Source organism: Ruegeria sp. HKCCD3925, assembly GCF_057221175.1.
Map to the genome: position 1 here is coordinate 113189 of NZ_JBWVBI010000007.1, position 56665 is coordinate 169853.

The 56665-nt window shown below is 58.9% G+C and carries 56 protein-coding genes and 1 tRNA gene (2 of these 57 cut by a window edge); 36 read left to right on the forward strand and 21 right to left on the reverse strand.

Annotated features, from left to right (window positions below):
* The 9 genes from dxs to AC2TEM_RS17375 form a co-directional block, all read left to right on the forward strand.
* Positions 1–324 carry the final stretch of a 1-deoxy-D-xylulose-5-phosphate synthase gene (gene dxs, locus AC2TEM_RS17335; RefSeq protein ID WP_170408126.1) on the forward strand. 1605 nt of this gene lie to the left of the window's left edge, so 324 of the gene's 1929 nt are visible here — the last part of the coding sequence; its start codon lies beyond the left edge, outside the window; it ends in the stop codon at positions 322–324.
* Between the two features lie 140 nt (positions 325–464).
* Positions 465–974 carry a ferredoxin-type protein NapF gene (gene napF / locus AC2TEM_RS17340; RefSeq protein ID WP_170408124.1) on the forward strand — a complete coding sequence of 170 codons (510 nt, stop codon included), beginning with the start codon at positions 465–467 and terminating at the stop codon, positions 972–974.
* Positions 971–1243 (forward strand): chaperone NapD, encoded by a 273-nt coding sequence (locus tag AC2TEM_RS17345; protein ID WP_170425561.1) that lies wholly within the window; start codon positions 971–973, stop codon positions 1241–1243. Before napF ends, AC2TEM_RS17345 begins: the two co-directional genes overlap by 4 nt.
* Positions 1244–1260: 17 nt before the next feature.
* On the forward strand, positions 1261–3753 hold the full coding sequence (gene napA, locus AC2TEM_RS17350) for a nitrate reductase catalytic subunit NapA (RefSeq protein WP_170398190.1): 2493 nt from the start codon (positions 1261–1263) through the stop codon (positions 3751–3753).
* Between the two features lie 27 nt (positions 3754–3780).
* Positions 3781–4599, forward strand: a complete 819-nt coding sequence (gene napG, locus AC2TEM_RS17355) for a ferredoxin-type protein NapG (RefSeq protein ID WP_170425558.1) — start codon at positions 3781–3783, stop codon at positions 4597–4599.
* Complete coding sequence (gene napH, locus AC2TEM_RS17360) at positions 4596–5507, forward strand: quinol dehydrogenase ferredoxin subunit NapH (protein ID WP_170425555.1); 912 nt, start codon at positions 4596–4598, stop codon at positions 5505–5507. The genes napG and napH overlap by 4 nt, the downstream gene beginning before the upstream one ends.
* Before the next feature lie 12 nt (positions 5508–5519).
* Entirely contained in the window at positions 5520–5954 is a 435-nt protein-coding gene (locus AC2TEM_RS17365) for a nitrate reductase cytochrome c-type subunit (protein WP_170398181.1), read from the forward strand.
* 26 nt (positions 5955–5980) lie between these two features.
* Positions 5981–6685 (forward strand): NapC/NirT family cytochrome c, encoded by a 705-nt coding sequence (locus AC2TEM_RS17370; RefSeq protein WP_170398176.1) that lies wholly within the window; start codon positions 5981–5983, stop codon positions 6683–6685.
* A gap of 1 nt (position 6686) precedes the next feature.
* Positions 6687–6944, forward strand: coding sequence for a hypothetical protein (locus AC2TEM_RS17375; RefSeq protein ID WP_170408114.1), 258 nt, complete (start codon positions 6687–6689; stop codon positions 6942–6944).
* Positions 6945–6977: 33 nt separating this feature from the next.
* On the opposite strand, the gene AC2TEM_RS17380 is transcribed toward AC2TEM_RS17375, so the two are convergent.
* The gene (locus tag AC2TEM_RS17380; RefSeq protein ID WP_170398170.1) at positions 6978–7679 is read right to left on the reverse strand and encodes a Crp/Fnr family transcriptional regulator; all 702 of its coding nucleotides are present in this window, start codon (positions 7677–7679) and stop codon (positions 6978–6980) included.
* 185 nt (positions 7680–7864) lie between these two features.
* Between AC2TEM_RS17380 and hemA the strand changes: the two genes are divergently transcribed.
* Positions 7865–9088, forward strand: a complete 1224-nt coding sequence (gene hemA / locus AC2TEM_RS17385) for a 5-aminolevulinate synthase (protein WP_170425552.1) — start codon at positions 7865–7867, stop codon at positions 9086–9088.
* Positions 9089–9148: 60 nt separating this feature from the next.
* Here the strand turns inward: hemA and AC2TEM_RS17390 are convergent, their stop codons facing one another.
* Genes AC2TEM_RS17390 through AC2TEM_RS17415 form a run of 6 tightly spaced genes read right to left on the reverse strand, consistent with a single transcriptional unit; the run spans position 9149 to position 14567 of the window.
* Positions 9149–9436 carry a cytochrome C oxidase subunit IV family protein gene (locus tag AC2TEM_RS17390; protein ID WP_480459885.1) on the reverse strand — a complete coding sequence of 96 codons (288 nt, stop codon included), beginning with the start codon at positions 9434–9436 and terminating at the stop codon, positions 9149–9151.
* A 5-nt stretch (positions 9437–9441) separates the two neighbouring features.
* The gene (locus AC2TEM_RS17395) at positions 9442–9990 is read right to left on the reverse strand and encodes a cytochrome c oxidase subunit 3 (RefSeq protein ID WP_170425549.1); all 549 of its coding nucleotides are present in this window, start codon (positions 9988–9990) and stop codon (positions 9442–9444) included.
* Positions 9987–11909 carry a VWA domain-containing protein gene (locus AC2TEM_RS17400; RefSeq protein ID WP_170425546.1) on the reverse strand — a complete coding sequence of 641 codons (1923 nt, stop codon included), beginning with the start codon at positions 11907–11909 and terminating at the stop codon, positions 9987–9989. Before AC2TEM_RS17400 ends, AC2TEM_RS17395 begins: the two co-directional genes overlap by 4 nt.
* Positions 11910–11918: 9 nt before the next feature.
* Positions 11919–12728 (reverse strand): CbbQ/NirQ/NorQ/GpvN family protein, encoded by an 810-nt coding sequence (locus AC2TEM_RS17405; RefSeq protein WP_170425543.1) that lies wholly within the window; start codon positions 12726–12728, stop codon positions 11919–11921.
* Between the two features lie 5 nt (positions 12729–12733).
* Positions 12734–14101, reverse strand: coding sequence for a cbb3-type cytochrome c oxidase subunit I (locus tag AC2TEM_RS17410; RefSeq protein ID WP_170398155.1), 1368 nt, complete (start codon positions 14099–14101; stop codon positions 12734–12736).
* 16 nt (positions 14102–14117) lie between these two features.
* The gene (locus AC2TEM_RS17415; RefSeq protein WP_170398152.1) at positions 14118–14567 is read right to left on the reverse strand and encodes a c-type cytochrome; all 450 of its coding nucleotides are present in this window, start codon (positions 14565–14567) and stop codon (positions 14118–14120) included.
* Between the two features lie 272 nt (positions 14568–14839).
* Here AC2TEM_RS17415 and AC2TEM_RS17420 point away from each other — a divergent pair, with 272 nt between their 5' ends.
* A complete protein-coding gene (locus tag AC2TEM_RS17420) occupies positions 14840–15952 on the forward strand; it encodes a Hint domain-containing protein (RefSeq protein WP_480790611.1) in 1113 nt (370 codons plus the stop codon).
* Between the two features lie 15 nt (positions 15953–15967).
* Here AC2TEM_RS17420 and AC2TEM_RS17425 read toward each other — a convergent pair whose 3' ends face one another.
* Positions 15968–17158 (reverse strand): NnrS family protein, encoded by a 1191-nt coding sequence (locus AC2TEM_RS17425; protein ID WP_170425541.1) that lies wholly within the window; start codon positions 17156–17158, stop codon positions 15968–15970.
* Between the two features lie 242 nt (positions 17159–17400).
* On the opposite strand from AC2TEM_RS17425, the gene AC2TEM_RS17430 reads away from it, so the two are divergent.
* From AC2TEM_RS17430 to AC2TEM_RS17525, 20 genes are all read left to right on the forward strand, one after another.
* Positions 17401–19077, forward strand: a complete 1677-nt coding sequence (locus tag AC2TEM_RS17430) for a cytochrome D1 domain-containing protein (RefSeq protein ID WP_170398146.1) — start codon at positions 17401–17403, stop codon at positions 19075–19077.
* A gap of 125 nt (positions 19078–19202) precedes the next feature.
* Positions 19203–20987 carry a NapC/NirT family cytochrome c gene (locus AC2TEM_RS17435; RefSeq protein ID WP_170425538.1) on the forward strand — a complete coding sequence of 595 codons (1785 nt, stop codon included), beginning with the start codon at positions 19203–19205 and terminating at the stop codon, positions 20985–20987.
* A 54-nt stretch (positions 20988–21041) separates the two neighbouring features.
* On the forward strand, positions 21042–21443 hold the full coding sequence (locus AC2TEM_RS17440; protein ID WP_170425535.1) for a plastocyanin/azurin family copper-binding protein: 402 nt from the start codon (positions 21042–21044) through the stop codon (positions 21441–21443).
* 189 nt (positions 21444–21632) lie between these two features.
* Positions 21633–22394: a uroporphyrinogen-III C-methyltransferase gene (cobA, locus tag AC2TEM_RS17445; RefSeq protein ID WP_170425532.1), complete on the forward strand. Its 762-nt coding sequence runs from the start codon at positions 21633–21635 to the stop codon at positions 22392–22394.
* The gene (locus AC2TEM_RS17450) at positions 22387–22758 is read left to right on the forward strand and encodes a c-type cytochrome (RefSeq protein ID WP_480459890.1); all 372 of its coding nucleotides are present in this window, start codon (positions 22387–22389) and stop codon (positions 22756–22758) included. The genes cobA and AC2TEM_RS17450 overlap by 8 nt, the downstream gene beginning before the upstream one ends.
* Positions 22755–23900 carry a cytochrome D1 domain-containing protein gene (locus AC2TEM_RS17455; RefSeq protein WP_170609189.1) on the forward strand — a complete coding sequence of 382 codons (1146 nt, stop codon included), beginning with the start codon at positions 22755–22757 and terminating at the stop codon, positions 23898–23900. The genes AC2TEM_RS17450 and AC2TEM_RS17455 overlap by 4 nt, the downstream gene beginning before the upstream one ends.
* A 1-nt stretch (position 23901) precedes the next feature.
* Positions 23902–24891, forward strand: coding sequence for a siroheme decarboxylase subunit beta (gene ahbB, locus AC2TEM_RS17460; RefSeq protein WP_170425526.1), 990 nt, complete (start codon positions 23902–23904; stop codon positions 24889–24891).
* Positions 24888–25337, forward strand: a complete 450-nt coding sequence (locus tag AC2TEM_RS17465; protein WP_170425523.1) for an AsnC family transcriptional regulator — start codon at positions 24888–24890, stop codon at positions 25335–25337. The genes ahbB (AC2TEM_RS17460) and AC2TEM_RS17465 overlap by 4 nt, the downstream gene beginning before the upstream one ends.
* Positions 25334–25816, forward strand: coding sequence for a siroheme decarboxylase subunit beta (gene ahbB, locus AC2TEM_RS17470; protein ID WP_170425520.1), 483 nt, complete (start codon positions 25334–25336; stop codon positions 25814–25816). The genes AC2TEM_RS17465 and ahbB (AC2TEM_RS17470) overlap by 4 nt, the downstream gene beginning before the upstream one ends.
* Positions 25817–25819: 3 nt before the next feature.
* The gene (gene nirJ / locus AC2TEM_RS17475; RefSeq protein ID WP_170425517.1) at positions 25820–27034 is read left to right on the forward strand and encodes a heme d1 biosynthesis radical SAM protein NirJ; all 1215 of its coding nucleotides are present in this window, start codon (positions 25820–25822) and stop codon (positions 27032–27034) included.
* Positions 27009–28562 carry a nitrite reductase gene (locus AC2TEM_RS17480; protein ID WP_170425514.1) on the forward strand — a complete coding sequence of 518 codons (1554 nt, stop codon included), beginning with the start codon at positions 27009–27011 and terminating at the stop codon, positions 28560–28562. The genes nirJ and AC2TEM_RS17480 overlap by 26 nt, the downstream gene beginning before the upstream one ends.
* Positions 28519–28782, forward strand: a complete 264-nt coding sequence (locus AC2TEM_RS17485; RefSeq protein ID WP_170398115.1) for a hypothetical protein — start codon at positions 28519–28521, stop codon at positions 28780–28782. Before AC2TEM_RS17480 ends, AC2TEM_RS17485 begins: the two co-directional genes overlap by 44 nt.
* 102 nt (positions 28783–28884) lie before the next feature.
* A complete protein-coding gene (locus AC2TEM_RS17490) occupies positions 28885–29349 on the forward strand; it encodes a DUF2946 family protein (protein ID WP_170398112.1) in 465 nt (154 codons plus the stop codon).
* 17 nt (positions 29350–29366) lie between these two features.
* Positions 29367–31517 (forward strand): 4Fe-4S binding protein, encoded by a 2151-nt coding sequence (locus tag AC2TEM_RS17495; protein ID WP_480790615.1) that lies wholly within the window; start codon positions 29367–29369, stop codon positions 31515–31517.
* A gap of 15 nt (positions 31518–31532) precedes the next feature.
* Positions 31533–33440, forward strand: a complete 1908-nt coding sequence (gene nosZ / locus AC2TEM_RS17500; RefSeq protein ID WP_170466506.1) for a TAT-dependent nitrous-oxide reductase — start codon at positions 31533–31535, stop codon at positions 33438–33440.
* 2 nt (positions 33441–33442) lie between these two features.
* Positions 33443–34699, forward strand: coding sequence for a nitrous oxide reductase family maturation protein NosD (locus AC2TEM_RS17505; protein ID WP_170636625.1), 1257 nt, complete (start codon positions 33443–33445; stop codon positions 34697–34699).
* A complete protein-coding gene (locus tag AC2TEM_RS17510; RefSeq protein ID WP_480856337.1) occupies positions 34689–35582 on the forward strand; it encodes an ABC transporter ATP-binding protein in 894 nt (297 codons plus the stop codon). Before AC2TEM_RS17505 ends, AC2TEM_RS17510 begins: the two co-directional genes overlap by 11 nt.
* Positions 35579–36400 (forward strand): ABC transporter permease, encoded by an 822-nt coding sequence (locus AC2TEM_RS17515; protein WP_480856338.1) that lies wholly within the window; start codon positions 35579–35581, stop codon positions 36398–36400. Before AC2TEM_RS17510 ends, AC2TEM_RS17515 begins: the two co-directional genes overlap by 4 nt.
* Entirely contained in the window at positions 36397–36912 is a 516-nt protein-coding gene (locus AC2TEM_RS17520; RefSeq protein ID WP_480856339.1) for a nitrous oxide reductase accessory protein NosL, read from the forward strand. Before AC2TEM_RS17515 ends, AC2TEM_RS17520 begins: the two co-directional genes overlap by 4 nt.
* Positions 36909–37805, forward strand: coding sequence for an FAD:protein FMN transferase (locus AC2TEM_RS17525; RefSeq protein WP_480856340.1), 897 nt, complete (start codon positions 36909–36911; stop codon positions 37803–37805). Before AC2TEM_RS17520 ends, AC2TEM_RS17525 begins: the two co-directional genes overlap by 4 nt.
* A gap of 27 nt (positions 37806–37832) precedes the next feature.
* Here AC2TEM_RS17525 and AC2TEM_RS17530 read toward each other — a convergent pair.
* Positions 37833–37908 (reverse strand) — tRNA-Thr (locus AC2TEM_RS17530).
* Positions 37909–38068: 160 nt separating this feature from the next.
* Between AC2TEM_RS17530 and AC2TEM_RS17535 the strand changes: the two genes are divergently transcribed.
* The 4 genes from AC2TEM_RS17535 (at position 38069) to AC2TEM_RS17550 (ending at position 42977) form a co-directional block, all read left to right on the forward strand.
* Positions 38069–39262 (forward strand): YcaO-like family protein, encoded by a 1194-nt coding sequence (locus AC2TEM_RS17535; protein WP_170425444.1) that lies wholly within the window; start codon positions 38069–38071, stop codon positions 39260–39262.
* Positions 39259–40596: a TfuA-like protein gene (locus tag AC2TEM_RS17540; RefSeq protein ID WP_170425441.1), complete on the forward strand. Its 1338-nt coding sequence runs from the start codon at positions 39259–39261 to the stop codon at positions 40594–40596. The genes AC2TEM_RS17535 and AC2TEM_RS17540 overlap by 4 nt, the downstream gene beginning before the upstream one ends.
* Positions 40597–40608: 12 nt before the next feature.
* Positions 40609–41919: a gluzincin family metallopeptidase gene (locus AC2TEM_RS17545; RefSeq protein WP_480856341.1), complete on the forward strand. Its 1311-nt coding sequence runs from the start codon at positions 40609–40611 to the stop codon at positions 41917–41919.
* 137 nt (positions 41920–42056) lie between these two features.
* Positions 42057–42977, forward strand: a complete 921-nt coding sequence (locus tag AC2TEM_RS17550) for a pentapeptide repeat-containing protein (RefSeq protein WP_170397991.1) — start codon at positions 42057–42059, stop codon at positions 42975–42977.
* Positions 42978–43078: 101 nt separating this feature from the next.
* Here the strand turns inward: AC2TEM_RS17550 and AC2TEM_RS17555 are convergent, their stop codons facing one another.
* The gene (locus tag AC2TEM_RS17555; RefSeq protein WP_170425438.1) at positions 43079–43843 is read right to left on the reverse strand and encodes a nuclear transport factor 2 family protein; all 765 of its coding nucleotides are present in this window, start codon (positions 43841–43843) and stop codon (positions 43079–43081) included.
* 181 nt (positions 43844–44024) lie between these two features.
* Here AC2TEM_RS17555 and AC2TEM_RS17560 point away from each other — a divergent pair, with 181 nt between their 5' ends.
* Positions 44025–44402 (forward strand): winged helix-turn-helix transcriptional regulator, encoded by a 378-nt coding sequence (locus AC2TEM_RS17560; protein ID WP_170397987.1) that lies wholly within the window; start codon positions 44025–44027, stop codon positions 44400–44402.
* 27 nt (positions 44403–44429) lie between these two features.
* On the opposite strand, the gene AC2TEM_RS17565 is transcribed toward AC2TEM_RS17560, so the two are convergent.
* The 11 genes from AC2TEM_RS17565 to AC2TEM_RS17615 all read right to left on the reverse strand — a co-directional run.
* Positions 44430–46199, reverse strand: a complete 1770-nt coding sequence (locus AC2TEM_RS17565; protein WP_170407986.1) for an adenylate/guanylate cyclase domain-containing protein — start codon at positions 46197–46199, stop codon at positions 44430–44432.
* Between the two features lie 78 nt (positions 46200–46277).
* The gene (locus tag AC2TEM_RS17570; protein ID WP_170425435.1) at positions 46278–46913 is read right to left on the reverse strand and encodes a GNAT family N-acetyltransferase; all 636 of its coding nucleotides are present in this window, start codon (positions 46911–46913) and stop codon (positions 46278–46280) included.
* A 175-nt stretch (positions 46914–47088) separates the two neighbouring features.
* Positions 47089–47388 (reverse strand): lipid-A-disaccharide synthase N-terminal domain-containing protein, encoded by a 300-nt coding sequence (locus tag AC2TEM_RS17575; protein WP_039542759.1) that lies wholly within the window; start codon positions 47386–47388, stop codon positions 47089–47091.
* Positions 47385–48146, reverse strand: coding sequence for a glycosyltransferase family 2 protein (locus tag AC2TEM_RS17580; protein ID WP_170425432.1), 762 nt, complete (start codon positions 48144–48146; stop codon positions 47385–47387). Before AC2TEM_RS17580 ends, AC2TEM_RS17575 begins: the two co-directional genes overlap by 4 nt.
* A 141-nt stretch (positions 48147–48287) precedes the next feature.
* Positions 48288–49772, reverse strand: a complete 1485-nt coding sequence (locus tag AC2TEM_RS17585) for a glycosyltransferase family 39 protein (RefSeq protein ID WP_170425430.1) — start codon at positions 49770–49772, stop codon at positions 48288–48290.
* A gap of 138 nt (positions 49773–49910) precedes the next feature.
* Positions 49911–50900 (reverse strand): C45 family autoproteolytic acyltransferase/hydrolase, encoded by a 990-nt coding sequence (locus AC2TEM_RS17590; RefSeq protein WP_170425427.1) that lies wholly within the window; start codon positions 50898–50900, stop codon positions 49911–49913.
* A gap of 8 nt (positions 50901–50908) precedes the next feature.
* Positions 50909–52357 (reverse strand): biotin carboxylase, encoded by a 1449-nt coding sequence (locus tag AC2TEM_RS17595; protein ID WP_170425424.1) that lies wholly within the window; start codon positions 52355–52357, stop codon positions 50909–50911.
* A 22-nt stretch (positions 52358–52379) separates the two neighbouring features.
* On the reverse strand, positions 52380–55112 hold the full coding sequence (locus AC2TEM_RS17600) for an aminotransferase class I/II-fold pyridoxal phosphate-dependent enzyme (protein ID WP_170425421.1): 2733 nt from the start codon (positions 55110–55112) through the stop codon (positions 52380–52382).
* A 42-nt stretch (positions 55113–55154) separates the two neighbouring features.
* On the reverse strand, positions 55155–56123 hold the full coding sequence (locus tag AC2TEM_RS17605) for a carbon-nitrogen hydrolase family protein (RefSeq protein ID WP_170425418.1): 969 nt from the start codon (positions 56121–56123) through the stop codon (positions 55155–55157).
* 130 nt (positions 56124–56253) lie between these two features.
* On the reverse strand, positions 56254–56604 hold the full coding sequence (locus AC2TEM_RS17610) for a hypothetical protein (RefSeq protein WP_170397963.1): 351 nt from the start codon (positions 56602–56604) through the stop codon (positions 56254–56256).
* Positions 56601–56665, reverse strand: the final stretch of a protein-coding gene (locus AC2TEM_RS17615; protein WP_170425416.1) for a VOC family protein. It continues 409 nt past the right edge of the window; the window shows 65 of its 474 coding nt (coding positions 410–474); its start codon lies off the right edge, out of view; it ends in the stop codon at positions 56601–56603. Before AC2TEM_RS17615 ends, AC2TEM_RS17610 begins: the two co-directional genes overlap by 4 nt.

Genomic DNA, 56665 nt, shown 5'->3' on the forward strand with positions numbered 1-56665 from the left:
ATCAAGCCCACCATCGCCGATGCACGCTTTGCCAAACCGCTGGATCGGGACCTGATCCTTGATCTGGCTGCCAATCACGAGGCACTGATCACCATCGAGGAAGGGGCCATCGGCGGCTTTGGCAGCCATGTTGCGCAATTGCTTGCGGATGAGGGCGTGTTTGACGAAGGGTTGAAGTATCGCTCGATGGTGCTGCCGGATATCTTCATCGATCAGGCGAGCCCGGCGGATATGTACGCCGTCGCAGGAATGAACGCAGAACAGATCGAGGCAAAGGTGCTTTCGGTTCTTGGCGTTGCTACAATCGGTGAGAAACGCGCCTGATATTCGGGTGTTGCCGCCCCTGGATGCTGAAAAAATAAGCAGTTCAAAAATGATCTAGGTCAATTCCTTACACGCTGTGCTACGCTAACACCCGAGTCAGGCAGGCCAACCCCTGTCGATCACTCAAAGGTCGCGAGCGAATGAACAAGCTAGCCAGCCGACGCGCATTCCTGAAAGGGAAAGTGCTGCGCGAGGATACATCAGCCATCCACCCACCGGGTGCGGTGACCGAGTTTCTTGAGCTTTGCACTCAATGCGACGAATGCCGCGAGGCCTGCCCTGAAGATATCATCCGTTTCGACGCGCAAGGCTGGCCTGTTGTGCAATTGGACGCAGGCCCATGCACATTTTGCGGTGATTGCGCCAATGCTTGCCCGACCGGGGCGCTGAATCCTGAACACGTGGCTGATTGGCCTTGGCGCGCTGCGGTGTCGGCCTCTTGCCTGTCGATGAATGGTGTCAGCTGTCGGGTCTGTCAGGATGTCTGCGACCACAATGCGATCCGCTTTCGGCTGCAAACCGGTGGTCGTGCTGAACCCCAACTCGACACCGATATTTGTACCGGCTGTGGCGCTTGTGCCAGCGCCTGTCCTGCCGGTTCTGTCAGCTTTGAACGCCACACCCCGCCCACTCAGGAGGTAGCCTTATGAATATCTGTGGATGCCTCGTCCATGTAACCCCCGAAACCACGCAGAGTGCACAGGCCGCGATTGCAGGTACAAACGGGGCAGAAGTTCACGCGGCATCCGAGGATGGCCGCATTGTTGTTGTGGTCGAGGATACGCCGGAAAAAATGGCGTCTGAGACGATCATGGATCTGCATCAGATCCCGGGTGTGATCTCTCTGACCCTGACCTACCACCATTTCGAAGACCTCGCGGAGACCCGTCCGCACCTTAATGCTTCTCGCCAGATCTAAAGCCGGAGACCCATGTCATGACCATCTCTGAATCCCGCCGGACCTTCTTGAAATCAACCGCCGCTGCTGCGACAGCATCAGCCGCAGGACTTCCCCTTGCGACCGGACAAGCCAGCGCTCAGGTCGGCAACCCTGATATCCGTTGGGACAAAGCCGCCTGCCGGTTCTGCGGCACCGGATGCTCGGTTCTGGTTGGCACCAAAGACGGGCGCGTGGTCGCCACGCAAGGCGACCCGGATGCGCCGGTGAACCGCGGTCTGAACTGTATCAAGGGCTATTTCCTGTCCAAGATCATGTACGGCAAAGACCGCCTGACCACGCCGATGCTGCGCAAAACCAACGGCGAATATGACAAGAACGGTGAATTCGAACCCGTCAGCTGGGACGAAGCGTTCGACGTCATGGCTGCCAAGTGGAAAGAGGCCCTTGCCAAGAAAGGCCCGACCAGTGTCGGCATGTTCGGTTCGGGCCAGTGGACCGTTTGGGAAGGCTACGCCGCTGCCAAGATGATGAAAGCCGGTTTCCGGTCCAACAACATCGACCCGAACGCGCGCCACTGTATGGCCTCGGCGGTTGTCGGCTTCATGCGCACCTTCGGCATTGATGAACCAATGGGCTGCTATGACGATTTCGAGCACGCAGACACATTCGTGCTCTGGGGCTCGAACATGGCCGAGATGCACCCGATTCTGTGGTCACGCCTGACCGACACACGTCTGACCAAACCGGGATCCGAAGTGCATGTACTGTCGACCTATGAACACCGCTCGTTCGAGCTGGCCGACAATGGAATGGTCTTTGCGCCGCAGACCGATCTGGCGATCCTGAACTATATCGCCAATTACATTATCCAGAACGGCGCGGTGAACGAAGAGTTCGTCAACAAACACGTCAACATCACCAAGACCGCCACCGATATTGGCTATGGCCTGCGCGACAACAACCCGCTGCAGGAAGAGGCCGAGAATCCAAACTCTGGCAAGATGGAGCCAATCAGCTTCGAAGAATATGCCGAAGCGGTATCGGAATACACGCTGGAATACACATCGGAACTCTCCGGTGTTCCTGCCGCTCAGCTTGAGCGTCTGGCCCAGCAATATGCCGACCCCAACCGCAAAGTGATGAGTCTGTGGACCATGGGCTTCAACCAGCACACTCGCGGATCGTGGGTGAACTCGCTGATGTACAATGTGCATCTGCTGGTGGGTAAGATTTCCGAACCCGGAAACTCGCCCTTCTCGCTGACCGGTCAACCTTCGGCCTGTGGTACGGCACGTGAGGTCGGAACCTTCGCTCACCGTCTGCCGGCTGATATGGTTGTGGCAAACGACAAGCACCGCGAGATTTGCGAGACAGCGTGGAAAATTCCTGCGGGCACCATCCCACCCAAACCCGGGTTCCACGCCGTTTTGCAGCACCGCAAGCTGAAGGACGGCGATCTGAATGCCTATTGGGTGCAGTGCACCAACAACATGCAGGCCGCGCCCAATATCAACGAAGAAGGCTATCCCGGTTATCGCAACCCGGAGAACTTCATTGCCGTCTCCGATCCCTATCCTACTGTAACAGCCCTGTCGGCTGACCTGATCCTGCCTACCGCCATGTGGGTCGAGAAGGAAGGCGCCTATGGCAACGCCGAGCGTCGCACCCAATTCTGGCGGCAACAGGTCAAAGCTCCGGGCGAAGCGAAATCCGATCTGTGGCAGTTGATGGAGTTCTCCAAACGCTTCACCGTTGAAGAGGTTTGGGGTGAGGAACTGCTGGCCACCATGCCAGAACATCGTGGTAAGACCATGTATGACGTGCTGTTCGCCAATGGCACGATCGACAAGTTCCCGCTGTCAGAGACCGCAGAAGGATTCGACAACGACGAGTCCGAGCACTTTGGCTACTACGTGCAAAAGGGCCTGTTCGAGGAATATGCCGAGTTTGGGCGCGGCCACGCGCACGATCTGGCCCCATTCGAAACCTACCACCAGGCGCGTGGCCTGCGCTGGCCAGTCGTGGATGGTAAGGAAACACTGTACCGCTTCCGAGAAGGCTATGATCCGTATGTGCCTGAAGGCGAAGACGTGAAATTCTATGGCCATAAGGACGGCAAGGCCAAGATCATCTTCGCGCCATACGAACCCGCCCCCGAGGTACCGGATGAGGAATTCAACCTGTGGCTCTGCACCGGGCGTGTGCTGGAACATTGGCATTCAGGTTCGATGACCCGCCGCGTGCCCGAATTGCACCGCTCCTATCCCGCCGCCGTTGTCTACATGCACCCGGATGATGCGCGCGACCGCGGTCTGCGCCGCGGGCAGGAGATCGTTCTTTCCACCCGCCGCGGCGAAGTTAACAGCCGGGTCGAAACCCGAGGCCGGAACAAAGTGCCGCGTGGCCTGGTGTTCATGCCGTGGTTCGACGAAGGCCAGCTAACCAACAAGCTGACGCTAGACGCAACCTGCCCGCTGTCGAAAGAGACCGACTTCAAGAAATGCGCCTGTAAGGTCGAGCGCGCGTAAAAGGCTGGCAAGGCAAAGGTCGTCCCCATGTCTCGTGTTGGCACACCCCTTTCGCCGCAGCGGCGCCGGTTCCTGCAGGACTCGGCGCGCGCAGCGGGTGGCTGCGTCGCAGCAGGGTCCTTGCTGGCCTGGCTGGCGCGGGACGCACGGGCGTTGCCGGCCGAGGCGTTGCGCCCCCCCGGTGCCTTGCCGGAAAAAGACTTTCTGTCAGCCTGCATCCGCTGTGGTCTGTGCGTGCGGGAATGTCCCTATGACACGCTGAAACTGGCCGAGCTGGGTGTCGATGCGGTGGCCACCGGCACGCCGTATTTCACCGCCCGTGATGTTCCCTGCGAAATGTGCGACGACATCCCCTGTGTCGCTGCCTGCCCGACCGGGGCGCTGGACCCCGGACTGGACAATATCGACGACGCCAAGATGGGTGTCGCCGTTCTGGTCGATCAGGAAAACTGCCTGAACTTCTTCGGCCTGCGCTGCGATGTCTGTTACCGCGTCTGCCCCGTCATCGACGAGGCGATCACGCTAGAAACCGAGCATAATGCCCGCTCGGGCAGTCACGCGATCTTCATTCCGACCGTTCACGCCGATCATTGCACCGGCTGCGGCGTTTGCGAGAAAAGCTGCGTTCTGCCCGAAGCGGCGATCAAGGTGCTGCCCGCCCGATTGGCTCGGGGCAGCAGCGCCGATCACTACCGCAAGGGCTGGGAAGAGAAAGAAGCCAAAGGCGCGCCCGTCGTCGAAGGTATCATCGATTTGCCTGATCGCCTGCCGGGACCGGGCACCGATAACCTTGTCGCACCGGGCGGGTTTGAGCCCAGCTTCAAATTGCCGGAGGTCACTCAATGACCGTCCACACAAACATGCCGCTGGGGCATGAAGCTATCGCCGCCAAAGGTTGGCTGAGTGCCCATAAATACCTGCTGCTGCGCCGCGCCAGCCAAGTGTTCTTCCTGGTACTGTTCCTGTTGGGCCCGTGGTTCGGCCTCTGGATCGTGCAGGGCACTCTGGCCGGGTCGCTGACCCTAGGCGTACTGCCCCTGACCGATCCGTTTGTCTTTCTGCAAAGTCTGATCGCAGGGCACTGGCCCGAGCTGACTGCCGCCATAGGTGCCGTCATCGTTCTGGTGACCTACGCGCTGGTCGGAGGCCGCGTCTATTGCTCGTGGGTCTGCCCGATCAACCCTGTAACCGATGGCGCGCACTGGCTGCACCGCAAGCTGGGTCTGCAAAAAGGCTGGCAGCCCAAACGCGGAACGCGGCTGTGGATCATGGCCACTGTGCTGATCGTCTCTGGCCTGACTGGCGCAATTGCATGGGAACTGGTCAACCCGATCACCATGCTGCATCGCGGGTTGATCTTTGGCATGGGCTTCGTCTGGGCGATGGTCGCCGCGATTTTCCTGTTTGACTTGCTTGTCTCGCGCCATGGATGGTGCGGCCATGTCTGCCCCGTAGGCGCATTCTACGGACTGGTGGGCAGCAAGACGATGCTGCGGGTCAGCGCCGCCAATCGCAACGCCTGTGACGATTGCATGGACTGCTACGCGGTTTGCCCGGAAAACCATGTGATCTCTCCGGCGCTGAAAGGCAAAGACAACCCGCTGATCCTGTCGCCCGACTGCACCAATTGCGGACGCTGCATCGATGTCTGCGCTGAAGACGTTTTCAAATTCACCCATCGGTTCGACGCCCTGACCGTCGCGCCACCGGAATCAACCGCCGCGCCCCAGCCGCGCGCCTCAAGACCTTTTTGAAGGAGTGAGAAGATGAAAAAGCCGATCCTAGTGGGCCTTGCCCTGATCCCGCCGCTGCTCCTCGGTGGCCTGGCCCTCGCGCAGTCTGCCGGAGTTAACAGCCTACGCGGTGCCGAAGTCGATGAGCCCGCCGTCCTGGATCAGGTGCATCGGACAGTCGAAGGCCGTATGCAGCGCAATTATCGCCAGCAGCCGCCGCTGATCCCACATTCGATCGAACAGTACCAGATCGACCTGCGTACCAATCAGTGCCTCTCCTGCCATGACTGGACCAAGGCTGGTGAACGCAACGCTCCGACGTTGTCGATGACTCACTATCTGGACCGCGAAGGGCGAGAGTTGGATCAGATCGCCGGCACACGGTATTTCTGCAATCAGTGCCACGTACCACAGGCCGATGCGCTGCCTCTGGTCGATAACACTTTTGAACCTTCCTCCGGAAACTGAACACAGGTCGAAAAGGAGAGCGCGACATGTCCGACTCCCAAGAAAAACAAGGACTCATCCGGCGCCTCTGGACCTGGTTCTGGAGCCCGATCGCCGTCCTCAGCGTCGGCTTTACACTACTGGCCGGGTTTTTGGCAGGCATCCTGTTCTGGGGTGGGTTCCACTGGGCACTGGAATTGACCAACACGGAAGAGTTCTGCGTATCCTGCCACACGATGGAAACCAATCTGGGCGAATATCGGGAAACGGTCCATTACAATAACGATTCCGGCGTGCGGGCCATCTGTTCCGATTGCCACGTCCCGGACGAGTGGAACCACAAGATCAAGGCCAAGATCATGGCCGTGAAGGACGTCTACCACGAACTGGCAGGCACCATCAGCACGAAAGAGAAGTATGAGGACCATCGTCTTTCCATGGCGTCGGCCGTATGGAAGAAGATGAAGGAATCCGACAGCCGGGAATGCCGCAACTGCCACAACTTTGACTATATGGACTTCACCCTTCAGGAAACCCGCGCAGCCAGCGAACACCAGCGCGCAATCGACACCGGCATGACCTGCATCGATTGCCACCAGGGCATCGCACACAGTCTCCCGCCCAATTATTTGGAAACGTATGAGAAGATTGCGAAAGAGGTAGATGGTGAGGTTCTGCAGGAACACGCTGCAGCATCAGGGGACGACATCCGCGCGTTCCTGAACAAAAGCTCGGAACAAGGTGGGGACTGAGATGTTAGAGATACTTGGAACCATCGGCGGTAACGTACTGGGTCTGCCCGGCATTCTGGGTCTGGCACTGGGAATGATGACGCGCCAATACTGGTTGGGTGCACTGATGGGTGGATTGGTTGGCCTGATCGCACCTCTGCTCTTTGCTGGTTGGCAGATTTCCCACGTTGGAACGATAGCGCTGCTGATCGCAATTATCGTTGGTCTCTGCGCCGGAAGTCTGGGCACCGCCATTCGCCGCAAGGGCGCAACCGTCTGAAGTGGTTGGGCGGGCCCGGCGGCAATGCCGGGGTCACCGTCCCCAGTTTTCCGCCGGATCGCTTTCCGCATAGTCCCTCAAAAGCGCGATATCCGAGATTTCGGCGTGGTTGCGGTTGATCTTCACGCCCACCGCCTTGAGCCGCGAAAACGCCCGGCTCAGGCTTTCCGGCTTCATCCCCAGACGGCCTGCGATGAGCATCTTGTCGTAGGGCAGCAAAACCTCGCATCCGCCTTTGTCGCTGTCGCAGAGATTCAACAAAAACTCGGCCACGCGTTGCGCTCCGGTCTGAGCCTTGAGTTGCTCTAGCTGCGCCACCAACGAGTGAAGATGGGTAAAGGTCGCGGCCAGAATAGAAATACCGATCTCAGGGTCCTCTCTCATCAAAGAGATCAGGATCGGACTGGGGATATGCATGACATCACAGGCCGATACGGCCTCGGCGGATACAGGATAGGGAACGTTACGCAGAGCTACGGCCTCACCAAAGCTGTCACCACGTTTGAAGACGCTCACGACGGCTTCGGCCCCGGTGGGGGTCATGCGGAACAGCTTGACCCAACCCTCAAGCACGACGTGGATGGCCTGCGCTTTTTCCTCCTGCAGGAATATTGTCTCACCACGGTCATACTGGCGCCAGATCGCGTGGCTCAGCAGTGTTTCCACATGCTGTTCCGGTAAACTGCGCAGCAGCAGCGACTGACGTGCGATCGCTTTTTGTGCTTCGTGAGACAAGAGAATACCCCTGTTAATTCCTGCCGGCGCATGGGCGCGGTCGGTCCATCCCTGTTCCACGCTATGCCAGAGCCGGCAGTTGTGCACCATAGTTTTATGTTGTCTAAACTTGACTATTGTCATGTTGCGGCTTGGTTCGCTGCCCTATTCTCGGCTCAAAGCCAGTATTCCGGGGAGCACGTAACATGGACTACGAGCGTTATTTCAGTCAAAGCCTCAGTGACCTTCGGGATGAAGGGAACTATCGTGTTTTCATAGACTTGCAACGTCGCTGTGGTTCTTTCCCGAACGCACGTCAGACGGATGGATCTGTCCAGCGAAATGTGCGGATCTGGTGTTCGAATGACTATCTTGGCATGGGTCAGCACCCATCTGTTATCGATGCAATGCATGACGCATTGGATCGCTGTGGCGCGGGGGCCGGGGGCACGCGAAACATATCAGGCACCACTCACGACCACGTGCTGCTTGAGGCCGAACTGGCCGATCTGCATGGAAAGGAAGCCGCGCTTCTGTTTACTTCCGGGTATGTTTCGAATTGGGCAGCCCTTGGCACTCTCGCCGCGAAAATCCCCGGCCTGATCGTATTCTCTGATGCACTGAACCATGCCTCGATGATCGAAGGCATCCGCCACTCGCGGGCGCAGAAGGTGATCTGGAAACACAACGATTTGGATGACCTTGAAGCCAAACTGGCCGCAGCTGATCCCGATGCGCCGAAGATGATCGCGTTCGAGTCGGTCTATTCGATGGATGGTGACATCGCCCCCATCAAAGAGATTTGCGATCTCGCCGACAAATACGGCGCGATGACCTATCTGGATGAGGTTCATGCCGTTGGCCTCTATGGGCCACGCGGCGGTGGTATCGCTGAACGCGAAGGTCTGATGGATCGCTTGACGGTGATCGAAGGCACGCTTGGTAAAGCGTTCGGTGTGGTGGGCGGGTATATTGCTGCCTCGGCTGCGCTGTGCGATTTCGTGCGCAGCTTCGCCAGCGGGTTTATTTTTACCACCGCCCTGCCACCATCGATCGCGGCCGGGGCCGCGGCCTCGATCCGGCATTTGAAACAATCGAATGCTGAACGCGACCTGCAGAAAGCCCGTGTAGCTCAGGTTCGGGCCCGTTTGGATGCGGAAGGTATTCCTCATATTCCTAACCCCAGCCACATCATCCCGGTGATGGTGGGCGATCCGGTGAAGTGCAAGTTCATCTCGGACACGCTGCTGGAAGAGTTCGGCATCTACATTCAGCCGATCAATTATCCCACCGTACCAAAAGGGACCGAGCGTCTGCGGATCACGCCGTCTCCGGTACATACGGATGAGGATATCGAGCATCTGGTTGGCGCGCTGTCCACACTCTGGCAACGCTGTCAGATTGCGCGCATGCCGATGGCAGCCCAGTAACCAAGAAGCGCCCCCTAGCGTAAAACTTCGCCGTCTCCCCGGAGGCGGCGTTTTTTTGAGTCAGATCAGGTAGAGGGCAAAGACAATGATGGCAAAGCCCGTCAGCACCATGGTGAAACCTCGCAGCCAGGCCGGGCTGTTTACGAGATCAAGATAACAAGCCAGGATAACGCGACATTTCGCCAGTGCGAGGACCAGAATACACCCCGCCAGAACGGCTGGCGGGATGGGCAGCACAGTCAGCAGTGCAGATGCAACGCTGAGCGCCAGAAGGCTGAGCCATGCGCGCGTGAGCGTATTCGGGAGCCTCCGGCGGGAGTATTTGGGAAAAGATGAAGCTGCGGGCATCCGTATTATCCCAACAGGTAGATCACGGGGAAAAGCAGGATCCAGACCAGATCGACCATGTGCCAGAACTGCGCACCTGCCTCAATGTTGCGTGGATCGTCACGCCAGGCGACCAGCAGCAGGATACCGACCCCTGCCAACACATGTGCGGCGTGAAACCCGGTCAGCAGATAATAGAACAGGAAAAATGGGTGGGTCTCATAGGTGATCCCCTGTGCGGCTTTGCCCGCGTATTCCGCACCTTTGATGATCAGGAACACGACACCCAGCACGGCGGCAGTGATCAAGGCCATTCGAGCCACGCCCCGGCGCGCGATTTTTCGCCACTGCAGCGCCTGCGCCGCCAGATAGCCCGAAGTGACCAGCACCACCGTGTTTAGCGCTGCCCCTGTCCGGTAAAGGTGCGATTGAGCCTCGGCAAATCCTGTCGGGTCGGTCAGGCGCACGCCCATAAAGGCAATCAGGCCCGCGCCGAAAACCAGCAATTCCGAGATGATCAGAACCCACATCAGCAGCTCGCCCGGAAGCTCATCGATCAAAGAGGCGTCGCTCATGCTCCAACCAGTTGGCGGTAGATCTGAGGCAGGGCCATGATCAGCCGGTGCGGGTCGGGGATGACGGCGAAGCCGCCTTGACCGAACATGCGCGGGAACCAGCTTTTGCCGGTTTTGTCGATGGTAACGCCAAAGACCGATTGCCCTGCCCGACGCGCCTCGCGCACGGCCATGCAGGTGTCTTCGATACCGTGGCGACCCTCGTAATGGTCCAGGTCGTTGGGTTTGCCGTCAGTGATGATCAATAGCAACCGGCGTTTGCGCGATTGGCTGGCCAGATCGGCGGAACAATGGCGTATTGCGGCGCCGAGGCGGGTATAGTGGCCGGGGCGCAGCGAGGCGATGCGCTGTTCCACCAAACTACCCATCGGCTCATCGAAGCGTTTACAGCGCTGCACGTAAACCCGCTGGCGTTTCAGCGAGCTGAAGGCGTGGATGGCGAAATCGTCGCCGCAGGCGTTCAGACCCCAGGCGAGTGCCGCAAGAGCCTCGCGTTCAATGTCGATTACGGCGCGGCCTGTGACGGCGCTTTCGGTCGAGCGGCTGACATCCAGCAGGATAGACACCGCCAGATCGCGCGCCTCGGGGCGCGATTGCATCCAAATGCGTTCGGTGCCTTCGCCATTGGCACAACGGTCTACCTGCGCCCGAACGGCTGCCTCGATATCCAATTGGTCACCATCCAGATGACCGCGCGTCATCACGCGGCCCGGGCGCAGCGCCTCGAACTGGCGTTTCACGGCGCGGATACGACGGGCAGTGGCGGGGTCTTTGCCGAACTCGGCGGCATCTTCGCGAATCTCGGCATCCGAGGTCAGAACGTTGACATGATCGGGCAAGTATTGGCCGATGCGCACGTCCCATTCGGGATACAAAACCCGTCCCGACAGGCGTTCGCGGTTCACGTCCTCCGGAGCGAGGTCCAGATGAAGTTTCAGTTTGGTCGGCGGCGCCTTCGAGATCTGACCCAAGCCAATCTCTTCCTGATCATCGGCGGCTTTCTTGGCGTTATCAGGATCGTCATCGTCGATGCGCCGGTTGATGTTCAGGAACTCGGCCCAACTGAGGATCGCTTCGAACTTGTGCAGGATGAAACTGTCGCTGCGGTTGGCCTGATCCGATTTGCGGCGGCGGGCACGGTGAGTTTTTTCGCCGGATTCCTCAGGTGGTCCTTCGGTTTCGGGGTTCTCCACTTCGTTATGTTCGGAGAACCCGACCGGGCGCAACTCGGGCCACAGCGGGACAGGCCGGAAATGCTGATAGCCGCGCGGGGCGGTGAGGTCGTCATCCAACGCTAGAAGATGTTCAGCCTTTGGCGACAAAGGCGCGGGGTCGCCAAGCATGTGGCGGGCCAGTTCTTCAACCGCTGCCTCGACGGGTGGCAGCCCGGAAATGTCGCGTTGATACAGCACGCCCTTACACAGTTCCGCATATAGCGGGCGCAGGCCGGGGGCGTTGTGCAACGCCGCCTTGACCATCTGTCGGGCGGCAACAAGCGCATGCAGGTCGGCGCGCAACGGGTCGTCTTCGTCGATACGAGTTCCGGCATGTGCAGCGGCGGCGGCCAGCCAGACATAAAGCGCACCGTTGGCTTCACGCGCGGGAAACACCGCCAGCCGATCCGGCAAACGCAGAACTTCGCCATCGAACGACGCACGCGGCATTAGCTCGGCCTCGGTTGCCAGACGACGACGCCACCCCAGACGGTGGCGCGAAATCTCGGGCGAGACCGGGCGCAATTCTACGCCCGGACTACCCCCAAGTCCTCGAAAGAGGACTGCCAGCCGCCCTGCGACCTCTGAGAGGTCAACCGCGGCTCCATCATGCACTTCAGGTGCATCAAGGCGACTGGCAAGGGTGTGCCACAGTTTCCCGATCGTTTCTTCGGGTTCCCATGGCTCAAAATCGATCCTGACCATCGGCCGGCCTCACCCAAAGACAGCCGTGACAAGATCGAGGAGCCCGCGTTTGATATCCTCATCATCAGTCAGAGGTTCGATCATTGCGGCGAGGATGGCGCGGTCGGTGGACATGCCCTGTGCGATCAGCGTCGCGGCATAAACGACCAGCCGGGTGGACACGCCTTCCTCAAGGTCCTGACCCTTAAGCCCGCGCAACTTACCTGCAAGGCGTACCAGCGGTTTACAGCGTTCAAGCGGCAGATCGCTTTCTTGCGCGACGACTTCGGCCTCCATCTCGGGCGAAGGAAAGTCGAATTCCAGCGAGATGAACCGCTGCCTGGTCGAGGGTTTCAGGGTTTTCAGGATATTCTGGTATCCGGGGTTGTACGAGGCCACCAGCATGAAGCCGGGCGCGGCCTCAAGCTCTTCGCCGGTGCGGTCGATCGGCAGGATGCGCCGGTCATCGGTCAGCGGGTGCAGCACAACGGTGACGTCCTTGCGGGCTTCGACCACCTCATCAAGGTAGCAGATCGCGCCTTCGCGCACCGCACGAGTCAGAGGGCCGTCAACCCAGACGGTTTCGCCGCCCTTCAACAGGTAGCGACCGATCAGGTCGGCGGCGGCGAGGTCATCGTGGCAGGCTACGGTGTAAAGTGGGCGGCCAAGCTTGGCAGCCATATGGGCCACAAAGCGGGTCTTGCCGCAACCTGTTGGGCCTTTCAGCAAGACCGGCAGGTCGTTGTTGTAGGCGGCGGTGAACACATCGCATTCATCGCTTTGGGCGAGGTAGAAGGGGGCGTTCGCCGCCCCCTCATTCAGTTTCATGGAGCCATCCATATCCATTACTCCGCAGGGGTTTCAGAGGCACCGGGTTCAATCACCTCTTTCCGGGGCACCCAGATCGAGTAGATGAACAGAAGCGCACCAAGGACCACGACCACACCAGAGCCAAGACGCATCCAGTAGAAGATCGCGATCTGGTCCTGCACGTCCATGAAGTAGTCACCGACCACACGTTGCATGTGAGTCTGCACGGTACCACCGAAGGTCAGGACGAAGGTCATGAAGACCATGCCGCTGGTCATAAGCCAGAACGAGCCCATGTTCAGAACCTGATTGTAGGGATCACGGTTCTTCAGGATCGGCATCGCATAGCTGAAGATCGCCAGGTTGAGGCAGACATAAGCACCGTAGAAGGCCAGGTGACCGTGGGCTGCGGTGATCTGCGTGCCATGGGTATAGTAGTTCACCCCGTGCAGCGTGTGCAAGAAGCCCCAGACACCGGCACCGAAGAAGGCAAGCGTTGCACAGCCCAGTGACCACAGCAGAGCAGCCTTGTTAGGGTGGTCACGACGGCCCTTCCAGACCATGACGAAGGCAAAGGCCATCATCGCGAAGAACGGGATCACCTCGAGGCTTGAGAAGATCGAACCGATCCACTGCCAATAGCCGGGTGTACCGATCCAATAGTAGTGGTGACCTGTCCCAAGGATGCCCGAGAACAGCGCGGCGGCGACGATGACATAGAGCCATTTCTCGACCACCTCACGGTCAACGCCCGTAAGCTTCAGCATCAGGTAGGCCAGGATCGAGGCCATGATCAGCTCCCATACGCCTTCGACCCATAGGTGGACGACATACCACCAGTATTGCTTGTCCAAGGACAGGTTGCCCGGGTTGTAGAAAGCAAACAGGAACAGCAGCGCCAGACCCCAGAGGCCCAGAACAAGGATGCTCGAAATCGCCGTCTTCTTGCCCTTCAGAACGGTCAGTGACACGTTGTAAAGGAACATCAGCGCGGCCACGACGATGCCCGCCTTGACCCATTTGGGTTGTTCAAGGAACTCGCGCCCCTCTTTGCCCAGCAGCCAGTTGCCTTCGAACAGGTTGAAGACATAGGTCACGACCACGCCCAGCGTGCCAACCACAAGAATAATCAACTGCAGATAGGCCAGCTTGGTCGAATGGATCTCGCGCTCGGTCTCTTCGGGGATCAGGAAGTAGGCCGCACCGAAGAAGCCCAGCAGCAGCCAGACGATCAGAGAGTTGGTGTGCAGCATCCGTACGATATTGAACGGCAGAAGCTCACTCAGGAAGTTCGGGAATACATAGATGAAACCGGCCAGCAGGCCGCCGATTACCTGTACCGCGAACAGGGCCATCGCTACTGCGAAGTAGGCGTAGGCGATTTTTTGGGATTCGTATTTCATTGCTCCGTTCCCTTTCTCAGCCTGCCTCGTTGGGCGGCCAGCCCTGCGCATCGATGTTGTCCGTCCAGATCAAGAAGTTGGTCAGATCGCGGATCTCTTCGTCGCTGAGGTTGAAATTGGGCATCTGCCGACGACCGGGAATGCCGGTCGGCTGCGCCTCCATCCAGCCCTTGAGCGCTTCAAAGGCCGATTCCGGGTCGTCCAGCACACCCCAGCGGGTCATCACATTCCCGACTTCCGGCGCGTAGTAGGCGCCCTCACCCAGGATCGTGTGACAGTTGATGCAGGCATGTTTTTCCCAGACATGTTTGCCCCGAACCACACTGTCATCAAGCTTCGCCGAATTCTCGGAGTTGACGATGTACCAGTGCGAGTGGGCCGACAGGGCCAGGAAGATGAGGATGAAGAACAGTGACCCGCCATAGAATATGTTGCGAGCCATGCTCTTTGTCATGACTTCTCGCATTGCGCTCTCCTTTGCGCAGATTAGCTAGTCTGATGACAATGGCGGGTGGGTCGCAGGGCTGCCTTAACGAAAGTCAAGCATGCCAAAGTAAGCGCGGAATTGGACACCTGTGGTCATAATTGCGTCAGTATCACTAAAATGCCCTCAGATTGCCTTGAAAAATAGTACTTAGAACAGCATGTTTCCGGACGTTCGAAAAGTTGAAGCGAGCGTTCTCGATTTATCGGTGAATAGAGGTGCTTAGATGGCACCTGAAGCGTGGTGGTTAAAGAATGGCGAACTACTCATACATCGGATACGCACCCGGCGTCATTACGGTGAATACAATTGGGCCTGATACGATCACCCTGGACGCAAGCTATGACCCCGCGACGGACCGAAGGGTATTCAATGTTGAGGACGAGGCCGGTGGTTTCATTCGAAATGGGTTTGGCCCGCCAGTTCCCGATACCGGGGATGTTTTCAACGGCGACAGATTCAACAACGAAAATGGCGACGACGATACACAGACCGGAACAGTAACAAACCTTGATGGTTCGACAACGTTTCTGAGCGGCGACATCTATCTGGAAGAATCCTACATTCTGACGAATCCCAGTGGTGGGACAATCACTGTGTACCTTGTCGAGGTTGAAGGAACCAACGCTGGCTACATAACCTCTGAGCCCCTAGATCCCGGGGTGACGTATTCGATGAGCGTCGTCAACGTTACACCGAGCAACGCACCGGACACGACTGACCCCGATTCCATCGTTGATGTTCCTTGTTTCTCAGCCGGAACGCTTATTGCGACACCTGATGGTGATGTCGCGATAGAAACGCTTTCCGCTGGTGACAAGGTTGTCACCTTGGATCATGGACCACAACCAATTCGCTGGATCGGCGCGCGCGCTCTGGATAGGTCTGAATTTGCGCTCAATCCCAAGCTGCGCCCGATCCGAATCGCAGCGGGCAGTCTGGGAAGCAACCTGCCGCGACGCGATCTGTTGGTCTCACCGCAGCATCGCATGTTGATCCGTTCGAGTATCGCCGATCGCATGTTCGACAGCGAAGAGGTTCTGGTCCCAGCCCATAAGCTGGTCGGCATACCCGGCATAACCGTCGACGAGACAGCTCAGGGCGTTGTGTATTTCCATGTTCTGTTCGACCGGCATGAGATCGTGCTGGCGGAAGGCGCGCCGTCAGAAAGCCTATTCACAGGCAAGCAAGCCTTGAAAGGAATACAGCCCGAGGCGCTGGCCGAAATTGTTGCGCTCTTCCCAGAGTTAGCTTTGCCAGACCATCAACCAATCGCAGCCCGCCAGATTCCAAAACGCGGAAGACAAATCCATACTTTGCTGCAACGGCATATTAAAAATGACAGGGCGTTGCTCCGACTTTCTTAATCTAAGAACCGTTGCTCAGGCCGCTAGACGTGGCCCGGTCAACGCGGGCCACATCGCAACCAGATACAAGACGATGGCGCAGATCCACAGCCCATCTGAGGCCAGCATCGCAACCAGATATCCCTGGTCAAACGCCGACCCGACCCAGCGCAAAACTGCGGCTGCCGCCATCAAACCGTAAGCGATCGCCATGGGTGGCGGGGCCACGAGGGCACGGCCACTATGGCCAAGGGCGGCCCGACTCATCACGGCAAGGGTCATGCCGCCGACGCAGCCAATGCCCAGAACATGCAGCGCCCCGATCTCGCTGCCGAACCCCAGCACAGCCAGCCCCCACAGGATCAGGCCCAGCGCCAGCATGCCCAGCCCCAGATGCAACGCGATCAGGATCGGCTGCCGCAGTGCCCAGCGTGCGCGCCAACGTGCCATGCGCAGGATCTGAGCAACGCCAAGCATTAGCGCGATAGCGCCTGATACAGGTGCGATTCCAAAGACGAGCACGCTCAGCGGCAGTGACAGTGCAAGCCCCATGGCGGCTTTATCAAACGCTCCTACCGAAATAGGCCAGTTGGATTCGGGCTCTCCCGCGCGTTTCATCGCATTTCGGGTGAAAGCTGGCGTAATGCGCCCGCCAAGTATCGCGATTAGGCTACAGAGCGTCAGCAACCCCGCTCGCAATCCGATGTCCAGCGTATCGCTGGTCACACCGATCCACTCTAAATGGGTTAACAAGTTGGCAATCCAGATCGCACTGAGCAGCAAAAGGAATACCATGTTCTGCGGCTTGGGGCGTCGGATCAGCTGAGTAGCAATCTTTGCCGCCAGAATTGGAACAAAGACCAGATCGAACACAGCGACCAGAACAGGCGGCAGCGCACCGGAGAACCACATCGCTACCCGCCCGGCCAACCAGAGACCTGCAGCCAGCATGATGAACCGGGCGCGCGCCTCTGGGGTCCCGGTCCAGTTGGGAACAGCCGTCAGAAAGAACCCGCCCAGAGCTGCTGTGGCATAGCCAAAGATCATCTCATGCGCGTGCCACATTGGGGGACTCATGGAATAGGTTGGGTCTTCGTATCCGACCAACCCGGTCTGCGTCATCAACCAAAAACCCCACGCGCCTCCCGCGAACAGACCAAAAAGTCCGGCGGACAGGAAAAAGATGCGAAACCCCTCGCCCAATACGCGCGCGATCACTGCCGACATGCCTGTTCTCCTCGGCCTCAATGGCTGTTGGAACAGGTTTAGCAAGGCCGACCAGTGATGGACTTAACCGAAATCAAGCATCCGAAAAACATGTCCCTGAAACTCAGGTTTTCCCTTTGTTTTATGGCTCATTATAGCCCGTCAATTTCCAATTTGCGCGCGTTCCGTTGACTTTCGTCAAGGATGACAAACGCGTGATGTTTCACCCTAGGACCTGCCTCACCAGCAAATGGAGAGTGATCATGTCACTTGGAATCAGCTACAACAGAACTGGCCGCGCCTTAGGGGTCGGTTTGGCAATGTTGCTGGGCAGCGTCGCTGCGCCAGTCTTTGCCGAAGAGCCAACCCTGAGCAAGGAAGCCTTTGAATCATCAAAACAACTTTACTTTGAGCGCTGCGCCGGTTGTCACGGTGTGTTGCGCAAAGGGGCAACCGGCAAAAGCCTTGAGCCTCTGGTTGAAACGAAGAATGACGATGGTACCGTAACCGAGTCTGGCACCCTGAAACTGGGGCAGGAGCGACTGGAAAAAATCATCGCATGGGGCACCGAAGGCGGGATGAACAACTTCTCGGACGTGATGTCCGAAGAAGAAATCCGCGATATGGCGACCTACATCCAGATGGAGCCGCCCCAACCGCCGGAAATGTCGCTTGAACAGATGATGGCGACCCGCAAGGTCTATGTCGAACCCGAAGATTACCCGACCGAGCCGCTGCATGGCCGCAACTGGGAAAACTTCTTTGTCGTCATCGAACGTGACGTGGGCAAAGTGGCCGTGATCGACGGCGACACCAAAGAGGTGCTGGCGCATATCCCGACCGGTTACGCCGTGCACGTCCTGAAAGCGTCCGAGCACCATAAACTGGAAGAACCCGAAAATCCGGGCCGCTTCTGGTACACCATGGGCCGCGACGGGAAGATGACCAAGATCGACCTGTGGCAGAACCCCGAGAACATGCTGGTTGCCGAGGTTACCATTGGTTATGACGCGCGCGACGTGGCGGTATCGGGTGACGGTAAATACGTCATCGGTGGCGCCTACTGGCCCCCTCATTTCGCCATCGTCGACGCCGAAACCATGGAGCCGAAAAAGGTTGTCTCGACCCGGGGTTACAACGTGGACGGGGATTATGTGGAAGAGGCCCGCGTGGCCGCCATCTACACCACCCCGAACGAGCCCACATGGATCGTGGCCGTCAAGGAGCTCGGTCAGCTTTGGCAGGTGGACTACTCCGATCTGGACAACCTGCGTATCGACAAGATCGACAGCGCAAAGTTCCTGCATGACGGGTTCTTTGATCCGACCGGCCGTTATTTCCAGATCGCCGCAAACGCGTCGAACAAGATGGTCGTGGTCGATACCGAGACTCATAAGCTGGAAGCTATGATCGATACCGCGCCGCTGCCGCACCCCGGCCCGGGCGCCAACTGGGATGACCCGAATTGCGGTCCTGTTGCCGGTACGACCCACCTGGGCGAAGGCACGGTTACCGTTTGGGGCAACGACCCCGAAGGCCGCCCGGACGATGCCTGGAAAGTCTGCTACGAGGTGGAAACCGACGGACCCGGTCTGTTCATCCGGACCCATCCGAACTCGGACTACATCTGGGCCGACCAGACCAAGCACCCCGAGCCTGAGATCCAGCAATCGGTGCAGGTCATCGACAAGGCAACCGGTGAGATCGTGAAAACGATCCAGATCACAGAAGAAGAAGGCAACGTCGCCGTCCACTTCGAGTTCAACCAAGACGGATCCGAGGTCTGGGTGTCCAAGTGGAACCGCTCGACCTCGAAAGAGCCAAATGGAGAGATCGTGATCTTCGACGCCAAGACGCTGGAAGAGATCGGCCGCGTGAAGGGACTGTTTGCACCCACCGGCAAGTTCAACGTCTACAACCGTTCGAACCACGTCACCTGACGGGTTTTGTACTCAGCACCGGAAAGGGCGGGCCCCTCGCCCGCCCTTTCCTCGTTTGACTCATCAGCCAAATCCACAGGCCTGACATCCAGGGCCAGAAAAAGAAGCCAAAACGGAGACCGGATATGACCTCCGAACCGGAAAAGAAAAAACCAATCTGGCGCCGGTATTTCCTGTGGGGAATGCCCGTGGCCGGGATCGCTGCGGCCTTTGCCGCCGGCATCATCTTCTGGGGCGGGTTCAACACCGCTATGGAAGCTACCAACACCAAGGAATTCTGCGTCTCGTGCCACGAGATGCGAGATTTCGTTTACGAAGAATACACCGGCACAATCCACGACGTGAACCGTTCGGGCGTAGGCGCGGTCTGTTCCGACTGTCACGTGCCCAAGGATTGGACTCACAAGATCATCCGCAAGATCAAGGCGTCCAAAGAACTGTATGGCAAGGTGGTCGGCACCATAAACACGCGCGAGAAATTCGAAGCCAAGCGCGTGCATCTGGCTATGAATGAATGGGAGCGGATGAAATCCACGGACTCGCGCGAGTGCCGCAACTGCCATGACTTCGAGTCGATGATGCCCGAGTTCCAGAAACCCCGCGCCCGTCAGCAGCACCTGAACGCGATGACCGTCGGTCAGACCTGTATTGACTGCCACAAGGGGATTGCGCACTCGGACGCCCGCGACCGGGCCGACGAAGAGTATCTGGAAAAGCTTGAAGCGCCGAACCCAGATTTCATTCGCGAAATCCCGGCCGAATACCTGGCAAGTCTCGAACGCATCGAAGCCAAGGAAGCTGCCGATGCCGAGGCTGAGAAAGCCGCGCGTGTAGCCCAGCAAGAGGCCGTACAGGCCCAGATCGCAGCAGCGGTTGACGCAGCCGTCGCTGAAGAGCGTGCCAAAGCTTCTGGCGAAGAAGCCGCAGCCCCGGCAGGTGGCGGCAGCGATGTTGGCACAAATATCGATTGGGCCGCTGTCCCCGGTGCAGATATGAAACTGTTCTATCCTGGTCAGGCCTCGTTTGAATGGGTTCAGAACGGCAGATCCCACGGAGGAGCACGTCCTTTGACCAAGGGCGGAGACAAGTGCACCACCTGTCACGCTGCCGAACTAGACGCGATCGGCAACAAGATCGTGGCCGGTGGGGATCTGGAACCAACCCCGATCCCGGGCAAACGCGGCGTGATAGACGCCACCGTTCAAGCCGCGCATGATGATGAGACCCTCTATATCCGTCTGCAATGGCCGGATGCGGGCCACAACCCCGCCCCCTTTGTCGATGGCGGCAAGATGGACCCGGACAACCAGATCAAGGTGGCCATGATGATCACCGGCACTGGGATTGAGCTGGGCGATCAGGTCGGCTGCTGGGCCTCGTGCCATGCAGACAACAGCTACATGCCCTTTGACCCGGGTGCCGAGGCGATTGCCGCAAATGGCGATGTCTCGGGTCGGCTGAGCACGCAGGACACTGTGACCAAATACATCAGCGAAAGCCGCACCGAGGTCGAGATCAAAGGCCGCCGCGGTAAGGCGCTGGGTGGCTGGGACAAGCTGCAGGCCGCCGATCAGATCGAGCAGTATCTGGCCGAAGGCACCTATCTGGATCTGATGCGCGTCTACGCGGACGGCAGCGCCACCAACGGCTATCTGCTAGAACAGCGCGTGGTCAATGACGGTGAGATCGCCGCCTCGGCCAGCCTTGATGCAGGTATGTGGACCGTGGTCTTCACGCGCCCATTGAACTCGGGCGCAGCTGGTGACGTGCCGCTGGAGGCCGGTCAGACCTATACGGTGGGCTTTGCCATCCACGATGACTTTGCCGCCGCACGGTTCCACCACGTGACGCTGGATACCAGCCTGGCATTGGACGACGACAACGCCTTTATCAACGTCGTCAAACAATAAGGAAGAGGGGCCGGGCGATCCGGCCCCTTCCGCTTAAAAGAGGAGACTTGGACAATGAAACCCAAACACCTTCTCCCTGCGCTGCTGCTTCTGGCCGCGCCCGCATGGGCAGAGGACACCGCCGCGCTGTGTGCCGAAGCCGAAGAGCGCTATGTCGAGCTGTTCGGTCAGCCCTCCTCCGCCGTTGAGGATGCCGATGTGGTGCTGATGTACAAATACACGTTCTGCCCAGCCGAGCTAACCGTGAAACCGGGCACAACCGTGCGCTGGGTGAATGTCGATAAGCGCACCAGTCACTCGGTCCTACTGAAAGACGGCAGCGAGCCCGAAAGCGATCGTTTGTTTCCTGAGGAGACGGTTGACCTGACCTTCCTCACCCCGGGTCCGCAGGACTATCTGTGTGGCCCACATTGGGAGACACAGAACATGATCGGCATGATCACCGTCGAACCCTGAGCCGAGGCAATCATACAGGCAAGCCGAAAGGAGCGCGGGGCAATTCCCGCGCTCCTTAACTTTAGTCAAGGAGGTTCCTTTCCGATTACGCCAGTCTGGCCGCATGACACGCCCGGCCCACCCAGCAACGTCCCCTGATCGCGCAGGAATTCCGGGCTCCGAAGACATTCAGACCAAGCGAGTTTGCACATGAGCGGTAAGGTTTTTCTGATTGGCGCAGGCCCCGGTGACCCCGAACTGATGACCCTGCGCGCGCTGCGGATGCTGCAAGAGGCGGACGTGGTGGTCTATGACCGTCTGGTCTCGGCCGATATCCTCAATCTGCACGCTGATGGCGCACGGCTGATCCCGGTTGGGAAGGCCCCCAAGTGTCATACCGTGCCGCAGGATCGCATCAACGAAATCCTCGTCGAGGAAGCCAGCGCCGGTCACACCGTTGCTCGCCTCAAGGGGGGTGACCCGATGATCTTCGGACGCGGCTCGGAAGAGGCCGCGTACCTGATGGCAAACGGCATCCCAGTCGAATACGCGCCAGGCATTACCGCAGCGCAGGGGGCATCCTGTTCGACAGGCGTGCCGCTGACCCATCGCGGGTTGGCGACATCGGTGCAATATGTCACCGGGCACCGACAGGCCGACAAGGTGCTGGATCTGGATTGGAAACGTCTGGCCGACCCGGACTCGACCTTAGTCGTCTATATGGGCGTCGCCAATATCGGCCAGATCGCCATGGGACTGATGACCGAGAACCTGCCCGGCTCAACTCCGGTTTTGGCGGTTGGCAAAGCGACCACACCTGATGAGCGCCGGATGGTATCCCGGCTGGATCGGCTGGCCGCTGATGTGCGCAAGGCCGGGCTAAAGGCGCCCACGCTGTTCATCATCGGCAAGGTAGTTTCACTTTACGCAGAACGGCCTGTGGCCGACCTTTTGGAGCAGGCGCATGGCTAAGTTCGGTTCCAGAAGGCCGGCACAGCAACCGGCTGTGAGAGGACGCAAAGGGTGGGCGGCACGTGCTGTTCTCACTTCCGCAGTGCTTGTTGCCACCACGGCCTTCGCCGCCGACACTCTTGACCCCAACGCACTGAAGCGTCTTGTCCATCAGGACTGCGGCTCTTGCCACGGGCTGTCGCTGAAAGGTGGTCTCGGCCCTGATCTGAGATCCGAGACTCTGGAGCACTACGACGCGGACGTTCTGACCGGCGTGATCCTCGACGGCATTCCCGACACCGCGATGCCCCCATGGCGGCCTCTGATCAGCGAAGAAGAGGCCGAATGGATCGCCCGTTACCTGCTGGCACAGGAGGCACAATGAAACAGCTCATCCTTACCCTCGCCGCCACCCTTATGATGACCACCGCCCAGGCTGAACCCACGGCGACCGGCGACCTAGGACTTGTGATCGAACGCGCCAAGGGCTCGGTTCTTCTGGTGGACCAATCCGACCGCGCAGCGCTGGCGCGGATCGAAGGTCTGGGCGATCTGTCCCATGCCTCGCTGGTCTATTCACCCGATGAACGCTTTGCCTATGTATTTGGACGAGACGGCGGCCTGACTAAGGTGGATATCGTCACCCGCCAGATCGTGAACCGGGTCGTGCAGGCGGGCAACGCCATTGGCGGTGCCATTTCGGATGACGGCGAGCTGGTCGCTGTATCGAATTATGAACCTGGCGGTGTGCGCGTCTTCGATGCGGACACGCTAGAGATGGTCGCGGACATTCCTACCGACAGCAAAACCATCGGATTGGTCGATGCACCCAGCCGCCGGTTTGTTTTTACCATGTGGGACACGGGCGAGACCTGGATTGCTGATTTCTCCAACGGCGCACCCGCGATCACCAAGATCCCCGACATGGGCAAGAATCCTTACGACGCGCTGATCACCGCAAATGGCCGCACCTATATCACCGGCTTGTTTGGCGAGGATGGCCTGACCGCGCTGGACCTTTGGGCCGAGACGCCCGAACCCATCCGCGTGCTGCCCAACTATGGGCGCGGGCAAGAGGAGATGCCGGTCTACAAGATGCCTCACCTCGAAGGCTGGGCGCTGACGGGGCGCGAATTTGTGCTGCCTGCCGTCGGCCATCACGAGGTTCTGTGGATCGACGCCGACACTCTGACCGAGACCGGACGTACGCAGACCCATGGTCAGCCGGTCTTTGCCATGGCCCGTCCTGACGGGCGGCAGGTTTGGGTAAACTTTGCCCACCCTTTGAACGACACCATTCAGGTTATTGATTCTGTGACCAAGGAGATCATTCACGAATTCAAACCCGGCCCTGCCGTACTGCATATGGAGTTCACTCCGCGAGGGCATGAGGTCTGGATCAGCGTGCGCGACGCCAACAAGGTTATGGTCTACGACACGCAAACGTTTGAAAAACTGCGCGAGATCGACGCCGACAGCCCATCCGGCATTTTCTTCACCGCCCGTGCGCACAGAATGGGGCTTTGACATGCAGCATATCACCGACCCGATCGACCGCCGTCTTTTGGACGATTTCCAGCGTGATTTTCCCATCGTAGAGCGCCCGTTTCAGGTTCTGGCCGACGCCCTTGGGCTGGAAGAGGCAGAGGTGCTCGACCGTCTGGCCCGGATGCGCAAAACCGGGCGCATAACGCGGGTTGGTGCGACTATCGCACCCGGCGCGGTTTCCGCCAGTACGCTGGCGGCTGTGGCGGCTCCGGAAGAACGGCTGGAAGAGGTCGCGGCGCTGATCGATGCGGAACCAGGTGTGAACCACAATTACCAGCGCGAGGATGACTGGAACCTTTGGTTTGTGGCCACTGGCCCGGACCGGGCGCATGTGAACGACACCCTCGCAAGGATCTCGCAGCGCTCGGGGCTGCGGGTTCTGGATTTGTGGCTGGTTCGGCCGTTCAACATTGATCTGGGCTTTCGTATGTCGGGCGAGACCCGCAATGCCCCTGGCCCGCGAAAAGTGGATCGTTCGGCAATGCGAGAAGGCGACCGCCCCCTGTTGCAGGCCCTCAGTTCCGGCCTGTCGCTGGTCTCAGATCCTTATGCGGCGCTGGCCCGAACCCTGGACCGCGACACAGACGACGTGATGGATCGCGTAGCCGCCTTGCACCGGGCCGGGATCATCTCTCGCCTGGGGGTCATCGTACGCCACCGCGCTTTGGGCTGGTCCGCCAATGCAATGGTAGTCTGGGATATGCCGGCCGAGCAGGTCAGCAGCGCTGGCCCGGCACTGGCAGCGCATCCAGGTGTGACACTGTGCTATGAGCGCAACCCGGTCGAGAATGTCTGGCCCTATCGTCTCTATTCCATGATCCATGCGCGTTCGCGCCCTGAGGCAATGGAGGTTTTGGCCGGGGCCGCCGCCCTGCCCGAACTATTTGGCGCGCAGCGCAAAGTCCTGTTCTCGACCCGCTGTTTCAAACAGACCGGTGCATTGATCCAACCGAAGGAGGCCGCCGCATGACGCTCAACGACACCGACCGCGCGATCCTGAACCGGATGCAGGATGACCTGCCGCTGACGGCGCATCCTTACGCTGCAATTGCCCAGGAATTGGCAATCACCGAGTCCGACCTGTTGGCCCGCCTGACCCGCATGAAAGACGCGCGCGTAATCACCCGCTTTGGTCCGTTCTTCGACGCAGCTGCAATGGGGGGTGCGTTTTGTTTGTGCGCAATGGCCGTGCCGCAGGGTGAATTCGAAACCGTCCTGACCAAAGTCAATGCGCATCCCGAGGTTGCTCATAATTATGAACGCACGCACCGGCTGAACATGTGGTTCGTTCTGGCGACCGAAACACCCGAGGGGATCGCAGCCACAGCCGAGGCTATCGAACGGGAAACCGGGATCGCGGTCCTGCAATTCCCCAAACTTCAGGAATTCTTCATCGGCTTCCGGGTGGCGGCATGATCGACGCAAAAGACAGAGAGATTATCGAGGCGCTGCAAGGCGGCCTGCCCCTTGTGCCCGCCCCCTTCGCCCAGGTGGCCGAGACGCTGGGTTTGGATGAAGGGACTCTGATGTCCCGTCTGGCCGATATGAAATCGCAGGGTGTCATCCGGCGCATCGCTGCTGCCCCCAACCACTATAAACTGGGCATGACCTCGAACGGCATGACTGTGTGGGATGTCGACGATGACCGCGTCGCTGAATTGGGCGCTCAGATTGGTGTGCTACCCTTCGTCACCCATTGCTATGAACGCCCGCGCGCCCTGCCCGACTGGCCCTACAATCTGTTTGCCATGGTTCACGGATCGGACGGGCAAGAGGTCGAGGACAAGCGCGCCCAGATCACGACAATCCTCGGCGATGCCTGCCGGGCCAAAGATATCCTCTATTCCACGCGTATCCTGAAAAAGACCGGGCTGCGCCTGAAAAAGAAAGGCTGAGACATGTTCCGCCTGACCGAATACATGCACCAGCTCGTGAAACCGACCCCAGTGCGCAAACGCCGCCCCGGCCCGGTGAAACCGGTGGTGATCTGGAACCTGACACGGCGTTGCAACCTGAAATGCCGCCATTGCTACACCGTTTCGGCGGATGTCCCGTTCCCCGGTGAGCTCAGTCACGAGCAAGCCATGGTAACCCTTGAGGATCTGGGCCAATTCCGCGTCCCGGCCCTGATCCTCTCGGGTGGGGAACCGCTGGACCGGTTCGATTTCTTCGACATCGCCAAACGCGCCCGCGATCTGGTGCCGATGCTGGCACTGTCGACCAACGGTACGCGGATTTACGACGAAACCGCCGACATGATCGCCGACGTGGGCTTCAACTATGTCGGCATTTCGCTGGACGGGATCGGGGCCACAAACGACTGGTTCCGGGGCGTCGAAGGGGCTTTTGCCGACGCCCTGCGCGGCGTACGCGAATGTAAGAAGCGCGGCATCAAAGTGGGTCTGCGCTTCTGCCTGACCGAGGGCACACAGCACCACCTGCCTGACCTGCTGCAACTGTGCGACGACGAGGGTGTCGACAAGTTCTACCTGTCTCACCTCGTCTATGCCGGGCGCGGTGACAAGAACCGAGGCGAGGATGCCGAGCATTTGCGCACCCGTAAGGGTTTGGATTTGTTGTTGGAACGTGCGTGGGAAGCCGTCTCGGGCGGTCGTCCGCTGGATATCGTGACTGGCAATAACGATGCCGATGCCGGGTATTTCCTGAACTGGGTCCGGGCGCATTTCGACGACGATAAGGCAGCGCATGTGCGAGAGCATCTGGCGGCGTGGGGTGGAAACTCCAGCGGGCTGGGCGTGGCCAATATCGACAATCTGGGCCGCGTGCATCCCGACACCTATTGGTCCGATTACACGGTCGGCAATGTGAAGACCAAACCGTTTTCCGAGCTGTGGACCAGCGATGACCCGATGCTGGCGATGCTGCGTACCCGTCCGCGTCCTTTGAAGGGGCGTTGCGGGGCCTGTCAGTTAAAGGATGTCTGCGGCGGCAACACCCGCATCCGTGCTCTGCAACTGACCGGCGACCCGTGGGCCGAGGACCCGGCCTGCTATCTATCAAACGAAGAAATCGGCGTGCAGGGCGCAGGCGAGCGTCTGCAGGTCACGCCGTTCCGAGGGAAAAGCCATGATCCGGCGCATCAATTCTTTTGACACCTTGAAAATCGGCACATTCTGCTCGCTGCTGCTGACCGGCGCAGCTTGGGCTGATGCACCTTCGGATTATGCTGAATTCTGTGCCTCATGTCATGGCGAAAACCGTCTGGGTGGGGTCGGTCCGGCGCTGATCCCCGAGACGTTGAAACGGATGCGTGGGCCACGCGTGGCGGCGGTGATTGCCGAAGGGCGTACGGCCACCCAGATGCCTGCGTTTTCGCACGAGTTGGACGCGTTGCAGATCGAGGAACTGGCGGGATGGTTGAAATCTCCGCTGGAGACCGATCCCGAATGGGGTGAGGCCGATATCATGGCCAGCCGGACTCTGGATGATGAGTACGTATCGGTTGACGCGCCTGTCTGGGACAGCGACCCGATGAACATCACGCTGGTGGTGGAAACAGGCGATCATCATGTCAGCGTGCTGGACGGCGATACGTTCGAGGTTCTGGATCGGTTCGAAACCCCGTTCGCCGTGCATGGTGGGCCGAAGTTCAGCCCCGATGGGCGCTATGTCTTCATCATGTCGCGCGATGGCTGGGTGCAGAAATATGATATCTGGGCGCTGAAACAGGTGGGCCGCGTGCGCGCGGGGTTAAATAGCCGCAACATCGCCATGTCGGGTGACGGCAAATGGGTGGCGGTAGCGAACTATTTACCGAACTCGCTGACCCTGCTGTCGACAGAGGACTTGTCGGTCGCGAAAGTCATTGAAGTCAAAAGCAAAAAGGGCGTTCCCAGCCGTGTTTCCGCCGTTTATCAGGCACCGCCGCGCGAAAGCTTTGTTCTGGCGCTGAAGGATGTCCCCGAGATTTGGGAGGTGTTCTACGGGGCCAACCCGCCGCAATCCGGTATAGGCCACGATTTCCGCATCGAGGGGCAGTTCAAGAACCCCGACCCGTTCCCCGTGCGCAAGATCACCACGCCTGATTATCTGGACGATTTCTTTTTCGATCAAAGTTATGAATACGTTATGGGCGCCTCGCGTGATGGCAAGGGCGGGCAGGTGATTGATCTGGTGATCGGTCATAAGATCGCAGATCTGGACCTGCCGGGGATGCCTCATTTAGGTTCAGGGATCACCTGGCAGCAGGGCGACACCACCGTGATGGCGACGCCGCATCTGACCGATGGCACGGTCTCGGTGATCGACATGGGAACATGGGAAACCGTCAAGCGGATCAAAACCGAAGGGCCAGGATTTTTCATGCGCAGCCATGAGAACTCGCCTTACGTCTGGGCCGATGTGTTCTTTGGCCCGAACAAGGATGCCATGCACGTGATCGACAAGCAAAGCCTTGAAATCGTGAGAACTTTGCGCCCCGCGCCGGGTAAGACCGTGGCGCATGTAGAATTCACCAAGGATGGCAGTCACGCGCTGGTTTCGATCTGGGAAGATGACGGCGCGGTGATCGTCTATGACGCGCAAACGCTGGAAGAGGTCCGCCGCCTGCCAATGCGCAAACCGTCTGGGAAGTACAATGTCTGGAACAAAATCACCTTCTCGGAAGGCACCAGCCACTGAAGGCAAATGGCCGGTCTGGAAGCTGGCCATCCTGCTTTACCCAGCCACGGCTCTGACCGTGGCCATCAACCTGTTTCTGGCTGGACTGATCCTGCACAGCGCGGGGTTTGGTGCCATTGAACCAGTACCTGCGATCTTATGGTCCATCCCCTTGGGCGTGCCCGCCTCATGGCTGGCAGGGCGCTGGGTGCGTGGCCTGATGGATGAGGCAGACGATTGATTTGAAAAGAAAATCAGAAATTTGCTTTACCTAACCTAAGTCAAGTCGCGACTCGGTAGAATCCAATACCCCAAAGGCATAGCTTTCCGAGTCGGAGACTCCATGCCTGCCCTGATCCCTCTGCACAATCTCCCTGTACGCGCAACTCGCGCGGCATGTGGGTTGGCAGGCATATTCCTTCTGTTGTTGCAGGCCTTTGGACCGGTGCTGGCGAGTCCCGGTGAAAGTGTCTGGATGGAGATCTGCTCGGAAGGCGGCGCGGTCTGGGTTGAAGTTGATCTTGAGGAGGACACCGAAGACCCGACCGCGTACTGCCCAAAATGCGCCGATTGCGCGCTGTGCGCTGTCACCAGTGCAGCGCCCGCACCCGAGCTGGTGCAGATACCGCAAATCGGAAACTTCCGTGTTGTACAGCTTCAGAACAGCAAATCTTCCATGTTGTACAAGTCGCATAAGCTGTGGCCCGAAACCCGGGGACCTCCGCGCCCGACCCAAGAAACTGCTGAACGCACCCTGCGCGCGTCCATGGCGTCCACCCTAAGTATCGGAGGTGCGCCGTGGTCGTAAGTCGCGCAATCCACATAATGCTGGCCCTTGCCCTGTCCTGCCTGATGGCGATCAGTGCCCATGCCGACAGCCTCGCCAGCTTCCTGCCCGAGATTGAACCCGCCGATCTGGCCCCCGGTGCTGATGCCATTGGGCCGGTCCGCGATGACGTTCCGGTTGCACCCGTTCTGAAGGCCGGCGAGACCGTTGCCTGGGCCTTCCTAACCTCTGACTTCGTTGGCACCACCGGCTATTCCGGCAAACCGATCCATGTGGTCGCCGCCATCGATGATCAAGCGGTGCTAACCGGTGTGCAACTGGTCAAACACTCGGAGCCCATCGTTCTGATTGGCATCCCCAACGCGCGCATGGTTGAGCTGACCGAAGGCTATGCCGGTCTGGACTTGAAGGTTGAGGCTGAAACCGGCGGTGAGGGGCATGACCTCGATATCATCTCGGGGGCCACCGTCACGATCATGGTGATTGATGACAGTCTTGTGCGCGGCGGCATCAAGGTGGCGCGGGCGCTGGGGTTGGGCGGTTTGTCTCCGCTGCAGGCCGATGGGCCGAAACGCGAAGTCGATCTGGCGCAGGATGCGGTATACGACTGGACCACCCTATCCGGCGACGGCTCGGTCCGGCGACTAACGCTGGATATCGGGCAGGTCAACGCTGCGTTCGAAGCCACCGGAGATCAGCGCGCCATCAAACGCCCTGAACCCGGCGAACCCGATGACACCTATATTGATATGCATATGGCGTTGGTATCCGTGCCATCGATCGGCAAGTCGCTGCTGGGTGAGGCCGAATATCAAAACATGGTCGACTGGCTGGACGAAGGCGAGCAGGCCATTCTGGTGCTGGGGCGTGGGGCCTACAGTTTCAAGGGCTCGGGCTATGTCCGGGGCGGGATTTTCGACCGGATTCAGTTGATCCAAGGCGACAATTCGGTGCGATTCTTCGACAAGCAGCAGCGCCGGTTGGGCAAGGTTGCGGTACCCGATGCCCCAAGTTTCACGGAATTGGACATCTTCAAGATCCCCGCTGAGGCCGAGTTTGATCCGGCCGAGCCCTTCCGCCTGCAACTGTTGGCGCAGCGGGCTGTGGGCGCGGTTGAGAAGACCTTTCTGACCTTCGATCTGGGCTACAAACTGCCCGAGCAGTATCTGCTGCCCGTTACGGCCCCTGTAGTCGTCGATGACGCCACCGGCGAGGCAGCAGCCAAGGCCGCGCTTTGGAAACGCATCTGGAAGGATCGCACGGTTGAGATCGGGGTGCTGGGCGTCATGCTTTTGGTGCTGACGGCGACATTCTTCTTCCAGTTCCACGCCACCATGAACGCCCGCGTCTTCTATTGGTTCCGCATCGGATACCTGACCATGACGCTGTTCTTCATCGGCTGGTACGCCAATGCGCAGCTGAGCGTGGTGAACCTGATGGCGCTGGCAGGCAGCTTGCGCACCGGCTTCTCCTGGGATGCCTTCTTGCTGGACCCGTTGGTCTTCATCCAATGGTTCGCTGTCGCTGCCGCGCTGCTGTTCTGGGGTCGGGGTGCTTATTGCGGCTGGCTGTGCCCGTTTGGCGCGCTGCAGGAACTGACCAACAAGATCGCGCGGGCCTTCAAGGTGCCGCAATGGACACTGCCCTGGGGCCTGAATGAGCGGCTCTGGCCCGCGAAATACATGATCTTCCTCGTGCTGTTCGGGATCAGTTTTGTCTCGATCCCGCTGGCTGAAACCTATGCCGAGGTCGAGCCGTTCAAGACCGCGATCATTCTGAAGTTCATGCGCGACTGGCCCTTCGTGGTCTTTGCGCTGACCCTGCTGGGGATCGGGCTGTTCATCGAACGGTTCTATTGCCGCTATCTCTGCCCCTTGGGTGGTGCGCTGGCGATCCCTGCCCGTATCCGCATGTTCGACTGGCTGCGCCGCTACAAGGATTGCGGCACCCCCTGTCAGACCTGCGCCAACGAATGCCCCGTTCAGGCGATCCACCCCACCGGTGAGATCAATCCGAACGAGTGCGTCACCTGCCTGCATTGTCAGGTGCTCTACCAGTCCGAGGACAAATGTCCCGTCGTTATCCGCCAGTTGAAACGGCGGGCCAAGACAGGGTCGGTTCAACCGAAAACCCCCCTCGGACAACCACCGGCGAACCATCCGAACGCCAAACCGCAAACCGTTTCCTAAAAAGGAGGAACGATCATGTCGGAACACGATAAGAAACTGAACGTCACACGCCGCGGACTGCTGGGTGCATCTGCAACCGGCGCCGTGTTGGCCGGAACCGGTCTGGGCAGCACCCTGATGACCGCGAAAGAGGCCAGCGCCGCCGCCAATGCCGCGCTGGAGCCCGGCGAGTTGGACGAATATTACGGCTTCTGGTCCTCGGGTCAGACCGGCGAGGTGCGTATCCTCGGCGTGCCGTCGATGCGCGAGTTGATGCGCATTCCGGTATTCAACCGCTGCTCGGCCACCGGCTGGGGCCAGACCAACGAGTCGCTGAAGATCCTGACCGAAGGGCTGCTGCCAGAGACCAAGCAGTACCTGGCCGCCAATGGCAAAGTCACCTACGACAATGGCGACCTGCACCACCCGCACATGTCCTTCACCGATGGCACCTATGATGGCCGCTATTTGTTCATGAATGACAAGGCCAACACACGCGTCGCGCGCATCCGCTGCGACGTGATGAAATGCGACAAGATCATCGAAATCCCGAACGCGCATGACATCCACGGTCTGCGTCCGCAGAAATACCCGCGCACCGGCTATATCTTCGCCAATGGCGAACACGAGGCCCCGCTGGTCAATGATGGCGAGATCCTCGATGATCCGTCGCAATATGTGAACATCTTCACTGCCATTGATGGTGATACGATGGAGATCGCATGGCAGGTGATGGTGTCGGGCAACCTCGACAACACTGACTGCGACTATCAGGGCAAATACGCATTCTCGACCTCGTATAACTCGGAAATGGGTATGAACCTGGCCGAGATGACCGAGAATGAGCTGGACCACGTGGTCGTGTTCAACCTGAAAGGCATCGAAGACGCGATTGCTGCTGGCAACTATCAGGAGCTGAACGGCGTCAAGGTCGTGGACGGGCGCAAAGAGGCGGGCGGTAACCTGACCCGTTACATCCCGATCCCGAACTCGCCGCACGGAGTGAACGCAGCACCCGACAAGAAACACATCATGATCAACGGCAAGCTGTCCCCGACCGTATCCGTGATCGATGTGGAAAAGGTCGATGCGCTGTTTGCCGACAATGCCGATCCACGTTCGGCCATTGTGGCGGAACCGCAGCTGGGTCTTGGCCCGCTTCACACCGCGTTTGATGGCAAAGGCAACGCCTACACCACCCTTTTCCTGGACAGCCAGGTGGTGAAGTGGGACATCGCCAAGGCCATCGAAGCCTACGGTGGTGCGGATGTTGATCCAATCCTCGACAAAGTGGATGTGCATTATCAGCCGGGCCACAATTCGACCTCGATGGGCGAAACGGCTGAGGCTGATGGCAAGTGGCTGATTTCGATGAACAAGTTCTCGAAAGACCGCTTCCTGAACGTCGGGCCACTGAAGCCGGAAAACGAGCAGTTGATCGATATCTCGGGTGATAAGATGAAGGTGGTCCATGACGGCCCGACCTTCGCGGAACCGCATGACTCGATCCTCGTGCACCGGTCCAAGGTGAACCCGGTCAATGTCTGGGATCGCAACGACCCGATGTGGGAAGAAGCGCGCCAGCAGGCTGCCGCCGATGGTGTGGACCTTGAAGAGGGCGCCGAGGAGCCAATCCGCGATGGCAACAAGGTGCGGGTCTACATGACCTCGACCGCACCGGTGTTCAGCCTTGAGAAGTTCACCGTCAAGCAGGGTGACGAGGTAACGTTGTATGTCACCAACCTGGATGACGTGGATGACGTGACCCACGGGTTGTGCCTGTCGAACTTCGGCATCGCGATGGAGGTTGCGCCGCAGGCCACCGCCTCGGTCACCTTCATTGCCGACCGTCCGGGCGTGCACTGGTTCTATTGCCAGTGGTTCTGCCACGCGCTGCACATGGAGATGCGCGGCCGGATGTTCGTTGAGCCGCGGAGCGCGTAACCATGCGTTGGTCCCTGCTCATACCGCTCCTGCTTGGCTCGCCCCTTTGGGCGGCGGACTGGGATGTGCCCAACCGGGCGGGGGCCATCAACGAGATACTGGCGCAGGCGGCGGATGGGGACACCCTCCGCCTGAGCCCCGGCGTTTACACAGAAACGCTGGTTCTGGACCGGCCCGTCACGATTGACGGGCTGGGACAGGCCACCATCGACGGACAAGGCGAAGGCAGCGTCATCACCGTGACCGGGCCGGGTGTGACCTTGCGCGGTCTGACGGTGATCGGATCGGGCTCGGACCATGATGGGATCGACAGCGGCATCCAGTTGACCAAGACGGCCAAAGCGCCTGTGGTCGAGGATAACGTGCTGCTGGGCAATCTCTATGGCATCGACATTCACGGTGCGAAGGACAGCATCGTGCGGCGCAATCGGATTGAAGGGCGGCAGGACCAGCGCATGAACGAGCGCGGCAATGGCGTTTACGTCTGGAATGCGCCGGGTGCGGTGGTCGAGGATAATGACATCCGCTATGGCCGCGACGGGATTTTTGTAAACTCGTCGAAGAAGAACACCTTCACCGGTAACCTGTTCCGTGATCTGCGTTTTGCCGTGCACTACATGTATGCCGACAATTCGGTGGTCAGCGACAATGTCTCGATCGGCAACGATCTAGGCTATGCGGTGATGTTCACAACCAATGTGACAGTCGCCAACAACGTCTCGATCGGCGACCGCGAACATGGCGTCATGCTGAACTATGCCAACAAAAGCACCATCACCGGAAACGTTGTGAAAGGTGCGAAAGAGAAATGCACCTTCCTCTATAACTCGAACAAGAACGAGTTCACTGATAACTGGTTTGAGGGGTGCGGCATCGGCATCCACTTTACCGCTGGCAGCGAGCGCAACCGCATCGTTGGCAATTCATTCATCGGGAACCGGACGCAGGTGAAATACGTCTCGACTAAATGGGTCGAGTGGTCCGAAGACGGGCGCGGCAACTACTGGTCCGATTTCGCCGCTTATGATGTGGATGGCAACGGCATTGCCGATGCCCCCTATCGCCCCAATGACAGTATGGACCATGTGCTGTGGACCCAACCCGCAGCCAAATTGTTGCTCGGCTCCCCTGCCGTGCAACTGGTGCGCTGGTCGCAATCGGCCTTCCCGGCGTTGTTGCCGGGGGGTGTGATGGACAGCAACCCATTGATGCAAGCCCCTGAACCCCCAGCTATGAAAAAGGTGCCTCATGACGGATAAGGCCCTGTCAATCGACCATGTTCTCAAGGACCGAGGGAAAACCCGCGTTCTTGACGATATCACCCTGTCTCTTGCCCCCGGTCAGCGCGTGGCGCTGCTGGGCCATAACGGCGCGGGCAAGTCGACCCTGATCAAATCCATCCTCGGCCTGACGCCGATTCATGGCGGAGCCATCCGGATCGGAGATGCCACCCCCGGTAGCGCGCAGGCGCGTCGCGAGACGGCCTATCTGCCCGAAGCGGTGTCGTTTCATCCCGCTTTGACAGGGCGCGAGCAGTTGACCCTGTTTGCGCAGCTTTCAGGCGCAAAGGCCGACGTGCTTGGCCTATTGGAGCGCGTTGGTCTCAGCGACGCATTGGACCGCCGGATCGGTGCCTATTCCAAAGGCATGCGGCAACGTCTGGGTCTGGCGCAGGTGCTGTTGGGTCAACCGAAAGTGGCTTTGCTGGATGAGCCGACAAGCGGGCTGGACCCGATCTCGCGGCAGGACCTTTATGCCATCATCGACGAGCTGGCTGCCCAAGGCACAGCCGTTCTAATTGCCAGCCATGCGCTGACTGAGGTCGAGGCCCGTACTGATCGCATCGCCATCATGCGCAAGGGCCGGATGGTCGCTGATGACACGCTGAACAATCTGTCGGCTCTGGCCGGTCTGCCGATCCGCCTGAAGGTGCGCGCCAGTGCCAATCCTGATGTGCTGGCCGCCGAACTGGGTGGCAACCGGATCAATGGGGCATCCGTTGAATTGCTCTGCGCACCCGAAGACAAGATGGAGGCGCTGCGCCGGATCGCCGGATTGGGCGACGCTGTGGCGGATGTGGAAATGACCCCGCCCAAGCTGGAAGACCTCTATCGCCACTACGCACAGGAGGATTTGCAATGACCCGCTTCCTCGCCATCACCCGCACTGAAATGCTGATCCTGCGCCGCAACCGCTGGCTGCTGGTCGCCACGCTGATCATGGTTCTGTTCGCCTTGGCGCTGACCTTTGCGGGCAGCGCACCAACCGGCACGTTGGGAGTCGAAATGCTGACCGTCTCGGTGGCCTCGATGACCACGCTTTCGGTCTATCTTGCACCGCTCTTGGCGCTGATGATCGCCTTTGACGCCATCGCGGGCGACGTGGATCGCGGCAGCCTGTCACTGCTGCTGTCTTACCCGGCCGGGCGCGGAGAAATCCTGTTGGGCAAGTTCACCGCCCATCTGGCCGCGCTGGTCTTTGCCATGACCATCGGTTTCGGCACCGCTGGCGCAGTGGCCGCCTTCTTTGGCGGCGCGGGTCCGGAAAGCCTGATGGCTCTGGTCCGCCTGATCCTCACATCTATCCTGCTGGGCGCTGTCTTTCTGGCGCTTGGATACTTGCTGTCCGCCCTGGCAAAGGGGGCCACGGCGGCGGCAGGTTTGTCGGCCGGGCTCTGGCTGGTTTTTGTCGTCCTCTATGATCTGGGCCTGTTGGGGGCCGTCGTCATGGACAAGGGCGGCACCTTCACCCAATCCGTCTTTCCGTGGGTGATGGTGGCCAACCCGGCCGACGCATTCCGTTTGTGGAACATCGCCGCAACCGAGGGCGTCGCGATAGCCTCGGGCATGACCGGGGCGGCGCAGGCCCTGCCGGTCTGGGCCGCGCCTGCCTCGCTGCTGATCTGGCCGGTGCTGGGCTTTGCCCTCGCGCGTCTCGCATTTCGGAGAGTTGAGCCATGAGATACCTTGCCCTGATCGCTCTGGTCGCGTTGACGGCCTGCAAAGAAGAGGTGGCCGAGGCCCCCGACCCGGTTGATCTCACCCCGGATGCGCTGAGTTATTTCTGCCAGATGAACATCGCGGAACATGGCGGGCCCAAAGGGCAGATCCATCTGGAAGGCTATCCCGCGCCTTTGTTTTTTGCGCAGGTGCGCGACATGCTGGCCTATCTGAAAAGCCCCGAACGCGATGCGAAGATTACCGCTGTTTATGTCAGTGACATGAGCGTCGCGCCCAGCTGGCGGCAACCGGGGATTTCCAACTGGATCGCCGCCGATGGTGCGACCTTTGTCGTCGGCGCCGATGTGGCCGGCGGCATGGGTGCGCGCGAAATCGTGCCCTTTGGCGACCCCGCCGCGGCAGGGGCGTTCATTGCCGAATATGGCGGCGTCGCCCTGCCACTGTCTGATATTCCCGATGCCGAAGTGCTGGGCCCCGTCGATTTGAACCTCGCGCTGGAGACGCCCGCATGACCATTCTGACCCGCCGCCGTTTCCTGGCCATCTCAGCCGCCTGCGCCGCCGTACCCGCTGCTGCTGGCAACGTCGCCCAATGGCGCGGTATCGCGCTGGGCGCACCCGCCAGCCTGAGGCTGGAAGGCTCGACGGGCGCACAGGCCGCGCCGATCTTTGCTGCGGTCGAGGCAGAGCTGAATCGGCTGGAGGATATATTCAGCCTCTACCGGACGCACTCGCAGATCAGTCAGCTTAACCGGATCGGCCACCTGGTCACCCCGGCGCCTGAGCTGCTGGAGGTGCTGAGCCTGTGTTCCACGCTTCACGACGCTTCGGGCGGGGTGTTTGATCCGACGATCCAGCCGCTGTGGCTAGCACTCGCCAGTGGCGCGGCGGGGCCGCAGGTGGAACGTGCACGCCAGACGATTGGTTGGGACAAGGTTCACGTAAGCGCCGGTGAGATCCGCCTGCCGCATCCCGGACGCTCGGCGATTACCCTGAACGGTATTGCTCAAGGTGCGATCACTGACCGGATTGCCGCTTTGATGCGATCCTTCGATCTGCGCGATGTGCTGGTGGATATGGGCGAGGTCGCCGCCCTTGGCCAGCGGAGCAATGGCGAGCCGTGGCGCGTCGGGCTGGCCAAGCCCGACGGTGCTGTCGCCAAGCGGATCACACTGCAGGACCGCGCCGTCGCAACCTCGGCCCCCGAAGGCACCATGCTGCAGGGCGATCAGGGGCATATCCTGAACCCGAAAGGGTTGGGTGCGACCTATCAGGCTGTATCGGTCTCGGCTCCGCAGGCGGCGTTGGCAGACGGGCTCTCAACCGCCCTATGCGTAACCCCGCGTGCCAAAACAAACGCGCTGATATCGCGTTTTCCGGGCGCGCGTATCGAGATGAGTATCTGAACGCGGGTAAAGCTTGTCGTAAGGGGATGGTGCCTCAAGAGGGACTCGAACCCCCGACCTTGTCCTTACGAAGGACCTGCTCTACCAGCTGAGCTATTGAGGCGATGCGGAAGCTCGTTTAACGGCAGCGCGCGGGTCATGCAAGCGTGGATTGCCGGGCCGGTGCGCGGTTGACCACTACGCATTCATCCCGCATCCTGACGCCGACATGATCCGCCCGGCGGGTTACAGTGGTTTATCAGATATTTGGCAAGGTCATTTGGATGTCCGGGAATTCGCAGAAGTCTTATGTGCTAGACACCCACCGGCTGCGCGACCCGGAAGAGACCCTGGCCATCGTCAAACCATTCCTCAAGCAGATGGGCATAACCCGGATCGCCAACCTGACGGGACTGGACCGGGTTGGAATGCCGACAGTGATGGTGACGCGGCCAAACTCGCGCTCGGTCGCGGTGTCGCTGGGCAAGGGGCTGTCGCTGAGCGCAGCCCGGGCTTCGGGCGTGATGGAAGCGATTGAATCCTGGCACGCAGAGCGGATCGAACTGCCGCTACGGCTGTCCAGCTTTGCTGATCTGGCGGTGGAGTATGTGGTCGATGCCGACCGTCTGCCCAGCGTCACCGGCGGGCAGTTCGACCCTCATCAGGCGATACTGTGGGTGCTGGGGCGCGATCTGCCCTCGGGCCAGCCCTGCTGGGTGCCGTATGAGATGGTGGACACCGATTATACCACCTCGCCCGTGGCTGGGCAGCGGGCGTTTCCGCGAACGACAAACGGGCTGGCGTCCGGCAACAACCTGACCGAAGCCAGTTGCCACGCGATCTGCGAGTTGATCGAGCGTGACGCCACAACGCTGTGGCACCATCAGGGCACAACCCCGCGTGTTAATCCCCGTACAGTGGACGACCCGCGTTGCCTTCAGGCGATGGAACAGATTTCTGCGGCGGGGCTTGATTTGGGAATCTGGGACACGACCTCGGACATCGGCATCGCCAGCTTTCGCTGCGCGATATGTGAGGACGGAGGCACCACGGGCCATATCGGCATCGGCGACGGCTGCCACCCGGATCGCGCCATTGCCCTACTGCGGGCGCTGACCGAAGCGGCGCAAACACGGCTGACCTATATCTCAGGGGCGCGGGATGATCTGGACCCGGAAGAGTTCTCAGACACTGCCCGGAACTGGCGCAGCGGATACATCCGCGAACTGATCGATGGCTCGGCGCCCATCGGTGATTTCACCGAATGCCCAACCTACGTGACCGGATCGTTCACGGATGACCTGTCTTTGTTGCTGGCGCGCCTGTCCGAGGCAGGCATTGATCAGGTGGTCACTGTTGATCTGTCGCGACCCGAAATTGACATCGCAGTGGTGCGCGCGGTGATACCGGGCTTGGAAGCGCCCCATGACGATCCCGACTTTGTCGCAGGCCCCCGTGCGCGAGCGGTGATGTCATGAGTGTGGTTGTTTTTGTCGGGCCGACGCTACGGGCCCAAGCCGTGCGCGAACATCTGAACGCCACTATCCTACCCCCGGTTCAGCAGGGCGATGTGTATCGGGCAGTGCGGGAAAAGCCGCGTGCGATCGGGATTATAGACGGGTATTTCGACGGGGTGCCCTCGGTCTGGCACAAGGAAATCCTGTGGGCCTTGGAGCAAGGTATACCGGTCTTTGGTAGTGCCAGCATGGGTGCGCTGCGCGCGGCAGAGCTGGCGGATTTCGGGATGATCGGGATCGGCCAGATTTTTGAGGGTTACCTGAATGGTGCCATCGAAGATGATGACGAGGTAGCGGTGCTGCACGGCCCTGCCGAGCTTGGCTTTCCACCGCTGAGCGAGCCTATGGTCTCGATCCGCGCCACCATTGCGCAAGCCAAGACAGCGGGTGTGTTGTCGTCTGAGACGGGCGACGCGTTGCAGCAAAAGGCGAAAGACCTGCACTACCGTGACCGGGTTTGGGATCGCATCCTTGAGGGCGTTTCGGACCCGCAACCCTTTCAACGATGGTTGCCCGAGGGACAGGTGGATGCGAAAGGGGATGACGCCCGCGCGATGCTGGCTGAGATGGCCCGCTTTCTGAATGCTGGAACGAATGTGTCAGACTCACATCGCACCGAACGGACGCTGGTCTGGCGTGACCTCTGCGCTCGTGTGGATCGGGAAGCCGCACAACAGGATAGCGAGGCGCGGGCGCTAGTGGATGAGCTGCGGCTTGATCCGGTTCTCTACGCGCATCTGCGTGATCGCGCAGCGTTAGGCTTGCTGTCTAAGGACGAGACCCGCCGACAGGGGTTGGACCCGGATAAAGACGCCGTGGTCAAGCAGATGACCGAACATCGGCTGGAGGCCCGGCTACCCCGCCATGCGGATTTGCTCGAATGGCTGGAAGAAAATGACCTGACCCTTGTGCAGTACGAGGCGATGCTGGCCGACAAATCCCGTGTCGATATCGCAATCCAAACGCTGGCCGAGACAATGGATGCCGCTTTGCTAGCCGAGCTTCGACGCTCGGGCGACTACAGCGCGTTGCGCGACCGGGCCCAGCGCAAAGCGGCGCTGCCGCTGGACCCGAGCAACGCCGCAATTCGAACGCGTGCCTTGGTCTGGTATTTTGAAACACGTCTTGACCAGAGGGTGCCGGATGATCTTGACTCCTACGCGATCGGGCATGGCCTTGAGGGGCGCGATGCCTTGGTTGATTTGATTGCCGCCGAGTTCATGTTTTGCCAAGCTGGTGGCGATCCGGTTGACCAAGAGGCCGGATTGGCAGCCGGTCTGCACGCCGGCGGATAACGGGAGGGAAAATTGGCAATCTGGCCCGACTATTCAGAGAATGACCCCCCCGGCACGCGGTTCTTACTATATCCGCAATCGCCCTTTTTAGAGCCGAATTCCAAGCCCGAACTGGTCGAAATATCGGCCCCGCAAGGGACCATAGGCCCAGGCCCATCGGGCCCCCGCATGTATGCGATGTACCCGGTCGACAAAACGACCCCCTATGGCGCGATGATCGAGGGTGAAGACGGCCCCGAGATGTATCTGCCCGCATGGGACGGCTATATCCTGCCGCCGCCCGAGCCCGATGAGTTTGGCAATTTCATCCATATCGATCCCGAGGACCCGGCCTTTGAAGCCGCCCATCTGTTCGGAGCGGCCCATTTCACCATGGATGTGTGGGAGGGCTATTTTAATCGCCCGATCCCCTGGCATTTCGCGCGTGATTTCGAGCGGCTTGAGCTATCGTTGCTGCCAAGTCTAGATAACGCGCATATCGGTTGGGGATTTCTGGAAACCGGTGGCACTCGCGATATCGGTGACGAATACCGCCCCTACAGCCTGAACTTCGATGTGGTCGCGCATGAGATCGGCCATGCCATCATCTACAGCGTGGTCGGCATGCCATCCGAAGAGGACGCGACCGGCGAATATTACGGGTTCCATGAATCGGCGGCCGATATGGTGGCGCTGTTGGCGTCGCTGCATTTCGGCTCAGTCGTGGATGAATTGCTGAAAAACACGCGCGGCAACCTTTATACCTATAACCGGCTGAGCCGCTTTGCCGAGCTGTCGCAGAACTCGCAAATTCGGATCGCCGCCAATGACCGGACGCTTTCTGAATTCTCGCATGGATGGTCCAGCGAACACGCCCTGTCGGAACCACTGACCGGGGCGATGTTCGATATTCTGGTCGATATCTACCACGAACGACTGGTAGCACATGACGTGATCGACCCGGAGATGGAGGAGCTCTCGGACGAGTTGGAAGGGACCGACGAATACAACGCGATCATGCAGGACCTGTTCGACGAACACTACGCAGCCGACCCCGAAGGCTTTCGGGTCGCCCTGATCGAAGCGCGTGATTTGCTGGGGTCCTATCTTGCAGATGCGTGGGAGAAATTGGACCCCGATATACTGAGCTACTTCGGCGTTGAACGCGCCTTGGTCATGGTCGATCACGAGGTCACCGGCGGCGCATTCCGGCAGATTATCGAAGGCAATTTCCGCATGCGCCACATCGGATTGACAGCGCCCGGCCCCCGTTTGACCAAGCCCGACGGAACGAGCCATGCCGCGTCGGTTCGTACGCTGTCACCCGAGGTGAATGAACCTTAAAGTCTTTGTTTTTCCCCCGCTATTGTGGCAGGTTACGCGCACGGGGTGATAATAGTGACATTCAACGCGCACTGAATGCGCAAACCGGGACAGGCGAGGCAATCGGCAGCGTCGACCCCCGATAGGGAGAAAGTGATATGTCTGAGTCCTTACTCAGTTTTTCCGAGGTATTACTGTTTGGGCGAGAGTTAAGTGATTTAAAACTGAAACAACGCTCGGTCCGGTTGGCCGAAGAGGTTGAGGAAGACTACGACTTCAGTAAGAAATTCACTAAAATCGACGGCGTGCATGTCCGGGAAGACGATCGCGTTCTGGTCCAGGTCGGGGATGCGGCGAATGAAAAGTCCGGCATCTACAAGGTCATCAAGGACGGCGACAAGTTCAAGTTCGACAAGCGGAAGAAGGTTCCGCACGACTCGTTTGTCTATATACGCCGCGGACGTCAGTTCAAGCATACCCACTGGCAGCAGATCGCGAACCGGCACTCGGAACAGCTGTTCATCGAACAGGATGGCCGCCGGAGGGGTCGCGGCGTCAATAATTTCATCGGGGACCAGTTCGGAGGCGATGCACGACTGGCCCGGATTTACGGCTTCGCCTATGACGGCACCTATTACGAGATGCCAGAACCCACGATCTTTCTGGTGCATGGCGAAGGCGAGAGCGCGACGGGTGGCAACCTGCCCCATGGCTTCAAGCTGCAGACCAGCAATGACGCTAACGCGCCGGACACCACGCAACAGGCCGCACGCGCGCCGATGAACCCCTCGGTTTCGGGCGTCGCGGCAGCGGATTACCAGATGGCCAATGATATTCGCGTCTGGAACTACGATCAGGCCGATTACACCATCCGCATGGATATCGCAGCCGGTCAGATCGAAGACGTGCTGCTGGACGTCTATTTTGAGTATGACGCACCGATGATGTCCGGAGCCAAGGTCTCGGGCGCCAAGGTGAGCGGGGCCAAGGTCTCGGGCGCCAAGGTCAGCGGGGCCAAGGTGTCCGGTGCTAAGGTGTCAGGTGCCAAAGTCAGCGGCGCAAAGGCACGTGGTGAATAGGAAGGTTGAAATGATCCTGACCGATTGACGTTTGGTTTTATTCCAACGTCTGCTTTGGGTTGGCGGGCCATTTATGCCTGACCCGCCATCCCTTTCGAAGATCAGAACTTGCCGTTTTCGTGCGCCATTTCGGCTGGCGTAGGCGAAACGACGTCCCAATGTTCAACGATCTTTCCATCTTCGACGCGCCATAGGTCGAAGAAGGCCCAAGGGTTCCCGCTGACGGTGGCATCTGAGGCGACAAAGACAAAGTTGCCTTCGGCCACCACAATCTGCGGCTCGAATTTGGTGATCACATTCCCCTGCTCTGCCCAGGCTTTGGTGCCCTCGATCAGGCCATCGATCCCATCGGCAAGCATTGGATTGTGCTGCATATAGACCTCGGAATACATCGGAGCTTTCTCGGGCGCGGCACCGCCCAGAACGTCACGCACAAACCCCAGAACCAGCGCCTTGTTTTCTTCTGTTTTCTCAAGATCGGTGATCTCGGTCGGCCCATCTGTCATGCCACGGCCCGACACTGTTGTTTCAGGAACGGGCTGCAAATTGTCCCAATGTTCAGCAACTTTGCCATTCTCGACGCGGAATATGTCAAAGGCGGCGAGGGTCGGTGCACCAAAAGCGTCCGCGTTGTCGAACGTGCTGTGCAATACAACCATATCGCCCTCGGCGATGACCCGGTGGGTAGTTGCAGTCATCCCGGATTGTTCGACCAAAGGGATCAGGCCGGCCAGGCCTTCGGCTCCGGTCGGGACTTGCGGGTTGTGCTGAATATAGTCCGGGGTAACGAGCTGTAGCGCTGCTTGCGGGTCATGTTCAGCAAAGGCAGCCGTAAAAAGTGCGATTACAAGTTCTTTGGGGGACATGTTGATTTCCTGTGATTCGTATCTACTGGATACGTGGTAGCAAATCCATACTACATTTCAATTACGTACTTTAAAATGACCTGGTATGCTTGAGGCTACTGCCTGAATTTTCAGGGAGTTGTACCGAAGCTAAGGTGACGTTATTGTGCGATTAAGTTTCGAAACAATACCAGAGACTGAGATGCTACCAATTGGTGTTGCCAACAAGGCAGAAGCTTCCAACTGCTCAATCCGTTCCGTACTGTCCAATGTGACGGGCAAATGGCGGATGATCATCATCCTTGCGCTGGAGGATGAGCCGAAACGCTTTGGCGATCTCAAGCGCTGTATCGGAGACATCACACAAAGTGTGTTGACCGAAAACCTGCGCGGATTGCAACGTGATGGCTATTTGACCCGCACCGTCGATCCCGGACCGCCAGTGGCAGTGTCTTATGAATTGACACCTTTAGGCCGAAGCCTGCTTGAAATGCTGAAACCGCTCGTCTTCTGGTCGCATGAGCAGATGGATGAAGTCAGGCGACTACGCATGCAGTTCGACCGCGAACAGGCGAGTTGATTTTTATAGGCGAGATCGGGCAGCAGCTCAGAACCCGGCCTTTTTGAGCCCCTCGACAAAATGCTGCGTGTCGTCGGACAGGCGGTCTGGCTGAACCTTGGCCCAGCGCGACAATGAGAAATTGGGATGCGCTGCGCGGTGTTTGTCTGCGATTTGGCGGGCCATTTCCAACTCGCCCTTATGGGCATAACTGGCGGCCAGCACGCGCTGCCCTTCGGTTGGGTTGTTCATCTTGTTCACGCATGAGATCACGTCGTCATAGCGTTTGAGATTGTAATAGGCCCCGCCCAGATGCCACAGGTACTGATCGGGGAAATAGGGGTTCAGGCGCATCGCCTGCTGCAGATGTTTGATGGCGGTTTCGTTGTCGCCCCAATGGGCCAGCGCATCGGCGTAGTCCGAATGCATGTCCGCATCGTTGGGGTTAAGCTGCAGGGCGCGTTTGTAGGATTCGATCGCCGAGTCATGCTCTTTACGATAAAGCTGCACATAGCCCAGCTCTCCAAACCCGCGCGCGTCTGTGGGGTCAAGCTCCACCGCGCGCTGAGCCAGCGACAGGGCCTTGTCCAGCGCGCTGTTTGGGTCTTCGGTCCATGAATAGCGCCAATCGATGTTGAGCGTGCGTGACAGCGCCGCCGCGGCCCGAGCATAGCCGCCGTCGCGCTCAAGCGCGGATTCGTAGCAATGCTGCGCCTTGCGGTTGTCGTTGCGGGTGTATTTGAAAATATGGTGCTGCCCCTGCAGAACTGAACCATAAGCCCGCAGGTCTGACGGGATTGCCTGCACCATGCGCAGCTTTTCATGCGATTCGATCATGACTGCAGTGGCGGCGACGATGCACTCGGTCACCTCATCCAGGATGTCGAAGATATCATCGAGCTTACGGTCGAACCGTTCACCCCAGATGGTGCGTTCGGTGTTGGCGTCGATTAGCTCGGCCGTGATCCGGATACGACTGGACGAGCGGCGCACACTGCCGCGCGCGATATAGCGCACGTTCAGACGCCGAGCGGCCTCCTGCGGCGACATCGACTGGGTCTTGAAGAAGAACGAGGAATTCCGGGCAATGATGAACAGGTTCCGGAACTTGGACAGGTTCATGATGATGTCGTCGGTCAGCCCTTCGGCGACCCAGCTGTCATCTTCATCCCCGCCTTGGCTAGTAAAGGGCAGCACCGCAACCGACGGGTTATCGGGCCTTTCAAGCACTTCCAGCTGCATCTCAGGACGTAGGGTTGCGGCCATTGTTGCACCCTCGACCTCGGTTCGGACACAGTAGGTCGCGACCGGAGACATAATGTTCTTGAGCTGCTTGGGACCGAGGAATTCATAGCCATAGCGCAGGCGGTTACGGATCTGTTCATAGACGGCTGCGCTGACATAAACCCGTTCTGGCTCGGCAATCTCCTGCAGGCGGGCAGCGATATTGACGTTGTCACCGTGGATGCCGCGTTCGTCCATCAGAACTTCGCCCATGTGAACGCCAGCGCGAAATTTGATGTTGTGCTCGTCATCCCGCGCCTGATTATGTTCCGCAGCGATCCGATGCAGTTCGATGCTGAACTCTACCGCACTGGTCGCCGTGTCGAATAAGGCAAGAATGCCGTCACCGCGCACTTCGATGATTTTGCCCTGATACTTTGAGCAAGCCGATTCAAGCTGCGAAAGCAAAGACTTCAACGCGTTATACGTATCCATCTCGTTCTCGCTCATCAGGCGGGAATAGCCGACAACGTCGGCAAAAAGCACCGCGCCTAGTTTCTGTTTTATTGATGCGTCCGAACCGGTCGTGTTCACTGGCAATACTCAATTGTGTTGTCATGTCGAATCCGACAGGACTGTTTTAGCAAAAAATGACTCAGAATACGTAACATTTTAGGTATCTGCACCGGAATCGGGGGGCCAAGACCACCCAGAGGCATCAAAACTGACCACTGTTTGGGTGCCTAACTCCTGCGCGAGCACCTCTCGACGCGCGATCCAGTCCTGCTTCAACATGCCGACGACAACCATGTCATGGAACTGCCCATCCGCGAACCAGGCCTGACGCATCGTGCCCTCGATCTCACAGCCGATTCGCTGGATCAGATCACGGCTGCTGTGATTGTCGGCCCGGTAATACGAGGTGATACGGTTCAGCCCCAATTGCCGGAATGCGAAATCCAGCATCAGCGCAACCGAACGCACCGCCACGCCATGTCGACGGATGGATTTGTCGACAAAAACCGGAACCACCGCATCCCTGTTGACGCTGGAAATTGCTTCAAGCCCGGTCATCCCCACCAGATCACCACTGTCAGATTCGATTGCGAACCAGCATTTGCAGCAGTCCTTTGAGGTGTTTATCGCGTCTTCCCAATATTGTTCGGTCTGTACCAGGTTCTGAGGAATGCGCGACGTTCGGTCGAACAGTGCCAGGTCATGGATATCCTGAAACCAGCGCGCAACTGTTCCCAGATCCGCCTTTTCCAGAGGGCGCAATCTGAACAACCGGGGTGAGCTATCGGGCAAGAGAAAATATCCTCCGAGTACAATTCTGAAAATCTATTCGCGGGATACTAGCACGAAAATTTCAGAAACAATAAGAGGTTGTTCACACAACGCAGCCGTAGGCCGCTACCCGCTGAACGGGTGCAACCGACAAACTTGTAATGGGTGGCAGGTCGTAAAGAAGCGTTACGATCAATCAGCGGTTTTCAGCGCGAATGAGGAAGATGTTGCGCAGGTAGATGGACAGGCCCATCGACTGACCCAGAATAAAGACCGGGTCACGGCGATAGATCGCATAGCTCAGCAGGATAAGCCCGCCGCCGATCGAAAGGTACCAGAACGCCATCGGGATGACGGATTTCTTGGCGCGCTCTGACGTGATCCATTGCACGATAAACCGGGCGCTGAACATCAGCTGACCGGCCAGACCGATAAAGACCCAGAGCGCCTCGGTCGGGCTGTCGACGTGCAGGATTTCCAGAATGGTTTCTTTCATGACCGGGACGCCTCGGTTGCGGAAACGGATTTGGCGCGGCGGGTCAGCCAGACGACGCCGAACAGATCCCAGATGCCGACCATGGCCCGCCCGAAATTGGTGTATTTGGATTCGCCCGACAAACGCTGCTGATGCGCCACATCCACCAGCGCGATATTCCAGCCATAGGCCTTAAACAGGGCGGGCAGATAACGGTGCATATGATTGAAAAAGGGCAGATCGAGGAAAGCCTGCCGTCGGAACGCCTTGAAACCGCAGCCGGTGTCACGTGTGCCGTCTTTCAGCATCCAGCCCCGCAGTGCATTGGCAAAGCGCGAGGCAAGCTTCTTTGACGCAGTGTCTTGTCGGCCAACCCGTTGCCCCGCCACCAGGCCGATCGAGGTATCACCACCCGACACCAGCGGCGCCCAAATCTTTGGCAGCTCTTCCGGCGGGTTCTGTCCGTCGCCATCCAGCGTACAGCAGATATCCGCGCGTGCTTCCTTGACGCCGGAATGCACGGCAGCACTTTGGCCACCGGCCGTTTGGTGCTGCAGGATGCGCAGTTGCGGACAGTCTTTCTGCATCTGTTGCAGCGCCGCAAAAGTGCCATCGGTCGATCCATCATCAACCGCGACAATCTCGAACGCGGGCAATTCGGCCGCAGCAGCGCAGATGCCCTGGATAAGACCGGCAACCGCCCCTTGCTCGTTATGCATGGGAATCACGATCGACACGGTGGGTCGATTGTCAGCGTTGGCATCATGATCAGCATGCATGGTGGGTAGCTTTACTTGTTTCAGTCTCAGGGCTTTTGCGGGATCAACGGCGAAAATTCAAGTGGCCACCGCATCGCAGGCCAACATCTGCGCAACTTGTTGGGGCATTGTTCAGCGATGGGGCGGATTGCACCGTGTCTCCTATTCAGGGGCGGGCGTGACACCGGTTGCCGACCAATAGACCAAACCCTCAACCGCAGTTGGCTGCGTCTCGAGCCCGATCAGGTCAGGTGCCAGCTCAGACAACTCACCCTCCGAACAGAGCCCTCGCAGCGGGCCGGTGGTATAGCCGAACCTGTCGAGGTATTTGTGCAGCTCCAGCCGTCTCAGATAGACAAAGCGCCTACCGTTGGAAGCAAAGACCGATGCGGCCCCGGGTGGTACGCGCAACTTGCGGTCATAGGCGCAGAGCAGCAGGGTTTCATCCGGCTGCAGCATTGCACCCAAAGGGGTCAGAATCTCGGCCTCGGGCACGCCCAAACGCACGCGACCCTTGCCCAGATCGGTGGCATCGCGGTCATAGAACAGGCCGCCTGCAACAAAGACCAGACCCAGCGCGGCCACCATCCCGGCCCAGCGCAGGCGCTTGACCGAAAACAACAAACCGGTTGCGGCGACCATCAGCATCGGCAGGATCAGCAGGGTGTAGCGTGCATAAACCTTGCCGGCTGCGGCCCACATCATGATGACGAAAAATGCGGCTATCCCTGTTGCAGCAAGAAGTCTGGGCCGCTTTTGCAGAAATGGCAGAGCGCAGATGCCGACAAAACCCAGCAGCCGCAACCACGGCTCGCCCGCGATGATCAGATCATAGAGCTTCCCGAAGCCGCGATCGCTGAGCGATGGGCGAAAACGATCCAGCATCTCGCCTTTGATGTTGCCATCCAGCGAGTCGCCAAAGAGGAACCGAAGCTCTTGCAGGATCGGCCAGGCGAAGGCCAGCGGGATCGCAATCTTGAGCGTCCGGCGAAACGTTCTGTTCTGCCAGATCTCGCTGAACGGTTCCGTCTGCCATCTGTTGGTCAACTTCAGCGTCAGTAGTGCCAGCGCCAGAAAGGCCAGCGGGGTTGGGCTTTTCTGCAAGGCGGCCAACACCAGAGTTGCGCCGAAATAAGGCCAGTATTTCGGCTTTTCCAACGCTGCCAACAGGGCTGCAATTCCAAGGGTCGAAAAGAAAACCGCACCGGTATCAAGCATCGCGGATGTGGCGTGTTGCCAGAACTGAAGCGACGTGGCCACCAGCAGGACCGAAGGCAGCATGGCCCAGGGGCTGTCCGGGATCATCACCCGCGCCAGTACGGCCGTTGCCATCAGCGCGCCCAGCGCAAAGATCATCGACGGCAGGCGCAAGGCCAGAATATCAGATACGCCAAACTCCATCAGCAGTGCAGACATCCAATACTGCATGGGCGGTTTTTTTAGGCTAGGTTCGTTGTTGGAATAAACCGCCAGCCAGTCCCCATTGCGCGCAAAGCCTGTACTACGGTCATAAGTGTAGAATTCATCGTAGTGATAGATGTTCCCAACACCCAGATCAGTCAGATACCAGGACCAGACCAGGACCATCACCAATGCGGTGACGAAGTAAGGAAGCAATCTTAGCCAATTTGGGGAGGTACCGGTCATGCTTTCCGTGGTCCTATCGCGTCATAGAAATATGTGGTGTTGATCCCGCCGGGCCTTGTTTGAAACTGCCGCGCGTCGCGCTCCCATTATTGCGTCGCCCGTCCAAGAGCAAGAAGTTTAGAAGGGCGACCGCGCTTGTCAGACTGCAGGCTCGGCCTCGTCGGGCAACATCAGGCTCAGCTCACCCTCTTTGAAGCCATCGAAGGACAAATCCCAGCTGGCACCGGGCCAAAGCAGTTGCAACTGCTTCTTCGCAGGCCGATAGACCGCAGTATAGAGCGTGCCGAAACCTGATCTGAAAGCCGTTGAATAAAGCGGCGGACGCAGGAACGCATCGATAAACCGCTTCTCGCTTTCCGGGTGCTGGTTGAGACGGTTGAGCAAGAACCTTTCGCGTTCCACGGTGGCCGTAAAGCGCGCATGGGTGGACCATTCGACATGGCCCTGATGGTTTGTCGCGACCGGCTGGTCCGAGATTTGCGGGTGCCGGTCCGGGGCAAGGTACACCGTGCTGTGATTGTGTTTCGCATCCAGAACGGTGACGTTATAGCTCATATGACAAGGGATGCGGCACAGGCAGTCAACCGCTTGCGCAGTGGTCTCGCAGGTTTGAAGGACATAGCGCAGGATCAGCGGCACGCCAAAGCCGTCGCCGACCTCGCGCCGCCCGCCAAAGGTGAGCGAGACCGTCAGACCGGCATCGTTGATGCCATCAAGCAGACCCAGAACGCCGTCGCTCATCCCGATGATCCCGCGCCCGTCCCAGCGGGTTTTCAGCAGAGCGGCGTCAAAGGTTTTTGGATGGTAGTCGTAATTGCGCACCAGAAACGGTGTCTTGCCACGCCAAATCGCCTGGCTGCAGCCCGAAAGATATTTCGGCGGGCAGTAAAAGCTGAGAAACCGCGCCTGGCTGTCGCTGCCGCCGACCAATTCGACGATCTCTTCATAAAGCGGCAGAATCTCGGGCATGTGCTTTTGCAAGGCGCGGAGGCATTCGCGATAGGTGGGGCGGGCCGAATATCCCTCTTGCGCCCACCATTTGCGGTAGGCGGGCCAGTATTCGGCAAACAGCCCGGCCAGCTTGGGACCGGGCTGTTCCTCGTCGATTGAGCGAAAAACAAGCGCCATGGGGCTTTCTACATAATTTTGAACGCGGGGTCTTCCATCGGCTGTGCCGCAGGCAGCGGTTCAGCCGTATAAGCCGAAGTGATCCCATGAATCCACTTCTTCGATTTGTCCGTCAGTTTGAAGCCCTTGGTCATCGACCGCCCGCGAGTCACGAGGATACCCAGATCAGCACCCTCATAGCGGTAATCACCGACATTCGAGATACGCAGGAAGAACGCTTCGTTCTCGCCCACCGCGCGGCGGTGATAGTCGAAGCGGTCGAACACGACGCGGCCATCTTCCAGCATCTTGTAGATGCCCGACTGTGGGGCCTGCGTGATCCGGTCGACACTGTCATCGGTGTGTTTGATTACCATTTGCGACCAGCTGTCGATCATGTCCGGATCCGCCCAGCGGGCATTCAGTTCCTCGACATCCAGCTCGAAGGGCTTCTTTGAAAACTCAAGCAGGTGGAACAGAAACAGCGGCGCATCGGCGTGTGCAAAGGCCGCGTGGTTGGTCATCGAACTGGCGCCAGTGATGCGGGGGTTCAATTCACCCAGCCACAGCTCATCGGTTTTCTTGTCAATCAGAAAGTCGAGTTCGAAATAGCCACGATAGCCTGAATTGCGCAGTTCCTCACCAAATTGAAAGGTCAGCTGCCGGGCCTGTTCGCGGGCCTTAGGTGGGAAAGCGGTCGAGAAAATCTCATTCCCACACCAGCCGCCGCGATAAGGCGTGAGTTCCTTGAAGCCCACAAGCTCAGTCATCAGCGGGCCAACGATGGTACCCTCCGAGGTCGCACAGGCTTCGATCGCCGCCCCGCGACAGTCGATCCGCTTCATGATCTTGATCTCGCCTTCGCCGACGATCTCGTCTTTGTGCTTGTTGAAATCAGCTTCGGACTTGATGAAAAACGTCGTATGGCCGCTGTCGCCGAAGGCGGATTGTAGCACCAGATCATTCCCCAATCCGGCCTTTTCGCAGATCTTTTTCAGGTGATCATAGCTTTTGACAACGCTCAGCGTGTTGGGCACCGAAGGCACACCCGCCTTATTGCCGATACGGACAGTTTCGATCTTGTTGTCACATTTGGTGCGCAGCTTGGCTTTGGGGAACCACAGCTGACCGCCCAGCTCCTTGACCAGCTTCTCGGTCGTCTCGTCGAACATCAGGAAGACAAACTTGGGCTTTCCACCACGCCGCTTGACCAGGTCGATGACCTCTTTGTGCTGCAGCAGATAATTGTTGATGTCTTCGATGGACTGAAACTCATCATGCGGCATTTCCGAAGGCACAAACACGTTCGGATGTCGCCCGTCAAAGCAATCCATGTAGCAGATATAGGTGAAGTTCATCACCCATTCATCCAGCCCCAACAGGTTGAAATTGGTTGCCGATACGAAATAGATCGGGTCCTTGTTGGTATGGAAATACCGGCGGATTTCCGAGATGTTTTTCAGCACCTTCTTTGGCATGATTGTTGTCCTCCCTGACCCCTTAGGGGTTCTTTACTGATTTCAAAGCGTCTTCGGTAAAAATGCGCAGGCCCAGATCGGCACGGAACCCATGGATTTCCGAGACGTCCAGTTCCTGCATGAATTTGAGAATTTCAGGGCTGATCACCTGCCCTGGTACCAAAATGGGAAAACCCGGCGGATAGGGAATCACGAAGGTGGCCGAGACCATCTCTTCCCCGGCTTCGAGCCGTTCCAACATCTCTTTGTCGGGCTCGACGTAGTCGCAATTGTCTTCGTCATAGGACAGGAAAAACGCCGTACGGATGTCACCGGCTTCGGTACCTGCTTCACAGCGGAACGCATCGTGGAACCGACTAAAATCGGGCAGAGGTGGGACGTGTTCGCTCAGATTCCTGACGCGCTTTTCAAAGGCCCGTTTTTCCATCTTCGAGGCATCGTCCATCAGATCGTCCAGTTCCTTGGCGATCTCGACCAGCACCTCGATCAGATATGCGACTGAGCTACGCGTGGTGCCGATATTGGTCATGAACAGCACGGTATTGCGCGAAGTCTTGTTGATCTGGATGCCGTATTTATCCATCAGGATCTTGGTCTTGAACGTATCCCCATCCCAGCCCGTGGCGCCCACATGCAGCGTGATGCGGGTGGCATCCAGAACGAATTCGTCTTTGGCCCAGCAATCCCAAACATCGGCCCAGCCCTGATCGGGATCGAAATAGCTGGTCATGCCGCTTTCGCGATATTGCTCGGGGATCATGTCGCCCGCTGTGACCAGCTTGAAGTACTTTCTGAGCAGCGGATGGGTCGTCACGGCCCGGCGGATTGCCATCGCGCTTTCGACCTGCCGCTGGACGAACTCGTACCCTTCGATCTCGACCTGTCTGCGGCCTACATCCAATGAGGCGATGATCTGGTAATTGGGAGAGGTCGAGGTGTGGGTCATATAGGCCTCGTGAAACGCCTCTTCGACCGCACCTTTGAACTGCTGGTCATTGACATGGATCATCGAACCCTGCCGCAGCGCAGTTAGCGTTTTATGCGTCGACTGCGTGGCATAGACCCTAACGCGTGCATCGGGCGGTGCGATTAGGCGGGTGTTCAGAAGGGTTTCATCATCCGCGCCCTTCAGTTCCTCCTGCTGTTTGGCATAAGCCTCGGCATGTTCTGGGGTGCGGAATTGTTCGCGCAGGATATTGGCCGATCGCATCGCGGTACGTACGCGCGAATTCGGGGCAAAGCGCGCGTAACCGAACCACGCCTCATCCCACAGGAATACAAGGTCCTTTTTGATCGCTAGACATTCCTGCATCACCCGCTGCACGTTGTAGACGATGCCGTCGAATGTGCAGTTGGTCAGCAGCACCATACGAACCTGATCCAGCTTGCCTTCGGCCTTCAGGGTCAAAAGCTTGTGCTTGATCTCTCGGATCGGCACCGCGCCATACATCGAGTAATCGTGCAGCGGATAGCTGTCCATATAGACGACGCTCGCCCCCGCCAGCACCATGCCGTAGTGGTGCGATTTGTGGCAATCGCGGTCGATCAGCACGATATCTCCGGGCCGTACCAGCGCCTGCACAACGATTTTGTTGCAGGTCGAGGTGCCGTTAGTCGCAAAAAACGTCTGTTTAGAGCCGAATGCGCGTGCGGCAGCCTCCTGCGCCTCTTTTATTGGACCTTTGGGTTCCAGCAGAGAATCCAGCCCGCCAGACGTGGCCGAAGTTTCAGCCATGAAGATATTTGATCCGTAAAACGCCCCCATGTCCTGAATCCAGTGGCTGCGGCTGATCGATTTGCCCCGGCTGATCGGCATGGCGTGGAACACGCCTGTGGGCTGTTTGGAGTATTCCTTGAGCGCGGTAAAAAACGGCGTCTTATAGCGCCGCTGCACCCCGCGCAGGATGTTCAGGTGCAGTTCCAGAAAGTCTTCCTGATTGTAGAACACCCGACGGCACAGGCCCAGATCGAGACCCGCAATGTCTTCGGCCGAACGGTCCGTGATCAAATAGGCATCCAGCTCGGGACGCAGCATACCGATACGGCGGCAGGTTTCAGGACCGTATTCAGAGGGCGACAGCGCATCAAGATCAGCGCCCTCGCCATAGAGACTGATATAGCGGCCCAACACATTGGTTTCGTTCTTGGATTTTAGGCTAAGGCCCGGGCGGACAATGACCGCCTGCACATTCTGGTTGAACAGAACGCCAATCAGCGCGTCCTCGACACTGGGAACGACAACGGTTTCATAGATGAACGGATCTTCACTGCGGCGCATCCGTTGCAGGCTGGATTGCAGGAACCGTTCCTGATGCTCGTTGACATTGTCGACGATCATCACCTCGAAATAGGGACGGCCCAGCGCGCGGGCCTCATGGCTTTGGGCCGCTTCATCCTCGAACTCATCGCCTTCGGTTTCATCCGCGATCAGGGGAATCGAACGGCGACGATACGCCCCTGAGGTCAGCGCCCGCGACACCCGGCGCACGGCGGTCGAAAAATCGCCGAAATTGCCATGATCCAGCAACCGGCGCAGATAATCGAAGGCCGACCCGCCCGGAAACGCAAAATACACCTCGATCGGGGCCAGCGCCTGCAGCAACTGCCGTGCCCGGTCCCGATCTTTTTCGCTGCCACCCTGATCCAGCGACTCGGCCGTTTCCCGCAGCGCGCTCCATCGGTCTGCCCTCAATTGCGAGGCGCTGTAGTAGTCCGAGATGGTGTGGAGCTTTTCGCTATCGGAAATGCCGTGCATGAAATTTTTCCTTTCTGCCGATACCGAAAAGCTGGGCCGGTATCAGTCTGTGCCAGAGCGCCCTTTGTAGAGATACAGATTGTCGGGCTTGGTCGCGGCGTCTTCAGTATATCCCAGCGCCGTTCTGGGGTCGGATGCAGCGACGCCCGCAACGTCGCCTTTCTGCGGAATGCGCAGCGGGCCGAGCGTGTGCAGATAGGCATCCGCACCGCTGGAACGGTCATAGACCGGGAACTCCGCCTCGCGGTCGCGGAAGCTTTTGAGAACCTGCCCCAGACCTTTCAGTCCTACCTCGCGTTGGCGGCGGACCTGATCAAGATCGATCTCGATAGGGAAGATATCCTCCTGTCCCGCCGACTGGTGCAGCACGGTGGCCGAGGGATCAACGACCAGTGAGCGGCCCACGCCCCCGGCGGCCAGCCCGTTCACGTCAAACACATAGCATTGGAACTGCGCAGCGGTCGCCTTGGCGATCGACAGCTCGGCCTCGCGGTCGGTTGTGCCGGTCAGAACCGGGTGCAGAAGAACCTCGACCCCTTGGCTGGTCAGGTGGCGGGTGGTTTCGGGGAACCAGATGTCGTAGCAGATCGACAGGCCAAACCGGCCCACATCCGGCACATCAAAGATGCAGAATTCGGTACCCGATGCGATGTTCTGTTCATAAGGTTTGAACGGGAACATCTTGGAGTATTTTGAGACGATCTCACCTTCGGGGTTGATCACCACCGAGGTGTTGAAAATCCGTCCATCTTCGTGCTTTTCGAACATCGAACCGGGGATCAACCAGATCCCATAACGCCGAGCGGCATCCTGAAAGCGCGACAGGTCGTCATTGGGAAAGGGCTGGGCAAACCGGTCGAGCGGACCATGAGGCGCCAGTTCGCTGAACAGGGCCATCTGGGTCCAAGGGAACCGCGCCATCATAATGTCGATCCGGTGCAGCATCGCGTCGACATTCGACTGCAACGCACCGACATGCATCTGGATTCCGGTTATCGCAAAAGGGGTCATTTTTCGTTTCTTCTCATTTTCTTGCCGATTGCGACCGCCGATTTGATCCGGCGTTCTTCATCGGAACATAAAACCGTGTGGTCACGCAAGCCTGCTGTCCTCAGGCTATGGCTTTCCGAGGCGACTGCCCTCATACTGCGGCTTCCTCGGCGGTATCTTCTGCCTGCGGTTCCACAAAATCGATGTCGTTGCGAACCCAGAAGAACCGGAATCCGCAACTGCGCAGCCATTTCTCAAGCCGATCAAGGCTGGACCACTCCCGCCGCAGCCCGCGCGTGGATTCGACCAGCGCCCATTGGCCATCGACCAGAAAGTATACAGTCCAGGTATTGGGATGCGCCGAGTGGTTGGCAAAGCCACCGCTGATCACCTCACGCGCCGTGCGAACGGCGACCGGATAGTCGCCGATGCGACCCTCAGCCGCGAGAATGGCCAGATCGTTTTGACGGATCGTGAATGTGGGAAGGGGGGCGTCGTTCATGCAGCCTCGATCTGCGCCGCGTCCAGCAGCGCTTTGCGCCGTTCACTGATATCCGCTGGCT

Excerpts from the sequence above, each read along its gene's own strand:
- AC2TEM_RS17450 (WP_480459890.1), top strand. The coding sequence starts at position 22,387 with ATGGCTAAGTTCGGTTCCAGAAGGCCGGCACAGCAACCGGCTGTGAGA.
- cobA (WP_170425532.1), top strand. The coding sequence starts at position 21,633 with ATGAGCGGTAAGGTTTTTCTGATTGGCGCAGGCCCCGGTGACCCCGAA.
- AC2TEM_RS17435 (WP_170425538.1), top strand. The coding sequence starts at position 19,203 with ATGACCTCCGAACCGGAAAAGAAAAAACCAATCTGGCGCCGGTATTTC.
- AC2TEM_RS17505 (WP_170636625.1), top strand. The coding sequence starts at position 33,443 with ATGCGTTGGTCCCTGCTCATACCGCTCCTGCTTGGCTCGCCCCTTTGG.
- AC2TEM_RS17415 (WP_170398152.1), bottom strand. The coding sequence starts at position 14,567 with ATGCGAGAAGTCATGACAAAGAGCATGGCTCGCAACATATTCTATGGC.
- AC2TEM_RS17600 (WP_170425421.1), bottom strand. The coding sequence starts at position 55,112 with ATGCACGGCATTTCCGATAGCGAAAAGCTCCACACCATCTCGGACTAC.
- AC2TEM_RS17420 (WP_480790611.1), top strand. The coding sequence starts at position 14,840 with ATGGCGAACTACTCATACATCGGATACGCACCCGGCGTCATTACGGTG.
- AC2TEM_RS17585 (WP_170425430.1), bottom strand. The coding sequence starts at position 49,772 with ATGACCGGTACCTCCCCAAATTGGCTAAGATTGCTTCCTTACTTCGTC.
- AC2TEM_RS17580 (WP_170425432.1), bottom strand. The coding sequence starts at position 48,146 with ATGCATGCTGATCATGATGCCAACGCTGACAATCGACCCACCGTGTCG.
- AC2TEM_RS17365 (WP_170398181.1), top strand. The coding sequence starts at position 5,520 with ATGAAAAAGCCGATCCTAGTGGGCCTTGCCCTGATCCCGCCGCTGCTC.
- AC2TEM_RS17405 (WP_170425543.1), bottom strand. The coding sequence starts at position 12,728 with ATGGATGGCTCCATGAAACTGAATGAGGGGGCGGCGAACGCCCCCTTC.
- napA (WP_170398190.1), top strand. The coding sequence starts at position 1,261 with ATGACCATCTCTGAATCCCGCCGGACCTTCTTGAAATCAACCGCCGCT.
- AC2TEM_RS17430 (WP_170398146.1), top strand. The coding sequence starts at position 17,401 with ATGTCACTTGGAATCAGCTACAACAGAACTGGCCGCGCCTTAGGGGTC.
- AC2TEM_RS17610 (WP_170397963.1), bottom strand. The coding sequence starts at position 56,604 with ATGAACGACGCCCCCCTTCCCACATTCACGATCCGTCAAAACGATCTG.
- AC2TEM_RS17375 (WP_170408114.1), top strand. The coding sequence starts at position 6,687 with ATGTTAGAGATACTTGGAACCATCGGCGGTAACGTACTGGGTCTGCCC.
- AC2TEM_RS17510 (WP_480856337.1), top strand. The coding sequence starts at position 34,689 with ATGACGGATAAGGCCCTGTCAATCGACCATGTTCTCAAGGACCGAGGG.
- AC2TEM_RS17540 (WP_170425441.1), top strand. The coding sequence starts at position 39,259 with ATGAGTGTGGTTGTTTTTGTCGGGCCGACGCTACGGGCCCAAGCCGTG.
- napF (WP_170408124.1), top strand. The coding sequence starts at position 465 with ATGAACAAGCTAGCCAGCCGACGCGCATTCCTGAAAGGGAAAGTGCTG.
- AC2TEM_RS17440 (WP_170425535.1), top strand. The coding sequence starts at position 21,042 with ATGAAACCCAAACACCTTCTCCCTGCGCTGCTGCTTCTGGCCGCGCCC.
- napG (WP_170425558.1), top strand. The coding sequence starts at position 3,781 with ATGTCTCGTGTTGGCACACCCCTTTCGCCGCAGCGGCGCCGGTTCCTG.
- AC2TEM_RS17575 (WP_039542759.1), bottom strand. The coding sequence starts at position 47,388 with ATGAAAGAAACCATTCTGGAAATCCTGCACGTCGACAGCCCGACCGAG.
- AC2TEM_RS17520 (WP_480856339.1), top strand. The coding sequence starts at position 36,397 with ATGAGATACCTTGCCCTGATCGCTCTGGTCGCGTTGACGGCCTGCAAA.
- hemA (WP_170425552.1), top strand. The coding sequence starts at position 7,865 with ATGGACTACGAGCGTTATTTCAGTCAAAGCCTCAGTGACCTTCGGGAT.
- AC2TEM_RS17490 (WP_170398112.1), top strand. The coding sequence starts at position 28,885 with ATGCCTGCCCTGATCCCTCTGCACAATCTCCCTGTACGCGCAACTCGC.
- AC2TEM_RS17390 (WP_480459885.1), bottom strand. The coding sequence starts at position 9,436 with ATGCCCGCAGCTTCATCTTTTCCCAAATACTCCCGCCGGAGGCTCCCG.
- AC2TEM_RS17400 (WP_170425546.1), bottom strand. The coding sequence starts at position 11,909 with ATGGTCAGGATCGATTTTGAGCCATGGGAACCCGAAGAAACGATCGGG.
- ahbB (WP_170425526.1), top strand. The coding sequence starts at position 23,902 with ATGCAGCATATCACCGACCCGATCGACCGCCGTCTTTTGGACGATTTC.
- AC2TEM_RS17455 (WP_170609189.1), top strand. The coding sequence starts at position 22,755 with ATGAAACAGCTCATCCTTACCCTCGCCGCCACCCTTATGATGACCACC.
- AC2TEM_RS17495 (WP_480790615.1), top strand. The coding sequence starts at position 29,367 with ATGCTGGCCCTTGCCCTGTCCTGCCTGATGGCGATCAGTGCCCATGCC.
- AC2TEM_RS17590 (WP_170425427.1), bottom strand. The coding sequence starts at position 50,900 with ATGGCGCTTGTTTTTCGCTCAATCGACGAGGAACAGCCCGGTCCCAAG.
- AC2TEM_RS17525 (WP_480856340.1), top strand. The coding sequence starts at position 36,909 with ATGACCATTCTGACCCGCCGCCGTTTCCTGGCCATCTCAGCCGCCTGC.
- AC2TEM_RS17425 (WP_170425541.1), bottom strand. The coding sequence starts at position 17,158 with ATGTCGGCAGTGATCGCGCGCGTATTGGGCGAGGGGTTTCGCATCTTT.
- AC2TEM_RS17370 (WP_170398176.1), top strand. The coding sequence starts at position 5,981 with ATGTCCGACTCCCAAGAAAAACAAGGACTCATCCGGCGCCTCTGGACC.
- AC2TEM_RS17550 (WP_170397991.1), top strand. The coding sequence starts at position 42,057 with ATGTCTGAGTCCTTACTCAGTTTTTCCGAGGTATTACTGTTTGGGCGA.
- AC2TEM_RS17515 (WP_480856338.1), top strand. The coding sequence starts at position 35,579 with ATGACCCGCTTCCTCGCCATCACCCGCACTGAAATGCTGATCCTGCGC.
- AC2TEM_RS17480 (WP_170425514.1), top strand. The coding sequence starts at position 27,009 with ATGATCCGGCGCATCAATTCTTTTGACACCTTGAAAATCGGCACATTC.
- nirJ (WP_170425517.1), top strand. The coding sequence starts at position 25,820 with ATGTTCCGCCTGACCGAATACATGCACCAGCTCGTGAAACCGACCCCA.
- ahbB (WP_170425520.1), top strand. The coding sequence starts at position 25,334 with ATGATCGACGCAAAAGACAGAGAGATTATCGAGGCGCTGCAAGGCGGC.
- AC2TEM_RS17595 (WP_170425424.1), bottom strand. The coding sequence starts at position 52,357 with ATGCCAAAGAAGGTGCTGAAAAACATCTCGGAAATCCGCCGGTATTTC.
- AC2TEM_RS17555 (WP_170425438.1), bottom strand. The coding sequence starts at position 43,843 with ATGTCCCCCAAAGAACTTGTAATCGCACTTTTTACGGCTGCCTTTGCT.
- AC2TEM_RS17605 (WP_170425418.1), bottom strand. The coding sequence starts at position 56,123 with ATGACCCCTTTTGCGATAACCGGAATCCAGATGCATGTCGGTGCGTTG.
- AC2TEM_RS17485 (WP_170398115.1), top strand. The coding sequence starts at position 28,519 with ATGTCTGGAACAAAATCACCTTCTCGGAAGGCACCAGCCACTGAAGGC.
- AC2TEM_RS17535 (WP_170425444.1), top strand. The coding sequence starts at position 38,069 with ATGTCCGGGAATTCGCAGAAGTCTTATGTGCTAGACACCCACCGGCTG.
- AC2TEM_RS17410 (WP_170398155.1), bottom strand. The coding sequence starts at position 14,101 with ATGAAATACGAATCCCAAAAAATCGCCTACGCCTACTTCGCAGTAGCG.
- napH (WP_170425555.1), top strand. The coding sequence starts at position 4,596 with ATGACCGTCCACACAAACATGCCGCTGGGGCATGAAGCTATCGCCGCC.
- AC2TEM_RS17345 (WP_170425561.1), top strand. The coding sequence starts at position 971 with ATGAATATCTGTGGATGCCTCGTCCATGTAACCCCCGAAACCACGCAG.
- AC2TEM_RS17395 (WP_170425549.1), bottom strand. The coding sequence starts at position 9,990 with ATGAGCGACGCCTCTTTGATCGATGAGCTTCCGGGCGAGCTGCTGATG.
- AC2TEM_RS17465 (WP_170425523.1), top strand. The coding sequence starts at position 24,888 with ATGACGCTCAACGACACCGACCGCGCGATCCTGAACCGGATGCAGGAT.
- AC2TEM_RS17560 (WP_170397987.1), top strand. The coding sequence starts at position 44,025 with ATGCTACCAATTGGTGTTGCCAACAAGGCAGAAGCTTCCAACTGCTCA.
- nosZ (WP_170466506.1), top strand. The coding sequence starts at position 31,533 with ATGTCGGAACACGATAAGAAACTGAACGTCACACGCCGCGGACTGCTG.